Genomic DNA, 52316 nt, shown 5'->3' with positions numbered 1-52316 from the left:
CCGACCCCAAGCCGTTCGTCTGGACCAGAACCGCCGACGAGATCCTGAACAACCTCGCCACATACTGCGGCCGAATTAACGACTCAGGACACTAGTGTCCTGAGTCGTTGGTTCGTTGCTAGTTTGATGGCGTGGGTGATGGTCGTGGTCCGAGGTACTCCAGCCGTAGCTGTGCGATCGGGAGTGTTGCCAGCTCATCGGCATGATTCGTGCCGAGTTGCCGCCGATGGGGCAGGCTGTCGATGTCGATGCTATGTGCCCGGCTGACTGAGCGATCGCACCGCGAGTCTGTTGTGGTCGGTCGGAGGCCGGGCAGGCTCTTGCGCTTGTGTTGATCGATGAGATCGTCGGATGGCGGACGGGTCTGGACGACCTGCTCGCCCGCATCGTGCACCGCTTCGCCCGGTTGATGCTGATGGGCAGTCAGGTTCGGGTGCTCGACAACTTCTCGACAGGGCGGGCCAAGAACCTCGCCGATGCGGGGCTCGGCGGACTTACGGACGGCGATGTCGTGGTAGGCGACATCCGCACCCCCGAAGGGGTGGAAATCATCGACCATTGGAAACCCGATGTCGTGGTCCACCTGGCCGCCCAGTCCAATGTCTCGGCTGCCGAAAGGACCCCGCTCTACGACGCAGACCTCAACGTCTTCGGCACGGTCAACGTCCTGGACGCCTGCGTACGTAGCGGCGTACGGCTGTTCGTCTTTGCCACGAGCAGCGCCATCTTCGGCACCGTGCCCCTAGCTGAGCTGCCGATCGAGGAGGACTACGGGATGGCGCCGGTCAGCCCCTACGGCATCAGCAAGGCCGCTGCGGTGCGGTATCTCGACTGGTACGGGCGACACCACGGCCTGCCGTACACGGCGATGGTGCTCAGCAACGTCTACGGACCACGCCAGGACGGCGCGGGCTGTGGGGTGGTGTCCCTGATGACCGACGCGTTGCTCGACGGGCTCCCGGTGACAATTAACGGCGACGGCGAGCAGACTCGTGACTTCGTGCATGTCAGCGACGTTGCCGAGGCCGTGGCCATCGGCTGCCACCACAGGGCTCTCGGTATGGTCAATGTCTCCTCCGGGCGACAGACGAGCATCAACGAGGTGTATCGGGCCGTGAGCGAGGCCACGGGCGCGACCATGAGCCCGCGCTACCGGCAGCTACCCCCGTCCGGTGAGATCCGGAACATGGCGCTGAACAACAGCAAGGCCAGGGCAATGCTCGGATGGCAGCCGACGATCGGCTTCACCGAGGGGGTGCGGATGACGGTGCGGGACATCCGCCGCCGCAAGTCCAGAACCTCAGCAATGCCCCCGACTCAGGGCCAGGCCCGAGTCATGAGTGGCCGCCAGTAATCCAGCTGACGATGCACGCCGAACTGCTCGCCAGGCGCCGGATCACGGGCTTCGGGTCCGACTCGCGATACAAGCGCATGCAGCGCGCCGGCGTGCGGTACTTCCTCGGTGCCGCCACGGACGATAGGTCGAATCGGAACTCGGCGGAGCGATCACCGCGACAAACCGCGAGGCCGAATTGACCGACCTGGCCGTCCTGCACGTTCTCCCGATTGCCTCCCCGATGACAGCCCTACCTCCACGACCTCGCGGTCGCAGCCTCGATGGCCGCACCAGAATTCACCCCCTTTTCGATAACGGATATGGTGCGAATGGGCACTGAAAGTTACTTCGCGTTCAGGTCTGTACCGCCAATGGCGTACCATCTGATGATCTTGATCTGCTATTGATCTTGCAACGTGGCACCGTGGTGGTGCATCCGCTCGCGCTGACGCACGGCGATTGCCGGTCGGCGGGTCGGCAGTTTCAGTCTGGGAATGGATCCGCTCTGAACGCGAACGCCGATGGTGCCAGACCACCATCAGTACGGCGGCCTGACCCAATACCTTTGTGATCAGGGCACACGCGCCGTCGCCACCCTCAAGCCGACACCCACCATGAAAGAGCTCAGTGTTCACGGAAGAAGGCGAGCACTCGCTGGTTGACCAGGTCGGGCTCTTCGAGAAGTGGGCTGTGCCCGATCTCTGACATCATCCAGAGTTGGGCATCAGGCAGGCTCGCGGCCAGCTCCTTCGCCCAGGTCGAGGGTCGGGCGATGCACTCCTCGCCCGAGATCACCAGGGCGGGGACGGTGATGTCCTCGAGGAGATCGAGGGCGGAGCGCCGGCGGATGACTCCGGCCATGGCCGGCTTGAGCCCGGGTTTGAGAGCGGCTATGCGCGCGGTCCACAGGTCGACGACGTCTCGCTTGGCGGGGTCTCGCAGCGTGGTCTCGCCGAGCATGATGCGCATGGTGGTGCGGAGCACATCGTCGGTGAAGCCGCGCTTACCGACATCTTCGACCCACTGCAGGAACTCCCGCAACTGACCCGGCGGCTCTGCCCGGGCGGACGATCCGGTGATGACCATCGACCGGATGAGGTCGGGCCGGTGGGCCGCCACGCGCAAGCCGACATCGCCGCCCATGGACGAGACCAGGAAGTGCGCCTCGGTGACGCCGAGCTTGTCGAGGAGGGCCTGGATGTCGCCGGCGCAGCTCTCCACGGTGATGATGTCGCGAACGGCTCCGCTGCTTCTGCCCTGCCCGCGAAAGTCGGGCCGGATGATCCGGAGCTGCCCGGACGCAGCCGCCGCGAACGCGTCGAACTGACGATGGTCGAGAAATAGCGAGTGGAGGCACACGACCGGAACAAGGTCGGCCTCTCCGGTGTCGTCGACATGGAGTTCCCCGCCGGCAACGGCGATTCTTCCTGCGGTCTTCATCGGCTCACCCCTTCCGGGTGTGGTGGTGCGGTGCGACCTGGGTCACAGTGCCATCGGTTTGGATACATTGTCAACAGCCCCACCTGGCCCAGCGCATCCGCCGTGGCGCGGAAGGCGGGATATTGGATCCGATCCGGTTGACGGGTGCAGGTGAAGCATCTACCGTCCAACGCCATGGCGCGTTTGAGTTCCGACGGCGATCGGCCGGCAGTCACCCTTGTCCCGCTCGATGGCGAGTGGGTAGCCGGCCACCAGGTGATGCGGGTCGAGGCGCCGTACGACGGCCGGTTGCTCGGTGTGGTGCCGGCGTTCGGCGTCGCGGAGGTCGACCGCGCGGTCGCTGGTGCGCGGACCGCGCTGGACACACCGTTTCCGTCCTGGCGACGGGCCGAGGTGCTGGACCGGGCGGCGGTGCGGCTGGCGGGGCGTGGCGAGGAATTCGCCCGCTGCATCGCTCTCGAGTCCGCCAAGCCCATCCGGACCGCCCGTGCCGAGGTGCGGCGGGCAGTGTCCACCCTCGTCTTCAGCGCGGCGGTCGCCCGCGGTCTCACCGGCGAGACGGTGCCCCTGGAGGCTGCCGCGGCGGGCGAGGGCAAGATCGGTTTCACTCTGCGGGTGCCGGTGGGCGTTGTCGGGGCGATCGCGCCGTTCAACTTCCCGCTCAACCTGGTGGTGCACAAGCTCGGGCCGGCGATTGCGGCGGGCTGTCCCGTGGTGCTCAAGCCCGCCGAGCAGACCCCGTTCTCCTCGGTCCTGCTGGCCGAACTGCTGATCGACGAGTGCGGACTCCCGCCGGGCTATCTGCACGTCATCCCGGGTGACGGTCCCACGGTCGGCGGCGCGCTCGTGGACCACCCCGACGTCGCGCTCATCACTTTCACCGGGTCACCGGACGTCGGCTGGGCGATCCGGCAACGGGCACCTCGCAAGCGGGTGAGCCTGGAACTCGGAGGCAATGCGCCCGTCATCATCGAACCGGACAGCGACTGGCGGGACGCCGTCGCCAAGATCGCTGTGGCCGGGTTCAGTCACGCCGGGCAGTCGTGCGTCTCCACCCAGCGCGTCCTGGTTCACGCCGGCGTGGTGCGAGAGGTCATCACGGCCCTGACCGAGGCCGTCGAACGGCTGGTGGTCGGCGACCCGCTGGACGAGGCGACGGATGTGTCCGCACTGATCTCGCATGCGGCTCGTGACCGTGTGATCGCGTGGATCGACGAGGCTGTCGCTCAAGGGGCACGGGTGGCGACCGGCGGGGACGTGACCGGCGACGGGGTCCTGCGTCCCACGGTGCTGGTGGATGCGCGCCCGTCCATGAAGGTGTGCGCCGAGGAGGTCTTCGGTCCCGTGGTCGCGGTCACGGCATACGGAGATTTCGCGGAAGCGCTCCGCATGGCCAACGACACACGTTTTGGCCTGCAGGCCGGGGTGTACACCGCAGACCTCGGGAAGGCGCTCACTGCGGCGCGCGTCCTCGATTACGGGGGCGTCCTGATCAACGCGGTGCCTACGTGGCGCGTCGACCATCAGCCCTACGGCGGCAAGCGGGACTCCGGCAACACCCGTGAGGGGCCGGCCTGGGCCGTCCGCGAGATGACCGAGGAGCGGCTGATCGTGCTCGCCGGCTAGATACCCGTCCGTCAATCATGCTCTGAAAGGGAAGTGAGATGCCGAACTCCCATCCGATCGAGCCGTCGGCCGCCTGGACGGAGCTCGCCGTCACCGACGCCGACTGGGACGCCGCGTCCCCGGAACTGCTCAGCAACATGCTGAGCCAACTGGTCCTGATCCGGGCGTTCGAGGAGTTCGTCCTGGAGTTGGCCGCCGAAGGACTCGTCCACGGCCCGGCGCATTCCAGCATCGGGCAGGAGGGCGGAGCCGTCGGCTCGTGCATCGCGCTGACCTCGCAGGACACCGTCAACGGTTCGCATCGGGGCCATCACCAGTTCCTGGCCAAGGTGCTGACCCATCTGCGTCCGGAAGGTATCGAGCTGACGAAGCCCGTACCCGACGACGTGCGCGAGGCGCTGCTGCGGACGCTTCGGGAGATCTGCGGGCTCGACGAGGGCCTCAGCCATGGCCGTGGCGGCAGCATGCACCTCCAATGGCACGACGCCGGCGCGATCGGCACGAACGCCATCGTCGGTGGCGGCGTCCCGCTCGCCGCGGGCTCCGCATGGGCCCACAGACACGCTGGGACTGACGCGGTGACCGTCACGTACTTCGGCGACGGCGCCGTCAACATCGGATCGGTACTCGAGACCTTCAACCTCGCTGCCGCGTGGTCGCTGCCGGTGTGCTTCTTCGTCGAGAACAACCAGTACGCCGTGTCCACCCACGTCAGCGAGGTAACCGGCGAACCGCGGCTCTCCGGCCGCGGCCCCGGCTTCGGCATCCGTAGCTGGCGCGTCGATGGGATGGACCCGCTCGCGGTCCACCTCGCCATGCGCGAGGCACTGGAGCACATGCGCTCCGGCAACGGACCGACACTGATCGAGGCGGATGTCTACCGGTACTTCCATCAGAACGGGCCGTTCCCCGGGTCCGCCTTTCGGTACCGCACCAAGGAGGAGGAACAACAGTGGCGTCGGCGCGATCCGCTCGACACCACTGCCAGGCATCTCGTCCGCCGGGGGATCCTCACCCTCGAGGACGTCGCGGACAGCCGGCAGCGAGCCAAGGCGCTCATGGTGGAACTGGGCGACGTGATCCTCGAGTCCCGACCGGGTGGAAAGGCCAAGGAGCGGCGGATTCGACCGGTGGAGTGGCCGGACCCCGGCTTCGTCGACGAGGGTGTCCGCGGGGATCTCAGCGAACTGGCCGGAATCACCTTCACAGACCTCGATGACCATCCCGGGCCGATCAGGGAGTCGAAGTTCATCGAGGCCGTCGCCCGCGTCATGGCACGCCGGATGGAGACCGATTCCCGCATCGTCGTCCTCGGCGAGGACGTGCACCGCCTCAACGGCGGCACCAACGGAGCCACCCGCGGTCTGAAGGAGCGCTTCGGCGACCGGGTGCTGGGAACTCCGATATCCGAGAACGCGTTCGCGGGACTCGGCGGCGGCATGGCCATGGACGGACGGTTCCGGCCGGTCGTGGAGTTCATGTACGCCGACTTCATGTGGGTCGCGGCCGATCAGATCTTCAACCAGATCGGCAAGGCCCGCCACATGTTCGGTGGCACCGGCAAGGTTCCCTTCGTGCTCCGCAGCAAGGTCGCCATGGGCACCGGCTACGGCTCGCAGCACTCGATGGATCCGGCCGGCATCCTCGCCACCGCCCCCGGCTGGAGAATCGTCGCCCCCTCGACGCCGTTCGACTACGTGGGCCTCATGAACACGGCCCTGGCGTGCGACGACCCGGTCGTCGTGCTGGAGCACGTCGACCTTTACAACTCGGTGGGACCCGATGCGCCGGGCGACTACGACCACTACCTACCGGTCGGGAAGGCGGCGGTGCGCCGCAGCGGGGCGGCCCTCACGATCATCACTTATCTCGCGATGACGCAGCACGTGCTGAACGCCGTCGACGAGGTCGGGGTGGACGCGGAGGTGATCGACCTGCGGTGGCTCGACCGGGCCAGCCTGGACTGGGAAACCATCGCGGCCAGCGTCCGCAAGACCAACACCGTGCTCATCGCCGAGCAGGGAGCTCGCGGCACCTCGTACGGCGGATGGCTGGCCGATGAGATCCAGCGCCGGCACTTCGACTGGCTCGACGCGCCGGTGGAACGGGTCACCGGTGGCGAGGCATCACCGAGCATCAGCAAGGTGCTGGAACGTGCCGCCTTCGCGGGCACCGAGGAAGTCGCCGCCAAGCTCCGTCAGATTGCCGAGGTGTGATCCGTGGCCGAAATCCTGCGCCTGCCCGAGCTGGCGACGAACTCTCGGGAAGCCGTGGTCGCCAGCTGGAATGTCCCGCTGCGGACCCCGTACGACGAGGGCGAGGCGATCGTTACGGTCGAGACCGAGAAGGCCGTCGCCGACGTCGAGGCGGAGGCCGGTGGGATGCTTCTGCGGCTGCTCGCCGACGAGGGGGAGACCGTCGCCTCGGGATCACCGATCGCCATCTGGGGCGGACCCGACGACAGCGACGACGATATCGCTACGCTGCTGGCGTCGCTCGGCGTCGCTGCGGACGCCGCACCCGTGGCTGGGGAACCCACCGTTGGCAACGGGCACCGGGTTTTCGCGAGCCCGATCGCTCGCCGGCTGGCGCGTCTGGCCGACCTGACCGTGGCGGAGATCGCCGGCTCGGGACCGAACGGCCGCATCCGCCGCCGCGATGTCGAGGCCGCCATCGCCGCCGCGAGCCCACCGCCCGCGGCCCCGCCGCCGGCCGCCGAACCGCCGGTCCGGACCATCGGCGACGGTGAGGCGACGCCCAGGTTCGAGGATGTCCCGATCTCCCGGATGCGTCAGGCCATCGCGCGGCGCCTCGTCGAGAGCAAGAGCACCGCCCCGCACTTCTACCTGCGCGGAACCGCGCGGGTCGACCGCCTCCTGGAACTGCGGCGCGAGCTCAACGACGGCGAGGATGTCGCCGTCACGCTCAATGACCTCGTCGTCAAGGCGGCCGCGGCGGCATACGCCCGGGTCCCCGGCATGAACGTCCAGTGGAACGGCGAGTCGATCCGCCACTTCGAAGGCGCGGCGATCGCGATCGCCGTTGCCACCGAGGACGGACTGGTCACTCCCGTGGTCCGGGACGTCGACGGCATGGGTATCCGGCGACTGGCCGGCCGGACGCGCGACCTCATCCAGCGGGCCCATGCACGTACTCTGCGGCAGAGCGACCTTGAGGGCGGTTCCCTCACGGTCACCAACCTCGGTATGTACGGCACGGAGGAGTTCGCGGCGATCATCAACCCGCCCCAGGCCGCGATCCTCGCGGTCGGCGCGGCGAGTCCGGCCCCCGTGGTCGTGGACGGCGAGATACGTATCGCCACCCTCATGCGGCTCAGTCTTGCCGTCGACCATCGCCCGATCGACGGCGTCACCGCAGCGCGATGGATGAGCGCACTGACCGGCCTTCTGGAACGGCCGCTCCAGATCCTCGCCTGAAGCCACCCGCGGCCACGGGGAGATCGCGGTACCGCCGGCCGGGAGGGGCCATCCACGGTCGCGCGCGTGGACCATCACCGAGACGGTCAGGCTGCCACCGGCCGAGTCGCCGGCGAAGAGGATCTTCCCCGGTTCGGCGCCGGTCTCCAGCAGCGCACCGTACGCATCGACGCAATCCAGGATCGGAGTGGGGTACGGATGTTCCGGCGCGAGGCGGTAGTCCGGCAGGTGCACCACGGCGTTGTTGGCGAGGGACAGCCGTGCGGCCAGCCCGAGGTAGCCGGCGGGCGCGCCGAACAGGTAGGCACCTCCGTGGAAGTACATGAGGTGGGCGTCGGCGGTTCCGGTCGCCGGGGTGGCCCGCGTGACGGGGACCGCGCCGAGCATGGTCTCGTCGACCACGACGCCGTCAGCCATCGGATGGCGGGACACCATGGCCACGTAGTGCGCTCGAAGCTGGTCCAGGCTCCGGCCGCCGGTCTCACCGTTCAGGATGGCTCAGGTCGCCCAGGCTGCCGCGCCAGGCTTGCAGGCGTTGTTCGACGACGGCGCTGTAGGCCACGGGTCCCCCTCAGTGTTTTTCGAACAGTTCGCGGCGTTCGGCGAGGGTGATGCGGGTCCGCCGGATGTGACCGGAGAGGAAGCGCTCGGCGTCGACCGGGTCGCGGCGGCGGATCGCGTCCATCAGCAGCCGGTGCTCGTACTTGATGATCGCTCGGCCGTGGTCGTCGATGAGCTGGGCGTACGCGCGCCGGTAATGCTGGGTGGTGTTCCAGAAGCGGGTCACGGTGGACAGCAGTTGCCGGTCGGTGCAACCGGCGTACGTGGCGAGATGGAACTCCCGGTCGAGCAGCACGAACCGGTCGGGTGACGTGGCGGCCTCGACTTCGGTCTCCAACTCCTCCAGCCGCGCGATGTCGTCCTCGGTGATGCCGTGGAGGCTCTGGGCCAGAGCCAGGGGGTCGATGCGCTCGCGGATCCGGTAGGCGGTATCGAACTCCTCGTAGTCCAGCTTCGCTACCCGCGCACCGCTGTACGACTTCACGGTGACCAGCCCGTCGGCCTCGACCATCCGCAGAGCCTCTCGGACCGGGATCCGGCTGGAGCCGTGTTGTTCGGCGATCTCCTCCTGGCGCAGGCGGGTGCCCGGGGCGAGTTCGCCGCTGAGGATGGCGCTGCGCAGGTGATCGGCGATGCGCCTGCTACTGACGCCGGTCTTGATCAGCTCGGGATCCGCGCCTGCGTTCTCGTCCGGATTTTCGTTGTTCATCGGATCAGCATGCCGCACGACGAACCACCCGCCGACCGCCGGTCCAGGCCAGATCGGATCCCATCCGTGACTCCCGTCGCCCAAACGGTTGATACGCGAGAAACTAGACCGGATTGAACCCAATCACAAGGGTCCCACCGCGAATATGTGAGGTCTGCACCCGATCCCGGTGCCTGCCTGGATCCAAAAGGTGCGTCAGCGATGCGTCTACTCAAGACTAGTTGAATACACTTCCGTTTACTAAAGGGACAAAAGGTGCGCATAGCAGGCAGTTGCGCCACGGATTGGATCCGAAATCTTGACACCTGGACTGGGCTCAGCGCACGATGTGGCTCCAATCACCCGTCGCCGCGCTTCACGGCTCAGGCGACACAACACGGCGGAGGAACATCCCATGAAGCGACCAAAGCGACCCGGTCCGCTGGCGACGGCCCTCGCCGCAGCGGCTCTCATTGCCCCGCTGGCGGGGTGCTCCGGCGAAGCGGCCTCGTCCGCCGGCAGCAGGACGCTTGGCATCGTCCAGTTCAGCGGTGACGACGTCTATTCCAACAGCGCTCTGCAGGGTGCCGCCGACTATGCCGAGGCGCTGGGCTGGGCGACCGTGACGGTCGACGCCAAGGGCTCGGTCGACGGGGCGAACAGCGCCATGGAGAACCTGGTGACACGCGGCGTCGACGCCATGGTCGTGAGCGTGTTCCCGTCCTCGGCGCTCAGCGCCGGTGTCGCGGCGGCCACGCAAGCCGAGATCCCGGTCGCCAACTGGGGCGGCGGCCTCGCCCCCGGCGTGCCGTTCGCCGCTGACACCGCCCTCGGCGACGAGATCGCCGCCCGGGTGGTCAGCGATCTCGGGCGCGAGGGCGAGCTGCTGGTTCTCGGCTACCGGCCCGGCCTGCCCTGCCAGAACCGCGAGAAGGCGCTCGACGAGGCGGTCAAGGGCACCGCGATCCGGGTGACGAAGCAGCAGATCACGATTCCGGGAGCCGCCACATCCGCCTCCGAGGCAACGCTCGGCTGGTTGGCCTCGCACCCGAAGGGCAGCACACCGCTCGCCGTGTGGTCCTGCTTCGACGACCCGGCGACCGGAGCAGCCGCGGCTCTGCAACAGGCCGCCCGCCCCGACATCCTCAGCTACGGCCTCAACGGCACCGCACCGGCACTGAAGCTCATCCAGCGGGGCGAGTTGACCGCAACCCTTTGGATCGACGGGCCGGGCCAGGGCGAGGAACTCGCGAAGCGCCTGATCGCCGCCGTCGACGATCCCGCCTCGGCCGCGTCGGAGGAGATCGGCGGCACCACCCAGGTGATCGACAAGGACAACGTCAATGACTTCCTCAAGCAGCACCCTGAACTCAACTGAACCCGTGTCGGACGATGCGGCAAAGACGTTCGTCGAGGTACGCGGTCTGGCCAAGACCTACGGCGCGATCCGCGCTCTCCAGGGCGTGGACCTGACCTTCCGCACCGGCGAGGTTCACGGGCTCGTCGGCGCGAACGGCGCCGGAAAGTCCACCCTGGTGCGCCTGCTCGCCGGCCTCGAACAGCCCGACGCGGGCACGATCCGGATCAGCGGAGCCGAGGCGCACATCGCAGGCCCGGCCGTGGCCGCCCGCCTCGGACTCGCCTTCATCCACCAGGAGCTCAACCTGGTCGAGACGTTCACGGCCGCGCAGAACATCATGCTCGGCAGCCACGAGGGAGCGTCGCTCGCGCTCCGGCGTGTCGACGGCGTCCACCCCCGGGCGCGGCAGGCGGCGCGGACGGTCGGCATCGACTTCCGTCTCGACCGGGCGGTGGCGCGGCTGACCGTCCACCAGAAATGGCTCGTCAGCATCGCTCGGGCCCTGGTCCACGACTGCAAACTGATCGCCATGGACGAGCCCACGGCGTCCCTCGACGCGCAGGAGTCGGCGCGCCTGCTCGAGGTGGCCCGCGACCTGGCGGAGCAGGGCGTCGCGGTCGTCTTCATCAGCCACCGGCTCGATGAAGTCCTCAGCCTCTGCGATCGGGTGACGGCGTTCCGGGACGGCACAGTCTCCGCCGCCGTGGAGCGGCCGGAACTCACCCGCGACCGGCTCGTCGGGGCCATCGTCGGCGACCAGACCAGCGCGCCCCGATCCGCCGGGCGCATCGCCGGCGACGACCGGCCGGCGGTACTCCAGGTTCGCGACCTCCGCCGCGGCCGGGTGCTCTGCGGAGTGACACTGGACCTGCGCGAAGGCGAGCTGCTCGGCATCGCGGGACTGGTCGGATCCGGCCGCACCGAGTTCGCCCGTGCGATCTTCGGCGCTGACCGGATCGACTCAGGGTCGATGCTGCTCTCCGGGCGCCCCTACGCCCCGAGGTCGATCGCGGACGCCATCGATCACCGGATCGCCTTCGTATCCGAGGAGCGGCGTGCCGAGGCGCTGTTCCTCGGCCTGTCCGTTACCAGCAACCTCTTCGTGAACACCTGGCGCAGGCACCGATTGAGCTTTCCCCCGCTGATCTCCGCTCGCCGGGCCGAGCGCCAGGCCACCGCGCTCGCCCACGATCTCGGCGTCGTCCTTCGGCGCGGCGGAGTCCGCCAATCGGTCGGTGGCCTGAGCGGCGGGAATCAGCAGAAGGTGATCATCGGGCGCTGGCTGCAGACCGAGCCGGTGATCCTGCTCCTCGACGAGCCCACCAGGGGCGTGGACATAGGTGCACGGGCCCTGATCTACCAGCAGATCCGGGACATCGCCCGCGCCGGCATGTCGGTCCTCGTGATCAGTTCCGAGTTCGAGGAGCTCCTCGAATGTGACCGCGTCGTCGTCATGAACGCCGGCGCCACCGTCGGGGAGTTGACCGGCTCCTCGATCACCGTCAACGACATGCTCCGCCTCTGCTACCAATGACCCGGGGATCCCCATGACCTCCACCGCCATCGCGCCCGTCGCGACCACCACCGACCCGGGGCAGCGAGTCCTCGCGTTCCTCGCCCGCTTCGGCACCCTGATCGTGCTCGGCGCCATGATCCTCGGCTTCGGCATCGCCCGGCCGGTCGAGTTCCTCAGCGAACGCAACCTGATCAATGTGCTCAACCAGAGCGCGCTCCTCGCGATCGTGGCCGCCGGGCTCACGTACGTCCTGGTCGCCGGACAGTTCGACCTCAGCTTCGCGAACGTCGTCAGCTTCTCGGGCATCCTCTGCGTCGGTCTGATGGAACGCAGCGGCGTACCCGTACTCTTCGCTGTCGGTGGCGCGCTGCTCGCCGCCGCCCTCGTCGGCGTTGTCAACGGCATCCTGGTCGCCCACGTACGCATCAATGCCATCGTCGCGACCCTGGGTACCTCGACAGTGCTGCTGGGGCTCAACTTCCTCTACAGCAACGGCGCGCCGATCACCCTCGGCGCCGGGCGATTCACCGAGATCTCCCGGGGACGGCCCGGGGGCATCCCCATTCCGGTCATCATCATGACCGTGGTGCTCGTCGTCCTGTGGGTGGTGCTGAACCGTACGCTGCTCGGCCACCACCTGCAGGCGACCGGCTCGAACGCCGTGGCGGCGCGCCTGGCCGGCGTCGACGTCGGGCGCGTCACGATCGCCGCCTTCGTCGGGGTCGCTGTCTGCGCCGGCATCTGCGGAGTGCTGCTGTCCGCGCGAATCGGCAGCGGCATGGTCACCGCCGGCGACGGCTTCCTGCTCAGCGCGTTCGCCGCGGCCTTCCTGGGCGCCTCGGTGATCCGTGACGGGCAGTTCCATATCCTCGGCACCTTCGTCGGCGTTCTCGTCGTGAGCATCGCGGGGAACGGGCTGGCCATACTCGGAGCGCAGTCCTACGCCCTCTACCTGGTGCAGGGCTCCGTCCTGCTGGCGGCCGTCGCGCTCAGCACGACCAGCCGCAGGCTCCTCGGACAGGACCGCCGATGAACCACACGAGCGACACCCAACTGGCCGCCACCCTGCAGTCAGCCATCGGCGCCGGCCGCGTCGACCAGGTCGCGTTCCTGGTCGAAGATCTCGGCGTCGCCATCGGCCGCTGGAGTGCGCTGCACCGCGACGAGACGTGGCGCATCTACACATACGGGCTCGACAACGTCGAGAACCTCCGCTACCACGGAGAGCCCGGCCGGTTCTCGATGAGGCTGGCGCTGATCGGACACTCACCTCAGATCGAACTCATCCAGCCGCTGGCCGGCCCGAGCATCTACCACGACTGGATCGCGCGACACGGCTACGGACTGCACCACTTCGGGTTCTTCGTGCCCTCGATCGCCGACGCCGTCGCGCGATTCGAGGCGGCGGGCCACCCCACCATTCAGTCCGGCTCCGGCTACGGCCTCGACGGTGACGGCGGCTTCGCGTACTTCGACTTCGAGGACATCTACGGCATACACCTAGAAGCCATCGAGGTGCCCGCCCGCCGTCGCCCGAGCGAGCCGCTGCCCGAGCCCCGGGACTAAACCGTTGTGCCGACAAGGAGACAGGAGCCCCAAACCATGACCGCACAGCTGACCCCCAACTGGTGGAAGGCGCTCGCCGACGAGGCGAACGCGGACAGCCGGTTCACCGCAGCCGCCCGGCATTTCCGTGGCCGTGTCCGGATCGACTACGACCCCGGCACCACCGACCTCGACATCAGCGGCGGACGCATAGTCGACGTCGCCGACGGTCCTTCGCCTCGCGGTGCCGACATCATCTTCCGAGCTCCGCGCGAGCAATGGGACCGCATCATCGCGGGCGAATCAGACTTCATGAAAGCGACCACCCCCGGCCTTGGCAACCTGGAGATGCTCGGGGACGCCGTCCTCGCCATGGACAACATTCGCGTCATCCATCTGCTCTTCAAGGCTATGTCCCGCGTGGGCACACCGCCGCTCGCCGGGCCGGCGCCGTCTCCCGATCCGCGACCCTCGGGCGAACCGACAGTCGGCCGGTACATCACCGTCGACGGCATCCGGACCTACTACGAGGAAGCCGGTCACGGCCCGGCCATCGTGTGCTTCCACGCCGCATGTCAGGACTCGCTCATGTACCGCTATGTCCTGGACGGCCTGTCCGACCAATACCGGATCATCGCCCTCGACGCGCCCGGCCATGTCAAGACCGACATGCCCGCGGAGGGCCCATTTCGCAGCCTCACCCGCCATGCCGAGTTCAACGAGGCGTTCATGGCCGCGCTCGGACTGGAAAAGCCGGCCATCATCGGCTGCTCCATGGGCGGCAACCTCGTCCTCGAACTGGCATCCCGCAAGCCGCAGGCGTACGCAGCGGTCGTCTCGTCCTGCGGTGCCGACTACACCCCCACCATGTCCGGATTCCTGCTCGAGATGCTGCTCAGCAATGGCCAGCAGATCGTCGAAACGTTCTGCGAATCACTCACCGGCGCGCGCACTCCCGCGAACCGCGCGCGAGAGGCCGTGTGGCAGATCCGGCGCAACGTTCCCGAGGTGATGGCCGGGGACCTGATCGGTTACGCCGGCTTCGACAAACGCGACGAGGTCGGCCGCATCCAGGCCCCTGTACTCCTGCTCCGCGGCGAAGCGGACTGGCTCGTCTACCAGGAGCAGGTCGCAGCGACCCAAAGCCGCATTCCTGGTAGCCAACTTGTGGTCCTCGAAGGCACCGGCCACTACCCCATGATCGAGAACCCCTACGAATTCAACGAGACCGTCCGGACCTTCCTCCAGAAGAACGGCCACAAGTAAGCGACCGGTACCGGGCCGGGCGGCGGTAGCTGCCCGCCCGGACGCTCCGCCACCGCTGTTCGAGCCGAAACCGTCGCCTCGCCAGGGTGGCGCGGCGTTCGTCCCTCAGCGGAAATCTAGTGTCCTGTAGTCGGCTCGGACTGTTCGCTGACGAACAGTCGGACCAGCTTCGGCGTCCGGTAGCGAAACACACGATTCTCTGGCTCGGTCAACGTCACCAGGTGCGCGTCGGCGAGTCGTTCGAGCACCAGCTCCACCCGGTGCCGAGGAAGACCCAGTGCGGCGGCGAGCGGCCCGACCGGGATCCCGGCCTCGCCGGTCGTGCTTATCAGGTGTAGGGCTCGCTGTTCCAACAGACCCACCGCGCGGTAGGAGACCGCGATGCGCGCCCGGACCGAGAGATCGTCGAGCACCAGTTCGTCGAGGTGACGGTGCTCGTCCCGCAGCGCGAGCGCGAGTCGGCGGATCATCGCCGGTGGCTGTCCGGCGAGCCGGCCGGCCGTGATCAGCAGCGCCAGTGGCAGGCCGGCGGAGGACGCGACGACCGATCGAGTCGACTCGTCCGGGCTGGCTACACCGGCTCCAATGTGAAACATCAACTCGGCTGCGGCTGGTTCGAGAGGACCGAGGTCGACACGGTGCACGGCGGTCAGCCCGGCCAGGCGGTGCCGGCTGGTCACGATGACCGTGCACGCCGCCTCGCCTGGCAACAACGCCCGGATCTGTGACAGGTCGGTCGCGTCGTCCAGGACGAGGAGCGCTCGACTCTCGGCGAGGCAGCCGCGCAGCAACGCGTGTCGGTCGGCGGGCAGGTCGGGAAGGTGCTCCCCGGTCACCCCGAAGGCATGCAGCAGGCGGATCACCGCCGGGTCCAGCGCGCCCGCGGCGGTGTCCTGCGAGGTAGGGGACGAGGCCACGGCCGGCGTCGGTCCGCCGAGGTCGACGAAGAGGTGCGCGCCGTGCCCGTCGGGGCGCAGCAGATGGGCGAGGTGGATCGCGAGGGCGGTCTTGCCGACGCCGGCCGGTCCTACGACGACCGCGACCCGACACCTGCCGGGGACGACGGGAGTGTGACGCAGTGCGTCCAGCAGCTCACGTACCGTTGATTCCCGGCCGAACAGCACGGGCAGGTCGGCCGGTAGTTGCCGCAGCGGGCCGGCCGGTCCGACGACCGGCACCGGCCCCCGCGTCGCGGTGAACTCGGGCGGCCGGGTCATTTCCGGCTCACGCCGCAGCACCGCCTGGTACAGCGCGGTCAGGTCGGCGCTCGGCTCCACGCCGAACCCCTCGACCAGTGCCGTCCGGGCCGCCCGGTAGGTCGCGACCGCCCCGGCGGTGTCCCCGCCACGCGAACAGGCGGTCATCAACTGACCCCAGGCGCGCTCCCGACCCGGCTGCTGCCCCACGAAACCCTGGAGCAGCTCCCGGACCGCGCCGAACCGCCCGATCCGCAGCAGGGTCTCGGCGTACCCCTCGGTCGCCTCCACCCACCTGTTGTGCAGCAGTACCGCCCAGCCGGACAGCACCGGCCCCTGCGGAACATCCAGCAGCGGGACGCCCCGGTATGCCTGCGTCGCGCCGTGCAGGTGCCGTGCGGCGGACGTCAGGTCGCCGTCGGCAAGTGCCCGGATGCCAACGGTCACATCCCGCTCGAACGTCACCACGTCGAGCGCCAGCGTCGTGTCGCTCATCAGCCGCAGCGCCCAGCCGGTCCCGTTACGGACCAGCTGACCGCCCGCGCCGGTGCCGGTGACCCGGGCCAGCCAACTCCGCAGCCCCCACGCGTATGTCCGCAGGTTCACCGCGGCGGACTGGGGAGCGGCGTTCGGCCACAGCTCCGCCATGACCCGGTCCCGGCTGACCGTCCGCTCCGCGTTCAGCAGCAGCAGTGCCAGCAGGGAGCGTTGCCGCCCGGGCGGCGGTAACACCGGTTCGGCGTGGACGCTCACCCGCATCGGGCCGAGCAGCTCGACCGAGAGACTCATGGCTCATCCGCCCCCGTGCCTCTCCGGCTGGGAGGCGGCGGACTGCCGCCTCCAAGGGCACGCCGGAGATCGCTGGGTCAGTCTCGGCAGCGGGCGGCTGTTCGGTCACTGCCGCGAACAGTGCGGAACAAACCCGAACGCCCGAGCCGCGTGACTCCTGCGCCACCGTACGAGTCGCCCGGTCGGCCTCCCGGCACTACGAGTACGGCGACGTATACGGGTCGTCGTACGGCTTTAGGCGAGCGTTCAGCCGGCCGACCGTCGGCCAACTCGTCACTCTGGAGTCATCGTGACCGCTCGATCGAGACCCGGACGTCTTCGTCACGGGATCCTGCTACTACTGGCGGCGGTGGTTGCCGCGCCCCTGGGTGCGGTGGCGCCGGTGTCGCCACCGACGCCGGCCTCGGCTGCCCCGTTCCGCCCGGCCGGCAGCGCGGTGCCCACCAGCGCGGTGCCGACCCGGCCCCGGCCGGTCGACCGTACCCCGCTGGTGACCAAGGCTCCCAGCGTGACCTGGCCGAAGGCCGAGGTCGCGGTGGTGATCCCGCCGCCCCCGGAGGAGCGCGCCGCAGCCAGGGCCGACCGCGCGCTGACCGCGCCGAGCCTGCGCCAGGCCGGTGGATCGCCGGTCTCGGTAGCCGCGGACAGCCCGGTACGGGTGGAGGTGCTGGACCGCTCCGCCGCCGCTCGGCGAGGTCCGGCAGGTCTGCTGCTCCGCCTCAGTCACACCGACCAGAAGGCGCGTGAGCTCGGCGTCAGCGTGGACTACTCCGGGTTCCGCAACGCCTTCGGCGGCGACTATGCCGCTCGGCTGCGGCTGGTCAAGGTGCCGGAGTGCGCCGCCACCGAGGACGTCGGGTGCGGCCGGGGGCAATCGGTGGTGACCCGCAACGACGCCCGGGCGGGCACCCTCACCGCCCGGGTCTCCGACGGCCTCTACGCGGTGACCGCCGGCGCGGCCGGCGCGACCGGCAGCTACGGGCCCACCTCGCTGGCCCCGTCGGCGACCTGGCAGGTCGGCCTTCAGTCCGGCGACTTCACCTGGTCGTACCCGATGCAGGTGCCGTCGGTGCCCGGCATCGAGCCGGACTTCGGCCTGAACTACTCGTCCGGTGCGGTGGACGGGAAGACCGCCTCCACCAACAACCAGCCCTCCTGGGTCGGCGAGGGCTTCGACCTGCAGGCCGGCTTCATCGAGCGGTCCTACAAGGCGTGCGCCGAGGACGGTCAGGCCGGGGTCAACGACCAGTGCTGGGAGACGGCGAACGCCGTGGTGTCGCTGCCGGGTGTCTCCGGCGAGCTGGTCCGCGACCAGGCCACCGGAGTGTGGCGGGCCGAGGAGGACGACGGCTGGCGGATCGAGCTGTTGACTGGTGCGGACAACGGCGACGAGGGGTCGACCGACCCGGACGACCGCGGCGAGCACTGGAAACTGACCGCCCCGGACGGTACGCAGTACTTCTTCGGCCTGAACCGGCTGCCCGGCTGGTCGTCGGGTCGGGGCGAGACCAACTCCACGTACACGATGCCGGTCTTCGGCAACGAGGCGGGCGAGCCCTGCCACCGGGCGACGTTCGCCGAGTCGTGGTGCCAGCAGGCGTACCGGTGGAACCTCGACTACGTGGTCGACCCGCACGGCGACGCGATGGCGTACTACTACGACCGGGAGATCAACCACTACGGGCGGAACAAGACCCCGGCGGCGGCGACGCCGTACGTGCGGGCCGGCTACCTCAACCGCGTCGAGTACGGGCTGCGCGCGTCGAGCGTCTACACCGTACCGGCGAGCGCCCGGGTGCTCTTCGCCACCGCGCCCCGCTGCCTGCCCGGCTCGGCCTGTCAGGTCGGCCAGCCCGGGGACTTCCCGGACGTACCCCTGGACCAGTCCTGCTCGGGCGGCACGTGCCCGCAGTCGGCACCGACCTTCTGGGGCACCAAGCGGTTGGCGACGGTGACCACCCAGGTCAACCATGGTGGCTTCCAGAACGTCGACTCGTGGAGCCTGACCCACACCTTCCCGGACCCGAAGGACCGCTCCAGCGCCTCCCTCTGGCTGGAGTCGATCGCGCAGAGCGGGCACGTCGGCGGCAGCGCCACCCTGCCCATGATCGACTTCGACCCGTTCTTCACCGCCGAGGGCGGGGGGACCCCGAACCGGGTCGACGGCCTGGACACCCAGGCGGCGATGAACAAGTTCCGGATCGGCGCCGTCAACAACGAGACCGGCGGGCAGACCCAGGTCAGGTACTCACCCACCGGCTGCGTCCGGTCGGCGCTGCCGACCCCGCACTCCAACACCGCACGGTGCTTCCCGGGCTACTACGCCCAGGAGTTCGAGACCCCAACGATCGATTGGTTCCAGAAATACGTGGTCACCGAGGTCGTCGAGACCGACCTGGTCGGCGGCGGTACGCCCGAGGTGACCCGGTACGAGTACGGCACCGACGGCGCCTGGCACTACGACGACGCCGAGTTGACCCCGGATCGGTTCAAGACCTGGGGACAGTGGCGGGGCTTCCAGAAGGTCCGGGAGATCAGCGGCAACGGCGTGGACGCGCCGCAGACGGTGACCGAGCACGTGTTCATGCGCGGGATGCACGGCGACCGCGAGTCGCCCACCGGCGGGACCAAGACGGTCCAGGTGGACGGGCTCGACGACCTGTCCATCCGGCGCGGTTTTTCCCGGGAAACCTCGGTCTACAACGGTGTCGGAGGTGCTCTGGTCTCCCGGTCGGTCAGTGAACCTCTGGAGATCAGGAACACGGCCACCCGGCCCCGGTCGACCGGCACGAACCTGGCGGCGTGGGTGACCGCCGAGCGGTCCGAGCGCAGCACCGAGACCCTGGCCGCCGGTGGCACCCGGACGACCGAGGTGCTGTACCGCTACGACGAGGACGGTCTGCCGATCGAGGTGCACGATCGTGGCGACATCGCGGTCGACGACGACGACGAGTGCACGACCACGACGTACGCGAAGAACCGCACCGCCTGGATCATCGACACGGCGTCCCGATCCACCACCGTGCTCGTGCCCTGCGGTGTCACCGCGAATCTTCCGGCGGACCTGCTCAGCGACGAGCGGATCTACTACGACAACGAGGTCTGGGGCACCCCACCCACCCGGGGTGACGTGACGAAAACGGAGGAGGCCAAGGACTGGTCGAACGGACCGGTCTGGCAGACCGTCGGCAGTGCTGCCCTGGACGCCCACGGCCGCCCGACGTCGAGCACCGACGCGCTCGGCCACACCAGCACGACCACCTACACGCCGACCGTCGGTGGTCCGCTCACCTCGGTCAGCGACACCAACCCGCTGGGGCACACGTCGACCGTGACCCTTGCCCCGCTGACCGAGGACCCGCTCACCGTGGTCGACGCCAACGGTCGGCAGACCGACCTGAGCTACGACCCGCTGGGCCGGTTGACGAAGGTGTGGCTGCCCGGTCGGGCGAAGGCGAGCGCGACGCCGAACCTGGAGTACACCTACGACGTGCGCCGTACCGCTCCGAGCGTGCTCGGCACCCGGACCCTGCTCGGCACCGGGACCGCGTACGCCACCTCGTACCAGCTACTCGACGGATTCCTGCGGGAGCGGCAGACCCAGGAGCAGTCACCGAACATCTCCGGACGGATCGTCACCGACACCTTCTACGACTCCCACGGGCGGGACTGGAAGGAGAACGCCGACTACTACACCGCCGGCCTGCCGGCAAAGGCGCTGGTCGCGGTGGCCGACACCGAGGTGCCGTCGCAGACCCGGACGCTCTACGACGGAGCGGACCGGGAGATCGCGGAGATCCTCTACGACCGCAACGTGGAGAAGTGGCGAACCAGCACCACGTACGGCGGTGACCGGGTGTCGGTCACCCCGCCGGCCGGGGACACCGCCACCACGACGATCCTCGACGCGCACGACCGGACCGTCGAGCTGCGCCAGCACACCGCGGGCATCACCAGTGGCTACGACAGCACCCGCTACGGCTACGACCGGGCCGGGCGGCTCAGCACCGTCACCGACACGGCCGGCAACGTCTGGCGACACTTCTACGACCTGCGCGGCCGCAAGATCCGTACCGAGGACCCGGACGCCGGCACCCAACGGACCGCGTACGACGAGGCGGATCGGCCGGTCAGCACCACTGACGGCCGTAACCGCACGGTGGTCACGGTCTACGACGAGGTGGGCCGGCAGAAAGAGGTGCACGAAAACTCCGCCGCCGGGCCGAAACTGGCCGAGTGGACGTACGACAGCCTGCCCGGCGGCAAGGGACTGGGCACCTCGTCGAAGCGGTACGTCGGTTCCGCCGTCTACGAGAACCAGGTGCTGGGCTACGACCCGGCCGGTCAGCCCACCGGCGTATCGGTCGTGATCCCGGCGGTCGAGGGCGGCCTTGCTCGCTCGTACGACACCACGTTCCGGTACAACGCGGCTGGTCAGGTGACCGACACCAACCTGCCGGCCGCGGGGGACCTCGCCGCCGAGACGGTGAAGTCCTTCTACACCTCGCTGGGCCTGCCCAACTCGCTGCTGTCCACCGGCAACACCTACGTCGCCAGCACCGGCTACGACAACACCGGGGAGTTGGCCCGGTACGTGCTCGGCGCGAGCGGCAAGCAGGTCACCCGGGACTTCGACTACGACGAGACGACCGGGCGACTGACTCGCGCCAAGACCCAGGCACCGGGCACCACGCCGGTCTCCGACGCCACCTACTCCTACGATCCGGCCGGCAACCTCCTGCGTGTCGGCGACACTGTCACCAACGACAACCAGTGCTTCGAGTACGACCAGTTGCGGAGGTTGACTGAAGCGTGGACGCCGGCCGCCGGTGACTGCACGACGGCACGCAGTGCGACGGCACTCGGTGGTCCGGCGGCGTACTGGCACAGCTGGACCTTCGACAAGGTCGGTAACCGGCTGACCGAGGCCCGGCACGCGACTGCCGGAGACACCACCGCCAGCTACACCTATCCGGCCGCCGGTGCGGCCCAGCCGCACACTCTGACATCGGTGCGGACCACCGGTCCGGGCGGGGAACTGACCGACAGTTACCGCTACGACGCCGACGGCAACACCACCGGCCGGACGGTCAACGGCAAGGCGCAGGTGCTGGACTGGGACGCCGAGGGGCACGTCTCCATCATCACGGAGAACGGCAAGACCACCTCGTTCGTCTACGACGCTGAGGGCAACCGGCTGCTGCGCCGCGACGCCACCGGCACCACGCTCTACCTGGGGCACACCGAGGTGCACCAGCCAACCAGCGGCACGGCGACCGCCACCCGCTACTACGCCTACCAGGGCCAGCCGGTGGCCATGCGCAAGGGCGGCCAGGTCTCCTGGCTGACGTCCGACCACCACGGCACCGGTGAGATCGCCATCGACTCGGCCACTATGGCGGTGACCCGTCGACTGCTGACCCCGTATGGCACGGCACGGGGTGGCACCGGCACCTGGCCGGGGGAGCGGGGCTTCGTCGGCGGGAACATCGACCCGGGCACCGGGCTGACCCATCTCGGCGCGCGGGAGTACGACCCGGGGACGGGTCGGTTCATCTCGGTCGACCCGATCATCGACATCGACGATCCACAGCAGATGCACGGGTACGCCTACTCCAGCAACAATCCGACGTCGTTCAGCGACCCGGACGGCTTGAAGCTGATGGCGGACAACAGCGGCAGCGCCAAGGCCAAGCCGAAGGCCAAGAAGCCGGCGCCGGCGAAGAAGAAGGCCGCCCCGAAGAAGGCTGCCCCGAAGAAGAAGGCGAAGTCCTACGCGGCGTCGCCGGCGCAGAAGGCAGCGTACGCGCGGAACAAGTGTGGCGCTTCGTGCGTGAGCGCCGACGGCAAGAAGATGAACAAGAAGGGGGTGAAGGCGTACGAGGCGAAGGAGAAGAAGGCCGCCAAGGAACAGCAGAAGCGCAACGCCACGGCGAAGAAGGCTAGAGCTGACGCCGCAAAGGGCTGCAACGCCGCCTGCCGGCGCGACATCGCGGACAACAAGCCCAAGGCCAAGGCCGCGCCCAAGGCGCCCGCCAAATCGAAACCCAAGAAACCTTTGATCAATACGGAGACAAAGCGTGCCCTGGTACACAAAGCTGCGGGTTTCGGCGTCGGCCTTCTGACAGGGCTCGCGGTCGCGGCGGTCTGTGTCGGCACAGTCGGCATCGGCTGTGCGGTGACGGCTGGGCTGTTTGCGGCCACGGCGATCGGAGTTCCCACTCACCTCGCGGTTGCCCGAGCGATGGACGAGGACATCACAGCACGTAAGGCCGCCAAGTGGCTGCGATCGTCACAAATTGCTGGCCTTACCCAGGGATACAGTTGGGGCAAGTACGGGTTATCTCCCGCGAAAACGGGGATCTATCGTGCCAGGAATGGAAAGATGCCCCCGACCAGAGAGCCTTAACCGGTTGACTGACTGTCCGAGTCGGCGTTGGACCAGCCACTTCCATCGCTCCGACAGGTAGCGGTCACGCGAGCTCTGCGGTCAGCCCGGCCGTGGGCCTCGTTGCATACCCCGGCATGTACGGCCTGCTGTACGCCGACCTCGCACGCTGAGCCCGGCCCGTCCTCCACGACGGGTCGGGCTCAGTCGTCGCGGAGGTTGGCATGCGCGTTGTCCGTAGGGGCTTGCTGGTGGCGGCGCTTGTCGTCACGGCACTGCCGGTGCTCGGGTCACCGGCCCGGTCCGCCGCCCCGCCCACCGAGCGGCCGGGCGCGCTGGTGCCCGTCGCCCCCCGAGGCGAGGACGTCTCCCGGAAGCTCGCCGCCCGCCCCGTGCCGCCGGTGGTCTGGCCCGAGGCGGGGCGCGTCGACGTCGACCGGGGTGCCGCCCCGGTGCGGGCCGGTCGACTGCCGGTCCGGGTGGCCGCCGCCGACGGACGCGCGGGTCGGGTGGGCGTCGAGGTGCTGGACCGCGCGGCCACCGCCCGGGCGCAGGTGAACGGTCTGGTGGTCACGGTCCGGCACGCGGCCACCGACGAGGACCGCACACCCCGCCGCTCGACCGTCGACATCGACTACTCCGGCTTCCGGGGCGCGTTCGGCGGCGACTACGCCGCCCGGCTGCGCCTGGTCAAGCTGCCCGACTGCGCCCCGAGCGCCGGCCCGGCCTGCGGTAAGAGCCAACCGGTTGCGGCCACGAACGATCAGGGTGCGGGTCGGGTCTCGGCCCGGGTCACCGACGGGACGTACGCGCTGACCGCCGGGGCGAGCGGCGCGGCCGGCAGCTTCAAGCCCACCTCGCTGTCGCCGTCGGCGACCTGGCAGGTCGGCCCGCAGTCCGGCGACTTCCAGTGGTCGTATCCGCTGCGGACGCCGCAACTGCCCGGTGGTGCCCCGGAGTTGGGGTTGGACTACTCGTCCGGGCGGGTCGACGGCCGCACGGCCGCCACCAACAACCAGCCGTCCTGGGCCGGTGAGGGCTTCGAGCTGCAACCCGGCTTCATCGAGCGGTCGTACCAGCCCTGCGTCGAGGACGGCCAGGCCGGCGTCGGCGACCTCTGCTGGGCGACGAACGGTGCGGGGCGGCTGGTGCAGAGCGCCACGGTCTCGCTTCCCGGCCTCAGCAGCGAGCTGGTTCGCGACGACGCCACCGGCGCCTGGCGGGCCGAGCAGGACGAGGGTTGGCGTACCGAGCTGTTGACCGGCGCGGTCAACGGCGACGAGGGCTCACCCAGCCCGGACGACCGGGGCGAGTACTGGCGAATGACCGCGCCGGACGGCACGCAGTACTACTTCGGCCGCAACCGGATGCCGGGTTGGACCGCCGGTGCGCCCGAGACCAACTCGACCCTCACCGTGCCGGTCTTCGGTAACCACGCCGATGAGCCGTGCAAGGGCAGCTCCTTCGCGACGTCGTGGTGCCAGCAGGCGTACCGGTGGATGGTGGATTTTGTGGTCACCCCGCACGGCGACGTGACCACCTACCACTACGACCGCGAGACCAACAACTACGGCCGCAACGCCACCCCCGGCAACCCGACGCCGTACGTCCGGGCCGCCACCGTCTCTCGCATCGAGTACGGGAAACGCCTGGAGACGCTCTACACCGCGCCGGCGGGGGCGCGGGTGCGGTTCGACAGCGCCGAGCGGTGCCGCCCCGGGTCGGCCTGTCAGCAGTCGCAGCCCTCGGACTTCCCGGACACCCCGCTGGACCAGGGGTGCACCTCGCAGTGTTCCGTGTCGACGCCGACCTTCTGGAGCACCAAACGGTTGGCGAAGGTGACCACCCAGGTCAACGACGGCGGTTACCGGGACGTCGACTCCTGGAGCCTGACCCACTCCTTTCCGAAACCAGACGACCGCTCCGACGCCTCCCTCTGGCTGGAGTCGATCGTGCACACCGGTCACGTCCGCGGCACCGCGAGCATGCCCGCCGTCGACTTCGATCCGGGCACCACGCCCGAGGGGGAGGGCACCCCGAACCGGATCGACACCGTGGGCGACACTCAGGCCGCGATGCGGAAGTTCCGGCTCGGCGTGATCCGCAACGAGACCGGCGGTCGGACCGAGATCAGCTACGCCGCGACCGACTGCCGGCCGGACGCGCTGCCGACGCCGGACTCGAACACGGCCCGCTGCTTCCCGGTCTACTGGTCGACCGAGTTGGCCACCCCGACCCGGGACTGGTTCGCCAAGTACCTGGTCACCAAGGTCACCGAGACCGACCTGGTCGGCGGGGAGAGCACCAACCCCAAGATCACCGAGTACGAGTACGACGGCTCGGCAGCCTGGCACCACGACGACGCCGAACTCGTCCCCGACCGGTACAAGTCGTGGGGGCAGTGGCGCGGCTACCAGCGGGTCCGCATCCGCGCCGGTCACCCCGGCGACGGTCCCCGCACCCTGACCGAACACGTCTACCTGCGGGGCATGAACGGCGACCGCAAAGCCGACGGCACCACCAAGAACGTGACGATCGACGAGCTCCCGGACGACGCGCCGCTGCGGGGGTTCGCCCGGCAGACCACCGTCTTCGACGGCGACAGCACGACGGTGCTCTCCCGTACCGTGGCGCAGCCGATGCAGTTGCCGGTCAGCGCGACCCGCGACCGCGCCGGCACCCCGCTGCGCGCCCGGGTCACCCAGATCAAGTCCAGCACCGCCACGACGATGCTGCCCACCGGCAATCGGGTCACCGAGCAGCGCTATCACTACAACGGCTACGGGCTGCTCACCGGGACGCACGACCTCGGCGACGTGGCCCTGCCCGGCGACGACACCTGCGAGGTGCAGACCTATGCCGTCAACGAGACGAACTGGATCCTGAACACCCGGTCCCGACAGCACACGGTGGCGGGGGACTGCGACAGCACCGAGGTGTTGACCGATCGCCGATTTTTCCACGACCAGGCCGCCGATTGGGGGAGCCCGCCGACGAAGGGTGACGTCACCCGGGTCGAGGAGGGCACCGAGTCGGGCTACCAGGTGACCGAGCGCAGCACGTTCGACGACCACGGCCGCCCGTTGGATCGACGTGACGCCTCCGGCGACCTGACCCGTACCGCGTACACCCCGGCGGTTGGGGGGCCGCTGACCAGCACCGCGGTGACCGACCCGGCGGGGTTCACCGTCACCACCACGACCGATCCGCTGCTCGGGCAGCCGGTGTCGACGCGGGACGCCAACGGTGCCGTGACGACGAACGCGTACGACCCGCTCGGCCGACTGACCTCGGTGTGGCTGCCCGGCCGGGCGACCACCGCGACGCCGAACCACCGCTACTCCTACCTGGTCCCGGGCACCGGTCCGAGCGTCGTCACGAGCCAACAACTGGTCGGCACCGGGGCGGCCTACCGGACCAGCACCGAACTCTTCGACGGGTTCCTGCGGAGCCGCCAGGTGCAGCAGCCGGCTCCGGGCGGCGGTCGGATCCTGACCGACACCCGCTACGACTCGCACGGCCGGGTGGCCCGCACGTCGGCGCCGCGCTTCGACAGCGGGGCACCCGGCACCGGGCTGGTCGCCCAGCCGGCCGTGCTGGCGGCGGAGACCCGGCTCGGCTACGACGGCGCCGGCCGGCAGAGCACCGAGGTGCTCTACGGCCAGGGCGTGGAGAAGTGGCGGACCAGCACCAGCCACGGCGGTGACCGGGTCTCGGTCGACCCGCCGGACGGTGGCACCGCCACGGTGGAGATCCGGGACGCCCGCGACCGGACGGTGGAGCTGCGCCAGTTCCTCGGCGGCGCACCGAGCGGTGCGTACCAGTCGACCCGGTACGCGTACACGTTGACCGGTCAACTCGCCACGATCACCGACCACGCCGGCAACGTGTGGCGCTACGGCTACGACCGGCGGGGCCGGCAGGTGCGCGCCGAGACGCCGAACTCCGGCATCCGCTCGACCAGCTACGACGCCGAGGGGCGGGTGCTGACCAGCACCGACGGCAACGGCCGGACACTGGGCTACGACTACGACCAGTTGGGCCGCCGCACGGCGGTGCGCGAGGGCACCACCACCCTCGCGAGTTGGGCGTACGACACCGCGACAAACGGTCGAGGTCGGCTGGCCAGCAGCACCCGGCACGCCGCCACCGGCGACATCGTCACCGGTGTGAGCGGGTACGACCTGCGCGGTCGGCTCACCGGCACGGCGCTCACCGTGAGCGAGCCGGGACTGGCCGGCACCTACCGGACCGGACACGTCTGGTACGAGGACGACCAGCCGTACACCGCCACGCTGACCCTGCCGGTGGCGAACCTGGGCGGACTGCCGACGACCGAGACGCTGCGGCACGGCTACGAGGCCAGCGGGTTGCCGACCACCCTGCTCGGTCAGAGCAGCTACGTCGCGGCCACCACCTACACCCGCACCGGTGAAGTGGAGTCGTACCAGCTCGGCGCGACCGGTAGGCAGGTCACCCGGGTGTTCGGGTACGACCCGGTGACCCGGCTGCTGACCCGCGCCGAGACCCGCCGGCAGGGCCAGAGCGCCGCCGCCGACGTCTCGTACTCCTACGACCAGGTCGGCGGGGTGACCCGGATCGCCGACGCGGCCAACGCGGACACCCAGTGCCTGCGCTACGACGGCCTGCGCCGGCTCGTCGAAGGGTGGACACCCGCCGGCGGCGACTGCGCGACGGCACCGAGCGTCGCCGGCCTGGGCGGACCGGCCCGCTACTGGGACTCGTGGAGCTTCGACGACGCGGGCAACCGGGCCGCCGAGATTCGCCGCGGCGCCGCCGGGCAGAGCACCCGCACCTACTCCTACCCGGCGGCGGGCAGCGGACAGCCGCACACGCTGCGCTCGGTCCGCACCGACGGCCCGGCCGGCACCCGGACCGACACCTTCAGCTACGACGCCGACGGCAACACCCTGACCCGACCTGGGCAACAGCTCGGCTGGGACGTCGAGGGCCGGCTCGCCACGGTCACCGCCGCCGGCCGGACCTCCTCCTTCGGGTACGACGCCGACGGCAACCGGGTGCTGCGCCGCGACGCCAGCGGCACCACGCTCTACGTCGGTGACACCGAACTGCACCGCGACCCGGCCGGCGTGGTGACCGGCACCCGCTACTACCGGCACAACGGCAGCACCGTGGCGCTGCGTCGGGGTGGCACCGTGAGCTGGCTCGCCAGCGACCATCACGGGACGGCGGAAACCCTGCTCGACTCGACCACGCTGGCCGCGACCAGCCGGCTGCTCGGCCCGTACGGCCAGCCCCGGGCCACCGTCGACGGCTGGGTCGGTGACCGGGGCTTCGTCGGTGGCAGCGCCGACCCGGACAGCGGGCTGGTGCAGCTCGGCGCCCGGCAGTACGACTCGGACACCGGGCGGTTCGTCTCGGTCGACCCGGTCACCGACGTCGCAGATCCGCAGCAGTTGGGCGGCTACGCGTACGCGAACAACAACCCGGTCACGTTCACCGACCCGGACGGGCTGCTCACCAAGAAGAAGACCGTGGAGCACTCGCTGATCCGCACCACCCAGAAGCTGGACAAGCCGGCCAAGACCTCGACGAAGAGCAGCATCACCATCGGCGCGACCGCCACCCGGAGCACCAAATCCCTGCTCACCAGCAGCAAGGAACGGCTGCACCGGGCCGTCGAGTACCGGGCGGCCACCTATGTGGACTGGGAGTTCGAGGTCGGCGGGGACGTCTTCACCTGGGAGGACAGGCCAAGCGGCGCCAGCAGCGGTGTCTACTTCGAGGGCTACCGCCGGAACGACGGCTACTACACCGTCGACGACTACTACGACGACTACTACGACGACTACGAGGTGCCGGTCGTGCAGTACGAGGAGCGATCCTGCGTCGGGTGGAACCAGTGCCTCTATCCGCGTCCGATCGAGCAGAGCGTGGTGTGGGAGTCGGCCTCCGCACTGGACACCGTGGCGCGGTACCGCTCGGTGCCCGCCGTGCCGGCGCCGACGACGTACCGCGTCACCGAACCGTCCGGTTGGGCGAGCCCGGTCTCCTGGCTCGACCTGCCCTCCGAGCACCGGCTCGACCTGCCGACGTTCTCCTGGCGGCGGTCGTGACCCGCCGGCGGCTCTGGCTGCTCTGCGGGCTGGTGCTCGCGGTCATCGTCGCCGGGCTGACGTTTCCCCGGTCGCCGGCATCCACCGCGCCGGGTAGCGGCGTCGTGGTCGGCCCCCCGGCTGCACCGCCGGCCGTGCCCGCCGCGGTCCGGGCAGCCCGCAGCGGTACGCGTGTGGAACTGCCCGAGCAGACGACCGCGACCAGGCAGGTATTCGTGAATCCGGACGGCACCTTCACTGCCGAGATCAGTCAGCGGCCCGAGCGGGTCCGCCGGGGCGAGGACTGGGTGCCGGTGGACACCCGGCTGCGGGCCCGGCCGGACGGCACCGTCGCACCCGTCGCGGCGGCCGGACTGACCCTCTCGGGCGGCGGGTCCACCCCGCTGGCCACCCTGGCGGTGGGTGGCGGCCGGCTCGAACTGAGTTGGCCGGCGCCGCTGCCCGCACCGGTGCTGGTCGGGGAGACCGCCACCTACGTCGACGTCCTGCCGGGAGTGGACCTGCGCGTGCAGGCCACCGCGACCGGCTTCACGCACGTGCTGGTGGTCAGGACCGCCGAGGCCGCCCGCCAGCCGGCGTTGCGCCGGTACTCCTTCGGGCTGCGGACGACGAAGCTGACCGCGAAGCGCAACGCCGCCGGTGGCCTGCTGGTCACCGACCGGGCCGGGCGGACCGTCCTCAGCTCCGGCAGTGCCTGGATGTGGGACTCCACGACGGCCGCCGACGGGTCGGACCGGGCGAACCGGCGGGCCCCGATCGCGCTGGAGTTGACCGGTGACCGGCTCACGCTGGTGCCGGACCCGGCGCTGCTGCTCGATCCGGCGGTGCGATTTCCGCTCTACCTGGACCCAGAGTTGACAAGTGGGCAGGAGCACTGGCTGATGGTGCAGAAGGACCTGCCGAACCAGAACTGGTGGGACAGCACCCAGTTCCGTCCGCAGGTTGGCCGCGACCCACGGGAGTCGAGCACCGACCGGTTCCGGTCCTACTTCGAGATGGACACGTCCGGGGTGGCCGGTAGGGACATCATCGAAGCGGAGTTCAGCATTCCGGTCACCTGGTCGTGGTCGTGTACCAAGGAGCCGCTGCACCTCTTTCACACCGCGCCGATCACGTCGGCGATGAACTGGACCACCGCTCCGCCGCTGCTCGCCGATCGCAGGTTGGCTACCGCCACCGAGGCGTACGGCGGTGAGGGTACCGGCTGCCAGGTGCCGAATGACATAGAACTCACCGCCACCAGAGCGGTGGCCGAGGCGGCATCCGTCCGGGCCCGCACCCTGACCCTGGGTCTCGCCTCCGACGAGTCGAGCGGTGCGAACGGTGCCAAGGAGTTCCTTCCGCAGGCGAAACTCACGATCACGTACAACAATGTGCCGGAAGCTCCCGAACTCGGCGGCTGCACCGACAACTCGGCCGGCTATCTCACCAGCGACCAACCGACCCTGACCGCCGTGCCGCTGGACGGCGACTGGGAGGGCCAGGTCCTCTCGGTGGCCTTCCAGTGGGCGGACAGCGCCGGACGACTGCTCGGCGAGGCACCTGGCAACCAGGCGGTGCTCTCCGGCAACCCGGTGACCGCCCGGATCAGCACCGTACTCACCGAGGGGGCCACCTACCAGTGGCGGGCGCGTACCCAGGATTCCCGGACGGCGGGACCCTGGAGCGCTTGGTGCCGGTTCGTCCTCGACGCCCAACCGCCGGTGGTCGCGCCGACGGTGACCTCACCGATCTTCGTGACCGATGGGGTCGCCGGGCGGACGTACGAGCCGGGCGAGGTCCGTTTCGGCGCCAACGGCGCCGCCGATGTGGTCGCCTTCCGCTATTCGGTGAACGAGAAGGAGCAGCCGGACGCGCCGGCGGTCAGCGGGCAGGCCCGGGTCCAGGTGACACCGACCCGCGGCCACAACACCCTGCGGGTACGCGGGGTGGACCGAGCCGGACTGCTGGGTCCGGAGACCAGCTTCGACTTCGAGACCGACGACACGCAGTTGACTCCTCCCGTCGCGAATTGGTCGATGGAGGACTACGGGAGCGAGGCGTGGGACGTTCCCGGCGGGATCCACAACGCCACACTGACCGGGGCGGCCACCTTCGGTGCGGGCCGAGGGTCCGGCGGTCTGGAGTTGGACGGTTCGGAGCAGACCTACGCCCGTACCGCCGGCCCGGTGGTCCGCACCGACGCCAGCTTCACCGCGATGGCCTGGGTCAAGCTGACCAGGGACGACGACTGGTTCACCGCGCTGGGCCAGTCGGGCGTACGGTTCCCCGGCTTCGAGCTGGAGTACAATCTATGGCCGCGAGGCTGGGTCTTCGAGATGGCCACCTCCGACAGCACCGACAGTCAGGTGCCGGTGAACGTCGCCGCGGCCAGTGGCATCACCGCCCAGCTCGACGTCTGGACCCACCTGACCGGCGTGTACGACCACCAGGCCGGACAACTGCGGCTCTACGTCAACGGCACGTTGGCCGGTACCGCGGCGCACCGCAGCACGTGGAACGCGACCGGACCGGTCAACATCGGCAGCGGCTACTGGCACGGCGCGCACCCGGCTCGGTGGGCGGGCAGCCTCGACGACGTACGGATCTTCGCTCGGGTGACCAGCGAGGCGGAGATCCGCGAGGTGATGGCCGGGGAGCCGTGGGGGCCGGAGGCCCGTTGGCACCTGGAGGAGACCGAGGGGCGGACCGCTGTCGACGAGACCGGCAACACGCACACCCTCGCGGTGGCCACCACCGGGCAGCCGTGGGGGCCGGGGCGTAACGGTGGCGGTCTGCACCTCGACGGCGACGGGGACATGGCCTGGGCACCCGGCCCGGTGGTCCGTACCGACCGCAGCTTCACCGCCGCCGCCTGGGTGAAGCTGACCCGCGACGACACCACCGGCACCGTCCTGAGCCAGGACGGCAAGACGTCCAGCGGCTTCACGCTGCGCTACGACGCCGGGGCGCGACGCTGGTCCTTCGCGATGGCCCGGGCCGACGCGGCCGACGGACAGTTCTGGCCGGCGGTGCACTCGGCGGTCGCGCCGGTGCTCAACGAGTGGACCCACCTGGCCGGGGTCTACGACCACGACCAGGGCCAGCTCCGGCTCTATGTCAACGGGGCGCTCTCCGGGACGCTGGCGCACCGCAGCACGTGGAACGCGGCCGGCCAGTCGCTGATCGGGCGGGGCCGCAACAACGGTTGGCATGTGGAGTGGTGGGCCGGGGCGATCGACGAGCCGGTGCTGACCGCTGGGGCGCTGTCCCAGGGAGAGATCTTCGGCCTGCTCGGTGACAATCTGGAGGGCTCTGGCGGGGAGTGGGACTTCGAGCCCGAGCCGACCGGCATGTCCACCATGGCGCGCATGGATCGGACCGGCAACCGGCACAGCATCACCATCGGCCCGGGGGTGGACCGTACGGTCGCCGGCTACGGGACGAGCGGGAAGGGCCTCGGGTTCGACGGCACCGGCGGGTACGCGAGCACGGCCGGCCCGGTCGTGCGGACCACCGAGAGTTTCACCGTCGCCGCCTGGGTCAAGCTGACCGACGTCGGGGGACGCCGGGTGGCGGTGAGTCAACAGGCCACCCAGAGCAGCGGCTTCAGCCTGGAGTACAGCCAGGAGAGGAACCGGTGGGCGTTCACCGTTCCCCATGACGACCGGAGCATGCCGAGCATGGACCGGGTCTCGACGGTGGTCTCCACCGCCGCGCCGCAGTTGGGTATCTGGACTCATCTGACCGGCGTCTACGACAAGGCGGCGAGTCAACTCCGGCTCTACGTCAATGGTCGGCTCGCCGGTGTCCCGCAGACCCACACCCGGCCCTGGTCGGCGCGGGGACCGTTGCAGATCGGCCGGGCCTGGTGGAACGGTGGCTGGCAGGCGCCCTGGAAGGGGGTCGTCGACCAGGTCCGGGTGCTCGACCGAGCCGCGGGCATCGACGAGGTGCGCGCCCTCGCCGGCATCGCCGCCCCGCCGGAGCCCGGCCCGCTGCGGCTCTTCGCCCAGCATGCCAACCTCTGCCTGGGCGAGAATCCCCTGGACACCGTCGGCCACCTCTTCCTGACCGCCTGCCGGGACGCCATCCCGGACCTGTCGTTCCAACTCGCCGGCGACGACCTGTACCGGATCATGACGGCGCATCCGCAGCACGGGACGGGCTGCACCGGCGTGGTGGGCAACTCCACGGCTGTCGGTGCGCGGTTGGAGAACGACTACTGCGTCGACCGAAAGCCGGAGCGGCTGACCCGGTTCCGGCTGATCCCGGTGTTCGGCCCGACGTTGCACGGGCACCTGGTCAAGGTGGAGCACAGCGGCCTCTGTGTCGGTGTGGCCGGCAACGCGACCGCGCCCGGTTCGGTCGCCGTTCAGCTGACCTGTGACCCGTCCGCCCCGGGCCAGGTCTTCGACCTGCAACGTGTACCCGACGACGGCATGCCGGCCCCGGGTGCCACGCAGATCCGGTCGGTGCACTCCGGGCTCTGCGTGGGTGAGGTCCCCGGCGACCCGAACCACCTTCTGCAGCAGGCATCGTGCGCCACCGCGTCGCCGCCGATGCGAGTAGAGGCGGCCGGGCAGGGCCGGTACTGGATCAAGAGCACGCACCCGGTCAACGGGGTGGGCTGCACCCTGGTGCTGAGCCCGACCACCGCCGTGGGAAGCGCGGTCGCCGACGGCGCCTGCCCGGCCGACGTCAGCGCGGCACACCGGTTCCGATTGGAGCCGGTCAGCGCGCCGCTCGCCGGCTATCTGATCCGCCCGTTGCAGAGCGGGCACTGTCTGGGCATCGTCGGCAGCTCCACGACGGCCGGCGCCCGTCTAGTGCAGCAGGCGTGCGACCCGACCGCCCGGGGGCAGGTCTTCGAGTTCCGGCCACCGGGAACAGCACCGTAGGGGGTGGGCGGCTCTGCTTCCGGAGTGGCAGCGCCGCCCACCGTCACCTGAGATCGAAGGGGAAGCTTCCCAGTCACGCTATGAATACCGGATCGTTCAAGGTCGAGCTGCCCGGCCACGTGGCGATAGTGTTCAAGTCGCAGCTTTGGTAGTGCTCGCAGGTCCGGTGTGAGTATGGGAGAGGTTCCGGTCATCAGCGCGGATCTTCCCGTTTCCCGGGGTTGCAGCCCGTCCAGTTCCGCCGCCTGGTCAGGCTGGTCGCCGAGCGTGGCGGGGACGCGACCGCTGACGGCCGGCCGGGCCGGCAGTGGGCTCTCGACCTGCCGGACCGGGTGCTGCTGGTCGCCGCGTACTGCCGGGTCGACCAGATCGCGGTCGTCGACGGCATCCTCATCCCGACCCGGGACCACCGCCTGGCCGCCCAGAGCAAGAACTACCGGTACTCCGCGAACCTGCAGGTCGCCATCGACGCCGCCCGAGTTGTGCCGGTACGAGCCGGTGGCCTTGTCGTTGCCGTGAGGGGCGCCCTGCACCGGAGGGGCGGCAGCATGGACCAGGACGCGCGCGAGCAGGGGCTGCTCACCTTCGCCCGGCTAGTGCAGAACTTGGTAGAGGACTCGCTACATCGCCGGGCCGAGCACGACGCTGCCTGGACTTGAGGGTCTGGCGCTCGGACGCGCCGGCCCGGTACCGGGGTTCTCGACTGGGCCGGATCGAGCACGTTTACGCCTTGGCGGATCTGGTACTCGCAGGTTGACTGCCCCCGGTCAGGGCGGCGCGCACAGTCAACGTGCGAATTTCGCCGTCGCCCGCGGGCGGCATGGGCAGCGAGCAGCCACCCGGAGGGAAGGAAGCCACATGAAGGGCCGACCGAACATCGTCCTCGTCCACGGCGCATGGGCCGACGGCTCCCACGAACAGCGCCGGAGCCCGTTGTGGTCGTACAGCGGTCGGGGCGCGGCGCGCGCCCGGGGCCACTGAGTCCGGCGGTGCAACAGGAGCAGCGTTACTGAGGGCATGCTCCGGCCGCAGATGGGGGCGATGGTGATGAGAAATGAACGCGGACGAAGCGAGCCCGTGCTGCCGCCGGCATCGCCCCGACCGGCGGTCCTGGCTCAGTTCATCGCCGGTCCCGGGCGCGCGGACGCCGTCCGAGCCGCACTTCTGCAGCTCTGGCAGGTGACCCGGGAGGAAGGCGGCAACCTCACCTACGATGTGCATCAGCTGAAGAACAATCCGGCCGCGTTCTACGTGCTCGGCAATTGGGCGGACGAGCAGGCCCTGGACGCGCATATGGCGAGTGCGCACGTGCGGCGGTGCCTCACGGAGACCGTCGCGGGAGAGATCGTCACCCAGTACGCGCAGTGGCGAGTGCGGTTGCTGTCGGAACCCGACGCCCGCTCCGAGCGCCCGCGGCCGGTCGGGAACTCCCCGATTCAGGTGACCCTCGTGCCGTTCTTCACGATCAGGGCTGGCGAGGAGGCCGCGGTTCGCGACTGTCACCTGGAGATGGTCCCGATCACCCGCGCCGAGCCCGGGTGCCTGGGCTACGACCTCTACCAGTCGGTCGAGGACCCGTCCGTCATGTTCCTGTACGAGAACTGGACCGACCAGGCGGCCCTCGACAGACACATGAACACGTCCGACTTCTACCGCATCGTCCGGGGTGAAATCGACAAACGCCTCGTCGCCCCGTGGACCGCGCACGTGCTGACGATGATCAGCGATCCCCCGATGACGAGGGCGTGAGGGATGAGAGCTGTCGTGTATCGCGACGTGCGCAGCGTCGATGTGTGCGATGTTCCCGAGCCGGCGGTGCGGGAGGAGACCGACGCGGTTGTGCGGGTCACCTCCACGGCTCTGTGCGGCACGGATCTGCACATGTACGACGGGCGCACGGGCGCGCAGCCCGGTTTGGTTCTCGGTCACGAGCCGTTGGGTGTGGTCGAGCGCGTGGGGTCTGCGGTGCAGACGGTCGGCCCGGGCACCCGGGTGGTGGTTCCCACCCACCTGTTCTGCGGCGTCTGCGCCATGTGCGCCCGGGGACTGTCCGCCCTGTGCCTTCGGGCACGGGCCGAGGGGCCGGGCGCCGCGTACGGCTACGCGGGCATGGGCCCCTATCCGGGTGCGCAGGCCGAACTGCTGCGGGTGCCGTGGGCCGACACGAACTGTCTACCGGTGCCGGGAGAGCCGGGCGACGCGTACGAGGACGATTTCGTTCTGCTCGCCGACGCGTTTGTCACCGGCTGGCACGCGGCGGCCACCCTTGCGGACGTCCGGGCCGGGGACACCGTCGCCGTGTTTGGCGCCGGCTCGATCGGACTGCTCGCCGCGTACTCCGCCAGCCTGCTCGGCGCCCGCGTCGTCTACAGCGTCGACCACGTCGACGCCCGGCTGGACAAGGCCGGAGAACTGGGGGCGGTGCCCATCGACTTCCGCCAGGGTGATCCGGTCGAGCAGATCCGCGAGGACCGAGCCCGCCACGGCCTGCCGCTGGGCGAGGAGAAGCTGCCGGGTGTGGACAAGATCGTCGACGCGGTCGGCTTCCAGGCTGACGACCGCGCCCACCCCGACCGCGAGCGCGCCGACCAGGTGCTCGCCGACGCCGCCCGCCTGGTCAATCCCGGCGGCGCGATCGGCGTCGCCGGCGTATACCCGGAGAAGGACCGCACACCCCAAGCGGGCGGTACCACCGACGGACACCTCACCGCCCCCTGGGGCACGCTCTTCGCCAAGGGCATCGCGGTGCGATTCGGGCGTACCCACGACCGCCGCTACACCCGGCTGCTGCGCGACATGGTGACCTCCGGACGGGCCCGACCCGGCACGATCATCACCCACCACGGCAGCCTGGACGACGCCCCGAACCTTTACCGACGGTTCGACCAACGGCAGGAACTGATCAAGGCGGTTCTTCGCCCCTGAGGGTCGGTTCCGATGCTTCTCCGCCCGCCGAGGCGCTCGATCCGCGGAGGTGATGCTTCGGCCGCCGGCAAAGCGCTGGTCAGGGCTCGCGGCTCCCCGGTCGGCCCGTGACATGATGGCGCCCATGGGGAAACAGCAGGATGTCAGCGGGTCCAACCGTCACCGGGGGTCAGGTGCCGCCGCAGACGGTGTGACGGGTGGCAGCGTCGATGCGCGCCTCGCCTTCGCGCAGGATCCCACTACGCCGCAGATGACCCTCATCGACCTGGCGTCCGACCCGTCGGCCGTGGTCCGTGCGGCGGTCGCGACCCGCACCGACGCGCCCGCGCAGGCACTGCGACCACTGACCCGGGACCATGATCGTCACGTCCGGGAGGCCGTGGCGAGGAACCCCTCGACCTCGGTCGCCAATCTCCTGCGACTCGTCAAGGACGCCGACCGGTGGGTCCGCTGGGGGGTCGCCGGCAACCCGGCCTGCGACGAGTCGATTCGCCGGGTGATGGCGGAGGCCCCCGACAAGGAGCTTCGTGGTCTCCTCGCGGAGAGGCGCGAACTGGAGCCCGAGCTCGCCGCGCGGCTGGTCGACGACGTTTCACCAGAGGTACGGGAACGACTGGCCACCCACACCCACGACCCCGACGTGATCACCACACTGATGGCCGATCGCACCGCACGCGTACGCAAGGGGCTCGCCCGCAACCCGCGGACCACCACCGCCCAGCGCAGCGCACTCGCCCAGGATCCCGTGGCGGACGTCCGCGCTGCGCTGGTGCTCACGGTCGAGCTGACCGAGGCAGATCTGCGAGACCTGGTTGACGACCGCTCGGTGCAGGTGCGGATGGCGATGGCGACGTCGGAGGTGGTCCCGCCGCACATCCGGCAGGCGCTCGGTAGCGATCCCGACGAGATGGTTGCCGGTGCGGCGCGCGACTTCCGCCCCGGGTCGGGCAACTCCTCGGTGGTACGGGCTCCGCGCGTCGGTCAGCGGGCCTCCGGGACCGGCCGAGGCCGACCGGGCGGCGCCCGACGCTGAGGCCAGCGGTGCCAGGCCGCCGTCCTTGCGCTGGGGTGGGGGTCAGCCGATGCTGACCCGGACCGGTTCGCCATCCAGGGCCCTCATGGTCAGCGTGGTCCGACCGCCGGCGACGGCCAGCTTGCCCCGGTCGGCGTGTACCGGCCGGTCGGTGGCGAAGACAGCAACATCCTCGGTCTGGGTCGGCCGGAGCAGCACCTCCGAGCCGTTCCGGGCCACCAGTTCGCAGCTGCTCTCCAGCAGCGTGGCGGGCCCGACGCGGACCCCGGCGGGCAGCATCAGTCCGGCGCGGGCGTCGATCCGCAGCCGCCGGCCGGACAGCACCGGCTCGTCCCGGTGCCACAAGCCGAACTCGATCGCCGACGGCGCGACGTTGATCAGGTGAAGCAGCCGCTGGCCGGATCGGTCCACGGTCGACGTAGCCAGCAGCCCGGGTTCGCCCGCGTCGTGCCGGAGCCGGGGCCGCACCCCTAGCCGGTCCAGCGCTGCTTGCCAGAAGTCCAGGTGGCACGGGTAGTCGGTGGCGATCACCATAGCCCGGCCGGCGCCCACGGTCACCTCGGCGCCGCACGCCCGGCCGGAGCCGACCTCGGTGAGCAGCCGTTCACCGGACCCGGTGAGCAGTTGGGCGTAGCCGACCCGGACCTCGGCGGGGCCGGCCGCCCAGTCGCGGCCCACCACCGACGGGAAGTAGTGCGGGCCGCCCTCCAGCCAGCCGTCTGCCCGCAATCCGAGCGCGTCGGCCAGCAGGGTGCACGGCGTGCCGTCGTGGTCGCGGGTGGGCAGCGGTCCGTGCAGCAACAACCGGCCGCCGGCCCGCAGATGGTCGACCAGCCGCTGCTGGACGTCCGAACCGAGGGTGGGGGCGGTGGCCAGCACCAGCACCGGCGGCGCGCCGCCCGGCGCCGGAGCCTGCAGGTCCACCGCGGGGAACGAGTAGCCGGCGAGCAGCAGCGCCCGCGCCAGCACGTCCCGCGCGCCCATGCCGCGGAACCGTTCCAGCTCGGCGATCTGCTCCGCGCGGTTGGTGGACGCCGGGTGGTGGTACTCGGTCAGGTAGTGGTCGGGAACGAAGCCGAGGGCGAACCCGTCGTGTTCCTCGTCGCCGTCGGCGAGCAGGTCGGCCACCCCGCATACGGTGTGTAGCGCCCGTCGGGCCGCGGCGTACGTCGAGTTGAGGCGGCCCTCCGGTCCGACCGGGGCGGCGAAGCCGTGCCGCTCGCCGGTGAACGCGATCCGGTCGTTGCCGTCGCCGACCGGCTCGGCCAGCGGCGGGTTGTGGCCGCCGGCGAACAGGTAGAGGTTGAGCAGGCGGTTGCCCTGTGCCACGCAGAGCCGGGTTTTCAGGTCGATCGCCTCGGGCGGGTAGAGCGTCGACAGGTCCTCGCCGTAGTCGCCGTTGCCGGCCTCGAACTCCAGGCAGGTCAGCGGCTGGTCGCCGTCGTGCACGGCGGCCAGGAACGCGTTGGACACGTACAGGTCGGCGACGTTGGTGACGGTCAGGTCGCCGAGGTAGTAGTCCGAGCCGGAGGTGAGTTGCGGCTGCCCACGATACGACTCCATGAGCTGACTGATCCCGATCGGGAAGGTGCGCCCCCGCCCGCCGCTGGTGCCGTGCACGTTGACCAGGAACGGCACCCCGGTCAACCCGTATCGCTCGGCGCTGGTCCGCAGCGCCGTCACGTACCGGCGGTAGCGGTCCCGCATGTAGCGTCCGAGGTCGTCGTGCAGCGCCAGGGAGCGTTCCTCGGCCGGGGTGCGCAGCGCGGCAGACCACGCCGCCGGATCGGCCGGGTCGGCGCCGATCCGCGCCGCGGCGGTGTCCTTGCCGTACCGCTCGACGGCCCATCGGGCCAGGTCGGCGCAGAGTCCGTCGGTGAGGTCGGGGGAGTTGGTCACCCACGACAGCATCCCGATCTCGTTGTCCAGTTGGACCGCCACCACGGGGCCGCCGCGCGCCGCGAGCCGCTCCGCGACCAGCGGCATCACCTGGGCGTACCAGCCGTCGGCGGCGGCGAGGAACTCGGGCGCCAGGTAGTCGATGGTGCGGGTGCTGATCGGCGCGCCGTCCCAGGTGGTGGGGAGCAGGTGCGGGTGCTCGTCGTACACCCGGTAGGGGATGCCCTCGTTCTTGACCTCGGCCATGATGAACGGGCCGGGGCGGACCACGGCCCGTAGCCCGTGCTGGTGCGCGAGGTCGAGGAAGCCGGCCAGGTCGCGTTGCTCGTGAGTGCGCCCGGTCAGGTCGACCGAGCCGTCGGGGAGTTCGTGCCACAGCCACGGCACGTAGGTGGCGACGGTGTCGCCGCCGCAGTCGCGGAGCTGGTCGAGCCGGTCTGCCCAGTCGGCCCGGGCGAGGCGGAAGTAGTGCACCTCGCCGGCGAGCAGTAGCTCGGGCTGGCCGTCGACGAGGATCCGGCGATCCCGGAGCAGCACTTCTGTCATCTGGGGCAGAGCTCCTCACCGGGCAGATTGTGGATCAGAGACTTGTGAACTTCGTCTCGGCTGCCTATGGTCGGCTGAAACCGGTTTCTGTTAACCGCACGTTACGGATCGAGGGAGCGATGAGCAACAGCCGCATGACGGTTCGCGAGATTGCGAAGCTCGCCGGCGTCTCCGTGGCCACCGTCTCCCGGGTCTCCAACGGCACCGGACAGGTCTCCGAGGAGATGCGCCGTCGGGTGCTGAACGCGATCGAGGAGCACGGATATCGCCCCGACCACCTCGGTCGGGCCCTGGCCGCGGGTCGGCACGGTGCTCTCGGCCTGGTCTTCCCCGGCCTGTCCGGCCCCTACTTCACCGAACTGATCCAGGGCTTCGAGTCCGAGGCGGTGCCGTCCCGGGCCAGCGTGCACATCCTCTGCACGCACCTACGCTCCGACTCCGATGACCAGGTGCTGGAGATGGGCCGCCGGGTGGACGGTGTCGCCGTCATGGGCGGCACCATCTCCGACGAGGCGCTGCTCCGGCTGGCCAAGATGGTCCCCGTGGTGGTGGTCGCCGGCGAGGGTCCCGGCGACATCCCCTCGGTACGCGCCGACAACGCCGGCAGCATGCTGGCGCTCACCCGGCACCTGCTCACCGACCACGACCTGCGCGATCTGGTCTTCTTTGGGAACCCGGCGGGCTCGCCCGACGTCAGTGAACGCTGGGCCGCCTTCCGGCGGGCGCACCGCGACCTCGGCATCGAGCCGCCCGCCGAGCCGGTCGCGGTCAGCATGCAGCAGGCCGACGGGGTGCTCGTCGCCGACCAGTTGCTGGGCGGCACGCACCGGCCCGCCGGGGTGGTCTGCGCCAACGACGAGATTGCTCTCGGTGTGCTGGTCGGCGCCCTTGGCCGGGGCCTGCGGGTGCCGCAGGATCTGATCCTCACCGGCTTCGACGACATGCCGGCCGCCGCGCTCGTCAACCCCGCCCTGACCACCGTCCGGCAACCCGTATGCGAGCTCACCGCCGAGGCGGCCCGGCTGATCCTGCGTGCCGCCGGCCAGCCCGGCGACACCCCTGCGGGCAGTCTCGTGCTGCCGACCGAACTCGTCCTGCGCCGCAGTTGCGGCTGTCCGGCGCCCCTTACTGGAGGTGCCGGCAGGTGAACAGCTCACACCCTGGAAACCACCACCCCCCTGGAGGTACGACATGAGAAGTAGGCGGTTAGCCGCTGCGGCTGGGGTCGTCCTGGCCGCGTCGGTCGCGTTGGCCGGTTGTGGCCGTGACTCGGGCGGCGGCCAGGAAGAGGCGAAGTCCGTCGACGCAGGCAAGGCGAGCGGGGACATCACCGTCTGGGCGATGGGCAGCGAAGGCGAGAAGCTTGCCGAGTTCGCGAAGGAGTTCTCCACCGAGAACCCCGACGCCAAGGTCTCCGTGACGGCGGTGCCCTGGGACGCGGCGCACCAGAAGATCGCGAGCGCCATCGCCGCGAAGCAGACCCCGGACGTGTCGATGATCGGTACCACCTGGCAGGGCGAGTTCGCCAAGACCGGCGCGCTCGACCCGACCCCGTCGGATCTGATCAAGAAGGACGACTTCTTCCCCGGCGCCTGGGACACCACGATCGTTGACAGCACCTCGTACGGCGTCCCGTGGTACGTCGAGACCCGGCTGATCTACTACCGCAAGGACCTGGCCGCCAAGGCCGGGTTCCCGGACGGCCCGAAGACGTGGGACGACCTCAAGGCCATGGCCAAGGGCATGAAGGAGAAGGCCGGCGCCAAGTGGGGCCTCAACCTCCAGCCCGGCAAGACCGGCAGTTGGCAGTCGGTCCTGCCGTTCGCCTGGTCCAACGGCGCCGACGTGGCCAGCGCCGACAAGCTGAACTTCGACACCCCGGAGATGATCGAGGCGCTCGGCTACTACCAGTCCTTCTTCAAGGAGGGTCTGTCCCCGACCGCGCTGCCGGACGGCTCGCTCGAGCCCGGCTTCGTCAAGGGTGAGATCGGCGCGTTCATCTCCGGCCCGTGGCACATGGGTATCGTCGAGGAGCAGGGCGGCGCCGGCTTCAAGGACAAGTACGCGGTCGCCCAGATGCCGACGAAGAAGTCGTCGGCCTCGTTCATCGGCGGCAGCAACCTCGCGGTCTTCAAGGACGCCAGGAACCGTGACGGCGGCTGGAAGTTCGTGCAGTGGCTGAGCAAGCCCGAGGTGCAGGTCAAGTGGTACCAGGCGGTCAAGGATCTGCCCGCCGTGCAATCGGCCTGGACCGACTCGACGCTTACCGGCGACACGTTCCTGACCGCGTTCGGCCAGCAGCTCAAGAGTGCCAAGGCGCCGCCGGCGATCACGACCTGGGAGCAGATCGCGGCCGCGTTCGACCTCGAGGTCGAGAAGCTGTGTAAGCAGAACGTCGACCCGGCCGCGACCGCGAAGGCGATCCAGCAGCAGGCGAGCGCCATCGGGACCGGGAGCTGACATGACCGGCGCCTCCGCGGCGACGGCACCGGCGCGACCGGCCGGGGCGACCAGCCCCGACCGGCCCGCCGGGTCGGTCCGGCGGCGTCAACGCCTGCGGCGGGCGCTGACCGGCTGGGCCTTCTCCGCGCCCTTCACCGTGTTGTTCCTCGTGTTCATGGCGCTGCCGGTGGTGGCGTCGCTGCTCATGAGCTTCACCGATCTGCGCTCCATCGATCTGCGCAACCCGCTCGCCGTCAACGTCGTCGGCATCGACAACTACACCCGCCTGTTCTCCGACGACCTGTTCCTGCGGTCGTCGGTCAACACGCTGGCGTTCGTCGTCGTCGGGGTGCCGCTGACGATGGTGCTGGCGCTGGCCGCGGCGACCGCGCTCAACTCCGGGCTCGTACGCTTCCGCGCGCTGTTCCGGGTCGGTTTCTACCTACCGGTCGTGACCAGCATCGTGGCGATCGCGGTGGTCTGGCGCTTCCTGCTCGACCCCGAGATCGGGCTGGTCAACAACCTGCTGCGACTGGCCGGGATCGACGGGCCGAGCTGGCTGTTCGACACCAGGCTCGCGTTGCCGTCGCTGATCGCCATGGCGGCATGGCGCAACTTCGGCTTCCTGATGGTGATCTTCCTGGCCGGACTCCAGGCGGTGCCTGCCGACCTCTACGAGGCGGCGACGCTCGACGGCGCGACGCGGTGGCAGCAGTTCCGCAACGTCACCCTGCCGATGCTCCGGCCGACGCTGCTCTTCGGCGGGGTGGTCACCGGCATCGGCTACCTCCAGCTCTTCGAGGAGCCGTTCGTCATGACGCAGGGCGGTCCGCTCTCCTCGACGTTGTCGGTGTCGTTCCACATCTACAACCAGTTCGGCTTCGGCAACTACGGCTACGCCGCCGCCGCCAGCTACGTGCTCTTCCTGGCGATCGTGGCGCTGTCGGTTGTGCAGTTTCGCCTGCTTGGGGAGAGGGACTGACGATGGTCACAAAGGACACCGCCTTGCGTACCCGTGACCGGGTCGCCAAGACCGTGCTCTACGTCGTCCTGGTCCTCGGGCTGCTTGCCGTAGTCGGACCGTTCGTCTGGATGGCGCTCTCGTCGCTCAAGCCGGAACGCGAGATCCGCCAAGTGCCGCCGACCTGGTGGCCCGAGACGATCACGCTCGACAACTTCCGCGAGCTGTTCTCCCGGCTGGACTTCCCGCTCTACTTCTTCAACTCGGCCCTGGTCGCGACCCTGGTCACGATCGGTAACCTGCTGTTCTGCTCGCTCGTCGGATACGCGCTGGCCAAGCTGCGGTTCCCCGGCAAGCGAGCGCTCTTCCTAGCCGTGCTCGGCATGCTCATGGTGCCTGGCATGGTGACCTTCGTCCCGCAGTTCGTGCTGGTCAGCAACATGGGCCTGACCAACACGTACGCCGGCCTGATCCTGCCGTTCCTCGTCGGACCGTTCGGCGTGTTCCTCATGCGGCAGTTTCTCCAGTCGATCCCCGACGACCTCATCGAGGCGGCCCGGGTCGACGGCGCTGGCGAGTTCCGGATCTTCTGGCGGGTGGTGCTTCCGCTGTGCCGGCCAGCATTGGCCACCCTCGGGATCCTCACGTTCCTCGCTTCCTGGAACAACTTCCTGTGGCCCCTCGTGGTCGCCACCACGGAGGACAAGTACACGTTGCCGGTCGCCCTCGCGCTCTACAGCGTCGGCCAGAACCGCACCGACTACGGTCTGCTTCTCTCGGGAGCGGTCGTCGTCGTGCTTCCGGTGCTCATCGTGTTCCTGGTCCTCCAGCGGCACTTCCTGCGCGGCATCGCGACCACTGGAATCAAATGATCCATCCCCGGAACCAGACAAGGAGACCCATGCGACGCCTTCTCGCACCACTCCTCGCGCTGGCGCTCGTGCTGGCAGGCGGCTCGCCCGCCGTCGCGGCACCCGACGAGCGCGGCGCCGACCGGGCCCTGTTCGGCTACGCCAAGGACACCTGGCGGTCGATGGCCGCCATGACCGACCCCGGCACCGGTTTGGTCGCCGACAACATCACCGGTGACCTGGCCGCCGGCAGCCGCTCCACCTACACGTCCCCCACCAACATCGGCGGCTACATGTGGTCCGCGGTGGTCGCCCGCGAGCTCGGCATCATCTCCAAGGCGGAAGCCCGCGATCGGATCGCCAAGACCCTGGACACGCTCGCCCGGCTCAAGCACCACACCGCGTCGGGCATGTACTACAACTGGTACGACCCGCGGGACGGCTCCGTCGTCACGGTCTGGCCCGACGACGGCAACACCGTCTACCCGTTCCTGTCGAGTGTGGACAACGGCTGGCTCGCGGCCGCGCTCAATGTGGTCAAGGGCGCCGTGCCGGAGCTGCGCGGCAAGGCTGACGCGATCCTGCGGAAGATGAACTTCGGCTTCTACTACAACCCGGCGGCGGCCACCCCGTCCGGGGCCAGCGGCCTGATCGCCGGCGGCTTCTGGGACGCGCCGCCCCCGGGATGCTCACGGCAGCGCGACGGCGTCTGGTTCACCTGCAACCACTACGACATCACGGTCACCGAACCGCGCATCGCGACGTACCTCGGCATCGCGATGGGTCAGATCCCGCCAAAGGCGTACTACAACACGATGCGTACCCTGCCGGCCACCTGCGACTGGAGCTGGCACGAGATGCAGCCGGTCGGCTTCAACAGCACATACGAGGGCGTTCCGGTGTACGAGGGCGCGTACCAGTACCGCGACATCCAGTTCGTACCGAGCTGGGGCGGCGACATGTTCGAGGCGCTGATGCCCGACCTGTTCGTGCCCGAAGCACGGTGGGCACCCAACAGCTGGGGCCGCAACCACCCCGCGACGGTCGCCGGCCAGATCGAGCACGGGATGAATGACGCCGGGTACGGCTACTGGGGCTTCTCCCCAGCCAGCGACCCGGCCGGCGGTTACATGGCCTGGGGTGTCGACGCGATGGGCATGGACACCGACGGCTATCCGTCCGATATGGAGCGCTCGAAATACGACGCGGGGTTCGGCGACTGCCGTCCGGCCGGCCCGGAGCCCGAGTACGGCGACGGCGTGGTGACCCCGCACGCCGCGTTCCTCGCTCTCCCGTACGCCAAGGGAGCGGTCGTCGACAACCTCGCCCGGCTCAAGGCGAACTTCGATTCGTACGGCCCCGGCGGCTTCTACGACGCGGTCGCGGTCGGCAGCGGCACCGTGGCCAAGCGTCATCTCTCGCTCGACCAGGCAATGATCATGGGGGCGCTCGGCAACGAGCTCGCCAACGATCTCATCCGCCACGCGTTCGTCTCGCCGCAGTTCGAACGCCGGATCCGCCCGCTGATCGCACAGGAGACGTTCAACGTCCCGGCCAACCAGGACCTTCCACAGCTGCGCGGGGCCGCTTCATGACGGCGAGTGACATCGCGGTGCGGGTGTAGACACCTGTCCAACCCGTGGACCGTGCCATGGGGCATGCGTCGTTCGGTTAGGCAAAGGCCCGGCCACGCTGGATCCGAGAAGTAGGCCCTCAGCCACCGGCTGAGGGCCTACTTCTCCCGGGGGTGGGCCCGCCTCAGGCCCCGGAGACCTCGACCAGGACCGCCCCGGGTTGCGGCAGGACCAACTCGATCACCGCGGTCCCCTCCTCAACGTCCGGCTGCACCTTCTCCGCCGTGAGCTGGTCGGCGGCGCGTAGGGCCGCCCACTGCTCGTCGGTCGGCCAGTCGGCGACGCCCAGCCGGTCCGCGAGGGTGGTGATGTCGCCGTGCTCCCGGTCCAGCCGGGTGACGAGCGCCGGCCGCCCGGCGGCATGGTCGATGACCAGCCGGATCCGCCGGGTCAGCGCCGGATCCCCGTCCCGCTTGCTCTGGTCGAGGGTAGACACCCAGACCAGGACGGCGAGGCTCCCGTCCGCGCGCCGGCTGGCCCAGGTCTGCACCAGGCCGTCAGCGCCGTCGCCGGTAGCCCGTACCGGCAATTCGGTCTCGCCCAGCCGGGCGAGCATGCGCAGCGCGTGGTACCGCGGCTTGGCGACGCCGCCGACGGTGAGCAACCCGAACCCGCCGTGCAGCAGCCTCGGCGGCCGGCCGAGTTCCTCGAAGTGGTCGCTGGCTACCCAGTAAGACAGCGCGTCGACCCTGCCGGCGGCCGACCGCATGCCGGTGAGCAGGAAGGTGCCGGCCGAGGTGCCGTCGTTGACCGGGTGGAAATGGGTGGGGGTGACGCCCCACTCGGTCCACAGGATCCGCGCGTCGGGGAAGCCGAGCCGGGCCAGCGTGGGCCGCAGGTCCAGTGGCGGGCTGCCGTATGTGTGGGTGGAGACGAAGTCGACCGGCGCCCCGGATCGGACGGCGTGCTTCAGCAGCGCATCCACCCAGCCGGCGGCTGCCGAGGACGGGCCGCCGACCGGGATGCGCGGGTCGACGTCTTTGACGGCGCGGGCGGTCACGTCATACAGCCGCATCCACTCCTCCCGGCTGCCGGACCAGAAAACCTCCAGGTTGGCCTCGTTCCACACCTCGAAGTCCCAACCGAGCACCTGCTCGCCGTACCGTTCCAGCAGGTGGGCGACCAGCGCCCGAACCAGCCCGGACCACCGGTCCCAGTCGCGCGGCGGGGAGATGATGCCCCGGTATTCGAAGACCGTGCGGTCCGGGTCGCTGGCCAGGTCGCGGGGCATGAACCCGATCTCCACCACCGGCGTCATTCCGGTGCCCAGGAGCAGGTCGTAAACCTGGTCCACCCGGCTGAAGTCGTACACCGGCTCGCCGTCGACCTCGCGGTAGACGCCGAGGTCGTCGTGCAGGATCGCGTGCGCCCGTACGGTGGTCACGCCGATCTCGTCGCGTACCCGGCGGAGGGCGGCCAGCAACTCGGTGCCGATCTCCCGGCCGCCGGAGCGGTCCCGGCAGAGCAGTTGGGACAGCCGCTCGCTGCCGATCATCGGCTGCCAGGGCCGGTGCAAGGTGGTGCCCGCGGCGTTTGAGTCGAGGTGCAGCGTGACGGTGGGCGGGTCGCCGGCGGCGGGCAGGACGGCCGCCGGAACCGGGTCGCTCAACGCGCCGATCACGGTCACCTCGGGTACGGTGGCCACGGCGTACGCGTACCGTTCGCCGGGGGTGCCGGTGGTGTCGACGTACCAGGTGTCGGGAACGGAGAGCACGTCTCCGCCGAGGTGGTCCACCGGGCTGAACGGCCGGGACACCCGGCCGCCGTCCAGCGTTGCACGATGCACCAGGTAGCCGACCGCGCCATCGACGGGCTGCCAGGAGAGGCGGACGTGTCCGTGGCCGGGGGTGGCGGTCAGCCCGGCTGGCGGTGGCAGGTCGGGTAGCGCGGCCGTGCCGCCTTCGTCGCTGCGACGGGCGATGCGGGCTTCCCAATCGGTCCGGGCGTCGGACGGCTCGGGTCCGTTGGCATTCGTCACCGGGTACCTCCTGGCGGTCGTGGTTGATCCGGTTCGAGGAATGTAACCGGTTACTGCCGAAGGCGCGATCCCACCTGCGCACGACTCTGCACTCGACGAAAACCTCGTTTGTGCAGGTCACGCAGCATGCTCGTACTCGCCGAGGATGCCGCCGAGGCGATCGGGTCTTCGTATGACCGGTCGAACACGGCACCACACTTAGGTACACCGTTGCCGCAAGACTCCAAGATCCGGTTTACTCTTCTGGTTCCAGAGCGAGCGCGACAGCTCAACCGATCAGCGGGCGGCTGACGACGCTGTCGGTGCGGGCGCTCAGTTCCCGGTCCAGGGTCTCCTGCGCGTCGCGCATCGCCTCGGCGTACCGCGGTTCGGCGAGCCGCCGCATTCCTACCTCGGGTGCGACGTCCTCGACCACGGTGCTGGTCCACCGCGATGGACGCGGTGGCGCCGAGCCACGACACCAGGACACCACCGCTGGTCGGCCCGGTGCTCACCGCGCTGCAGGAAGCCCACCAGGACGAACGTGCCGCAGCGCGGCGGACCAGCCGGCCGGAACCCGGCGACCAGCACCGGGAGCCGTCGGTCCAGGAACAGCTGGCCCAGCTGCACGCGATCCGCAAAGACCTGGAACGGCAACTGCCGGAGGCAGCCTACGGTCGCCCCGTCGGCCGCGGCTCGCCCCGGCGTAAGATCGCCGGCCGGAAGTTGACCGCCGCGAGCAACCGCGCCGAACAGCGTGGTCGAGGCGGCGACACCCACCCAGTGAATTGACGAGCGTCGCTTCGTTTCCTAGGTTCTGCGTCATGATTATCAGTGTTCGACGGCTCCTGGCGATGCTGGCCGCCTTCGTGACGGTCACTGCCATCGGCATGCCCGCTGCGGTCGCCGCAGCCGTGGCCCCCATCAACGACCTCGGCACCGGCAGCTACCTCGGCTTCCAGGGCGGGCTGTATCCGGCCGGGCGGAACACCATGCCGGACACCCACCGCACCGCCGGGGTCACCCGAGCCCTCCGCGTACGGCCGCTCGACACCACCGGCGCGCCGAGCGCCAACGGCAGGTACGTCCTGCTCTCCATCGGCATGTCCAACACTACCCAGGAGTTCTGCTCGGGAGATGCCAGCGGGACGTGCGCACCGTTCTCCCTCATCGGTCAGGCCGCCGCGGACCCGCAGGTCAACCATGACAAGCTGGTCATCGTCGACGGCGCCGCGGGCGGCCAGACCGCCGGCACCTGGGACGCGCCGGCCGACGCCAACTACGACCGCGTCCGGGACACCAGACTGGCGCCCCTCGGCCTGACCGAACGACAGGTCCAGGTCGCCTGGGTCAAGGTCGCCAACGCCAACCCGTCGGTGTCCCTGCCGGCGAGCAACGCCGACGCCTACCAACTCGTCACCCAGCAGGGCAACATCCTCCGGGCGTTGAAAAAGCGCTACCCCAACCTGCAGCAGGTCTTCTTCTCCAGCCGGATCTACGGCGGCTACGCCACCACCGGCCTGAACCCCGAGCCGTACGCCTACGAGACCGGCTTCGGCGTCAAGTGGGTGATCCAGGCGCAGATCACCCAGATGTCGGGAGGCGGCACCGATCCTCGGGCCGGCAACCTGGACTACAACAACACCACGGCGTGGGCGGCCTGGGGCCCCTACCTCTGGGCCAACGGCCTCCAGCCCCGCTCCGACGGGCTCGTCTGGGAGCGGTCGGACCTCGGCTCCGACGGTACGCATCCGTCCAACTCAGGACGGCAGAAGGTGGGCAACCTGCTGCTCCGCTTCTTCAAGACCTCACCCCACACGGCCTGCTGGTTCCTCGTCAGCGGCACCTGCGCCTGAGACCCGGCCAGGCGAGTCTCGGCGGATCGCCCGCCGCCACCCTCGCCGGGCAACCGGGCCCCTCAGTGGTCCGCGCAGCAAGGGGTCGGGCTGGGCACCTCGAAGGGCGCGACCCGGTCCGGCCCGGCGGGCGTCACGATCACCGTGAGCGCGGCGTCCCGCCACTGCGGGCAGACGAAATCACGGGTCAGCAACAGGGTTCCGGGGCCGGCGGGCTGGCCGCCCAGCAGGACGACCTCGTCGATCGCGCTGGCGGCCAGCACCTCCCCCACCCGCATCGTCCCGGTCAGCCGTTCCACCCCCGGGAACAGCACCGCCCGGCCGGTACGCAACGCGGCGTGTTCGGCCGTGTCGTGCTCGGCGGCGGCACGCAGCTCCGCCGGCGTGGTCGGTAGCCACGGCGGGCTGTCCGCTCCGCCCGACCCGGCAGGGACCGCGTCCGGCCCGGCCCCGGCCAGGCTGATCGCGACGTGCGGATACGGCTGTCGTACCAGGTGCGTGCAGGCGATCAGGCCGCGGAGGCCGAGCGGCCGCACGACCTCGTGCAGCCAGTGCTCGGCCTCCTCGTCGGTCCGGTGCCCCAGGCTGACGCCGACCGCTCTCACCGCGGCAGCACCCAGCTCGGGTTGGCGTAGAACCACAGGTCGGTCCACGGGTCGGCGGCGCCGATCACATCCATCGCCGGTCCGGCCGGGTCCACCGCGGCACCCATCAGGCCGGGTGCGCTGCGGTTGCCGTCGGTGCCCCGCAGCCGATCGACCGCCGACGCATCGGGGCCACCGCCCACGCCGAGCACGGCGTGGCGGTGCGGCTCGACCCGCACCGGTCGCACGTGCCGGGGCCCGGCGGCGTGGCGCGCTGGGTCCCCGGTCGTTTGCGGTGGCGAGCTGGTACGCGACGGGCGTCGTCTCGCCGTGCGCCTTGCCGGCCGACTGGGCGGACCGATCCGCGTCGACCTCACCGGCGAATGGGCCGAGGTGGAGCTGGTGGCGCTCACCGCCTGCTTCGCGCTGATGAGTCGACGACAGCGGCGCACTCTGATCATGATGGCGGTCGTCGGCTCGGCAGGTGGGTGGGTGACCGCCTGCCCGATGATGAGGCGCGTGCATCAGACGATGCGACGGAGCACGGTCTCCACGGCGTCGATCAGCGGATCACCCTCGGTCCGTGGGTGCCGGGCGAGACCGAGCTCCACGTCCGGCAGGGTCGGCAGGGCGCCCGTGTCGTGGCGGGCCATGCCCGGTTCGAGGTTCGCGGGCATGAATGCCGCGACGCCGAGCCCGGCCCGTACCGCGGCGAGCACCCCGACCAGGCTGTTGCTTTCGAAGGTCACCTGCCAGCGCCGATCGGCACGTTCCAGGGCTTCCAGCACCGACGTACGCCAGAAGCACGGGTTCGAGAACAGCACCACTGGCAGCGGATCGGCGGTCACGTCCACGCCCTGGCCGATCGCCCACACCAGCGGGCAGCGCACCGTCCAGCGCGGTGGCCCGGGAATGTCCGGCACCGCATCGAGGACGAGTTGGACGCGGCCCGCGTCGTAGGCATCCCGCATGGCGGCGTTCGAGTAGGTGAGCACCTCCAACGTCGCGTCGGGGTGCAGCCGGGCGAGGTCGGCGAGGGCCTGCGACAGCTGGGACGCGGCGAGGTCCTCGAGCAGCCCGACGCCACAGTGGCCGGTGAGCGCGCGTCCGGTTTCGGTGAGTGCCTGTGCGGAGAGCGCGAGGATGCGTTCGGCATACGTAGGAGTTCCTCACCAGCCCGGGTCGGCGAGACGCCGGACGTCGACCGGTGCAGCAGCGGTTGGCCGACGACGCCTTCCAACTTGCGCAACTGCTGGCTGAGAGCGGGCTGGGTTTGTCCGAGCGCGGTCGCGGCACGGCTGATGCTGCCCTCCCGCACCGAGGCGACGAACGACCGCAGCAAGGCGGTTTCAAGGTCCCTGGCCATAAGCAACCATTATGCCAGAGCCAACAAAACAACCACTACTTAGAGCGACCGGCAATAGGTAGGGCGTCTGGGCGGACGACCCCGAGGTAGCAAGCAGGCACGGGTCCATTGATCATCGGAGTTCTCTACGCTTCGT

The 52316-nt window shown here is 69.9% G+C and carries 32 protein-coding genes and 3 pseudogenes; 24 read left to right on the top strand and 11 right to left on the bottom strand.

The features are described from left to right. Positions 1-328 precede the first annotated feature (328 nt). Positions 329-1354 (top strand): NAD-dependent epimerase/dehydratase family protein, encoded by a 1026-nt coding sequence (locus tag ACIQG9_RS28255; RefSeq protein ID WP_400408115.1) that lies wholly within the window; start codon positions 329-331, stop codon positions 1352-1354. 606 nt (positions 1355-1960) lie between these two features. On the opposite strand, the gene ACIQG9_RS28250 is transcribed toward ACIQG9_RS28255, so the two are convergent. Next, entirely contained in the window at positions 1961-2776 is an 816-nt protein-coding gene (locus tag ACIQG9_RS28250; protein WP_400408114.1) for an alpha/beta fold hydrolase, read from the bottom strand. Positions 2777-2920: 144 nt separating this feature from the next. Here ACIQG9_RS28250 and ACIQG9_RS28245 point away from each other — a divergent pair, with 144 nt between their 5' ends. Genes ACIQG9_RS28245 through ACIQG9_RS28235 form a run of 3 tightly spaced genes read left to right on the top strand, consistent with a single transcriptional unit; the run spans position 2921 to position 7839 of the window. Continuing rightward, positions 2921-4402, top strand: coding sequence for an aldehyde dehydrogenase family protein (locus ACIQG9_RS28245; RefSeq protein ID WP_400408112.1), 1482 nt, complete (start codon positions 2921-2923; stop codon positions 4400-4402). Positions 4403-4440: 38 nt separating this feature from the next. Continuing rightward, positions 4441-6618, top strand: coding sequence for a thiamine pyrophosphate-dependent enzyme (locus ACIQG9_RS28240; RefSeq protein WP_400408110.1), 2178 nt, complete (start codon positions 4441-4443; stop codon positions 6616-6618). 3 nt (positions 6619-6621) lie between these two features. Next, the gene (locus ACIQG9_RS28235; RefSeq protein ID WP_400408108.1) at positions 6622-7839 is read left to right on the top strand and encodes a dihydrolipoamide acetyltransferase family protein; all 1218 of its coding nucleotides are present in this window, start codon (positions 6622-6624) and stop codon (positions 7837-7839) included. A gap of 15 nt (positions 7840-7854) precedes the next feature. On the opposite strand, the pseudogene ACIQG9_RS28230 reads toward ACIQG9_RS28235, so the two are convergent. Continuing rightward, a pseudogene (locus ACIQG9_RS28230) lies at positions 7855-8163 on the bottom strand (alpha/beta hydrolase); the annotation flags it as partial. A 247-nt stretch (positions 8164-8410) separates the two neighbouring features. Next, positions 8411-9109 (bottom strand): GntR family transcriptional regulator, encoded by a 699-nt coding sequence (locus ACIQG9_RS28225; protein WP_400408106.1) that lies wholly within the window; start codon positions 9107-9109, stop codon positions 8411-8413. 394 nt (positions 9110-9503) lie between these two features. On the opposite strand from ACIQG9_RS28225, the gene ACIQG9_RS28220 reads away from it, so the two are divergent. The 5 genes from ACIQG9_RS28220 to ACIQG9_RS28200 are packed head-to-tail and all read left to right on the top strand — an operon-like array spanning position 9504 to position 14775. Then, the gene (locus ACIQG9_RS28220; RefSeq protein WP_400408105.1) at positions 9504-10466 is read left to right on the top strand and encodes a sugar ABC transporter substrate-binding protein; all 963 of its coding nucleotides are present in this window, start codon (positions 9504-9506) and stop codon (positions 10464-10466) included. 4 nt (positions 10467-10470) lie between these two features. Beyond that, positions 10471-11982, top strand: a complete 1512-nt coding sequence (locus ACIQG9_RS28215) for a sugar ABC transporter ATP-binding protein (protein WP_400408103.1) — start codon at positions 10471-10473, stop codon at positions 11980-11982. A gap of 13 nt (positions 11983-11995) precedes the next feature. Next, positions 11996-12997, top strand: a complete 1002-nt coding sequence (locus tag ACIQG9_RS28210) for an ABC transporter permease (RefSeq protein ID WP_400408102.1) — start codon at positions 11996-11998, stop codon at positions 12995-12997. Next, complete coding sequence (locus ACIQG9_RS28205) at positions 12994-13530, top strand: VOC family protein (RefSeq protein WP_400408100.1); 537 nt, start codon at positions 12994-12996, stop codon at positions 13528-13530. Before ACIQG9_RS28210 ends, ACIQG9_RS28205 begins: the two co-directional genes overlap by 4 nt. Before the next feature lie 36 nt (positions 13531-13566). After that, positions 13567-14775 carry an alpha/beta fold hydrolase gene (locus tag ACIQG9_RS28200; RefSeq protein ID WP_400408099.1) on the top strand — a complete coding sequence of 403 codons (1209 nt, stop codon included), beginning with the start codon at positions 13567-13569 and terminating at the stop codon, positions 14773-14775. A gap of 116 nt (positions 14776-14891) precedes the next feature. Here the strand turns inward: ACIQG9_RS28200 and ACIQG9_RS28195 are convergent, their stop codons facing one another. After that, positions 14892-16760: a BTAD domain-containing putative transcriptional regulator gene (locus ACIQG9_RS28195; RefSeq protein WP_400408097.1), complete on the bottom strand. Its 1869-nt coding sequence runs from the start codon at positions 16758-16760 to the stop codon at positions 14892-14894. A 382-nt stretch (positions 16761-17142) separates the two neighbouring features. Here ACIQG9_RS28195 and ACIQG9_RS28190 point away from each other — a divergent pair, with 382 nt between their 5' ends. The 8 genes and pseudogenes from ACIQG9_RS28190 to ACIQG9_RS28155 all read left to right on the top strand — a co-directional run bounded on the left by ACIQG9_RS28190 (position 17143) and on the right by ACIQG9_RS28155 (position 38084). Next, a complete protein-coding gene (locus ACIQG9_RS28190) occupies positions 17143-23169 on the top strand; it encodes an RHS repeat-associated core domain-containing protein (RefSeq protein ID WP_400408096.1) in 6027 nt (2008 codons plus the stop codon). A 203-nt stretch (positions 23170-23372) separates the two neighbouring features. After that, complete coding sequence (locus ACIQG9_RS28185) at positions 23373-29246, top strand: RHS repeat-associated core domain-containing protein (protein WP_400408094.1); 5874 nt, start codon at positions 23373-23375, stop codon at positions 29244-29246. Beyond that, a complete protein-coding gene (locus ACIQG9_RS28180) occupies positions 29243-34126 on the top strand; it encodes a LamG-like jellyroll fold domain-containing protein (protein ID WP_400408093.1) in 4884 nt (1627 codons plus the stop codon). Before ACIQG9_RS28185 ends, ACIQG9_RS28180 begins: the two co-directional genes overlap by 4 nt. 221 nt (positions 34127-34347) lie before the next feature. Further along, positions 34348-34603, top strand: a pseudogene (locus ACIQG9_RS28175) (IS5/IS1182 family transposase); the annotation flags it as partial. Positions 34604-34984: 381 nt separating this feature from the next. After that, positions 34985-35107, top strand: coding sequence for a hypothetical protein (locus tag ACIQG9_RS28170; RefSeq protein WP_400408092.1), 123 nt, complete (start codon positions 34985-34987; stop codon positions 35105-35107). A 36-nt stretch (positions 35108-35143) separates the two neighbouring features. Next, entirely contained in the window at positions 35144-35875 is a 732-nt protein-coding gene (locus ACIQG9_RS28165) for a putative quinol monooxygenase (RefSeq protein ID WP_400408090.1), read from the top strand. A 3-nt stretch (positions 35876-35878) separates the two neighbouring features. Beyond that, the gene (locus ACIQG9_RS28160; RefSeq protein WP_400408088.1) at positions 35879-37051 is read left to right on the top strand and encodes a glutathione-independent formaldehyde dehydrogenase; all 1173 of its coding nucleotides are present in this window, start codon (positions 35879-35881) and stop codon (positions 37049-37051) included. 49 nt (positions 37052-37100) lie between these two features. Beyond that, a complete protein-coding gene (locus tag ACIQG9_RS28155) occupies positions 37101-38084 on the top strand; it encodes a hypothetical protein (RefSeq protein ID WP_400408087.1) in 984 nt (327 codons plus the stop codon). Positions 38085-38126: 42 nt separating this feature from the next. On the opposite strand, the gene ACIQG9_RS28150 is transcribed toward ACIQG9_RS28155, so the two are convergent. Beyond that, positions 38127-40529, bottom strand: a complete 2403-nt coding sequence (locus tag ACIQG9_RS28150; protein WP_400408086.1) for a beta-galactosidase — start codon at positions 40527-40529, stop codon at positions 38127-38129. 119 nt (positions 40530-40648) lie between these two features. On the opposite strand from ACIQG9_RS28150, the gene ACIQG9_RS28145 reads away from it, so the two are divergent. From ACIQG9_RS28145 to ACIQG9_RS28125, 5 genes are all read left to right on the top strand, one after another. After that, positions 40649-41677 carry a LacI family DNA-binding transcriptional regulator gene (locus tag ACIQG9_RS28145; protein ID WP_400408085.1) on the top strand — a complete coding sequence of 343 codons (1029 nt, stop codon included), beginning with the start codon at positions 40649-40651 and terminating at the stop codon, positions 41675-41677. Positions 41678-41870: 193 nt separating this feature from the next. Next, the gene (locus ACIQG9_RS28140; RefSeq protein ID WP_400408084.1) at positions 41871-42989 is read left to right on the top strand and encodes a sugar ABC transporter substrate-binding protein; all 1119 of its coding nucleotides are present in this window, start codon (positions 41871-41873) and stop codon (positions 42987-42989) included. 1 nt (position 42990) lies between these two features. After that, the gene (locus tag ACIQG9_RS28135) at positions 42991-43953 is read left to right on the top strand and encodes a carbohydrate ABC transporter permease (protein ID WP_400408083.1); all 963 of its coding nucleotides are present in this window, start codon (positions 42991-42993) and stop codon (positions 43951-43953) included. 2 nt (positions 43954-43955) lie between these two features. Next, positions 43956-44804 carry a carbohydrate ABC transporter permease gene (locus tag ACIQG9_RS28130; protein WP_400408082.1) on the top strand — a complete coding sequence of 283 codons (849 nt, stop codon included), beginning with the start codon at positions 43956-43958 and terminating at the stop codon, positions 44802-44804. 29 nt (positions 44805-44833) lie between these two features. After that, the gene (locus ACIQG9_RS28125) at positions 44834-46378 is read left to right on the top strand and encodes a DUF3131 domain-containing protein (RefSeq protein WP_400408080.1); all 1545 of its coding nucleotides are present in this window, start codon (positions 44834-44836) and stop codon (positions 46376-46378) included. A 163-nt stretch (positions 46379-46541) separates the two neighbouring features. Here the strand turns inward: ACIQG9_RS28125 and ACIQG9_RS28120 are convergent, their stop codons facing one another. Continuing rightward, complete coding sequence (locus ACIQG9_RS28120; RefSeq protein WP_400408078.1) at positions 46542-48395, bottom strand: xylan 1,4-beta-xylosidase; 1854 nt, start codon at positions 48393-48395, stop codon at positions 46542-46544. A gap of 268 nt (positions 48396-48663) precedes the next feature. Further along, positions 48664-48810, bottom strand: coding sequence for a hypothetical protein (locus tag ACIQG9_RS28115; protein WP_400408077.1), 147 nt, complete (start codon positions 48808-48810; stop codon positions 48664-48666). A gap of 17 nt (positions 48811-48827) precedes the next feature. Here ACIQG9_RS28115 and ACIQG9_RS28110 point away from each other — a divergent pair, with 17 nt between their 5' ends. Then, positions 48828-49166, top strand: a complete 339-nt coding sequence (locus ACIQG9_RS28110; RefSeq protein ID WP_400408075.1) for a hypothetical protein — start codon at positions 48828-48830, stop codon at positions 49164-49166. Between the two features lie 32 nt (positions 49167-49198). Beyond that, positions 49199-50230, top strand: coding sequence for a hypothetical protein (locus ACIQG9_RS28105; protein ID WP_400408074.1), 1032 nt, complete (start codon positions 49199-49201; stop codon positions 50228-50230). A 62-nt stretch (positions 50231-50292) separates the two neighbouring features. On the opposite strand, the gene ACIQG9_RS28100 is transcribed toward ACIQG9_RS28105, so the two are convergent. From ACIQG9_RS28100 to ACIQG9_RS28085, 4 genes and pseudogenes are all read right to left on the bottom strand, one after another. Next, a complete protein-coding gene (locus ACIQG9_RS28100) occupies positions 50293-50835 on the bottom strand; it encodes a hypothetical protein (RefSeq protein WP_400408073.1) in 543 nt (180 codons plus the stop codon). Continuing rightward, positions 50832-51053, bottom strand: coding sequence for a hypothetical protein (locus ACIQG9_RS28095; RefSeq protein WP_400408071.1), 222 nt, complete (start codon positions 51051-51053; stop codon positions 50832-50834). The genes ACIQG9_RS28100 and ACIQG9_RS28095 overlap by 4 nt, the downstream gene beginning before the upstream one ends. 285 nt (positions 51054-51338) lie before the next feature. Continuing rightward, the gene (locus ACIQG9_RS28090) at positions 51339-51959 is read right to left on the bottom strand and encodes a LysR substrate-binding domain-containing protein (RefSeq protein WP_400408116.1); all 621 of its coding nucleotides are present in this window, start codon (positions 51957-51959) and stop codon (positions 51339-51341) included. 35 nt (positions 51960-51994) lie between these two features. Beyond that, a pseudogene (locus tag ACIQG9_RS28085) lies at positions 51995-52180 on the bottom strand (LysR family transcriptional regulator); the annotation flags it as partial. Positions 52181-52316: the final 136 nt, after the last annotated feature.

This window comes from Micromonospora sp. NPDC092111 (genome assembly GCF_044755745.1).
Lineage (GTDB): Bacteria > Actinomycetota > Actinomycetes > Mycobacteriales > Micromonosporaceae > Micromonospora.
Note: the sequence above shows the minus strand (reverse complement) of the source record. Positions and strands in the feature narration are given on the sequence as shown.

Coding starts and splice junctions, on each gene's coding strand:
- ACIQG9_RS28225 (WP_400408106.1), bottom strand. CDS start 9,109: ATGAACAACGAAAATCCGGACGAGAACGCAGGCGCGGATCCCGAGCTG.
- ACIQG9_RS28220 (WP_400408105.1), top strand. CDS start 9,504: ATGAAGCGACCAAAGCGACCCGGTCCGCTGGCGACGGCCCTCGCCGCA.
- ACIQG9_RS28240 (WP_400408110.1), top strand. CDS start 4,441: ATGCCGAACTCCCATCCGATCGAGCCGTCGGCCGCCTGGACGGAGCTC.
- ACIQG9_RS28150 (WP_400408086.1), bottom strand. CDS start 40,529: ATGACAGAAGTGCTGCTCCGGGATCGCCGGATCCTCGTCGACGGCCAG.
- ACIQG9_RS28110 (WP_400408075.1), top strand. CDS start 48,828: ATGGACGCGGTGGCGCCGAGCCACGACACCAGGACACCACCGCTGGTC.
- ACIQG9_RS28135 (WP_400408083.1), top strand. CDS start 42,991: ATGACCGGCGCCTCCGCGGCGACGGCACCGGCGCGACCGGCCGGGGCG.
- ACIQG9_RS28140 (WP_400408084.1), top strand. CDS start 41,871: ATGGGCAGCGAAGGCGAGAAGCTTGCCGAGTTCGCGAAGGAGTTCTCC.
- ACIQG9_RS28130 (WP_400408082.1), top strand. CDS start 43,956: ATGGTCACAAAGGACACCGCCTTGCGTACCCGTGACCGGGTCGCCAAG.
- ACIQG9_RS28170 (WP_400408092.1), top strand. CDS start 34,985: ATGAAGGGCCGACCGAACATCGTCCTCGTCCACGGCGCATGGGCCGAC.
- ACIQG9_RS28205 (WP_400408100.1), top strand. CDS start 12,994: ATGAACCACACGAGCGACACCCAACTGGCCGCCACCCTGCAGTCAGCC.
- ACIQG9_RS28145 (WP_400408085.1), top strand. CDS start 40,649: ATGAGCAACAGCCGCATGACGGTTCGCGAGATTGCGAAGCTCGCCGGC.
- ACIQG9_RS28160 (WP_400408088.1), top strand. CDS start 35,879: ATGAGAGCTGTCGTGTATCGCGACGTGCGCAGCGTCGATGTGTGCGAT.
- ACIQG9_RS28105 (WP_400408074.1), top strand. CDS start 49,199: ATGATTATCAGTGTTCGACGGCTCCTGGCGATGCTGGCCGCCTTCGTG.
- ACIQG9_RS28210 (WP_400408102.1), top strand. CDS start 11,996: ATGACCTCCACCGCCATCGCGCCCGTCGCGACCACCACCGACCCGGGG.
- ACIQG9_RS28250 (WP_400408114.1), bottom strand. CDS start 2,776: ATGAAGACCGCAGGAAGAATCGCCGTTGCCGGCGGGGAACTCCATGTC.
- ACIQG9_RS28195 (WP_400408097.1), bottom strand. CDS start 16,760: ATGAGTCTCTCGGTCGAGCTGCTCGGCCCGATGCGGGTGAGCGTCCAC.
- ACIQG9_RS28185 (WP_400408094.1), top strand. CDS start 23,373: ATGCGCGTTGTCCGTAGGGGCTTGCTGGTGGCGGCGCTTGTCGTCACG.
- ACIQG9_RS28165 (WP_400408090.1), top strand. CDS start 35,144: ATGCTCCGGCCGCAGATGGGGGCGATGGTGATGAGAAATGAACGCGGA.
- ACIQG9_RS28125 (WP_400408080.1), top strand. CDS start 44,834: ATGCGACGCCTTCTCGCACCACTCCTCGCGCTGGCGCTCGTGCTGGCA.
- ACIQG9_RS28200 (WP_400408099.1), top strand. CDS start 13,567: ATGACCGCACAGCTGACCCCCAACTGGTGGAAGGCGCTCGCCGACGAG.